Genomic DNA, 55,087 nt, shown 5'->3' on the forward strand with positions numbered 1-55,087 from the left:
ATTCCCACCTGGAAGTAAATATCGTTTTCATACCCCGCAAGGCGCGCGGCGACAACGGCTCCGATAATCCCGAGGGGAATGATCAGCATCACGGACAATGGGATAGACCAACTCTCGTACAGCGCGGCCAGGCAGAGGAAAATGAACAACACCGAAGCCAGATACACCAGCAATGTTTGCCCAGCGGCCAATTGCTCCTGATATGAGAGCCCGCTCCACTCAAGGCGGTAGCCGTCTACACCGCCGATAATGCTCTGCATACGCGCCATCGCGGTGCCGGAGCTTTCGCCCTCGGCTGCCGTCCCCTGTAACTGCGTGGCCGACAGCCCGTTAAAGCGCTGCAGCATTTGTGGCCCTGAGAGCCAACGCGTAGTCGCGAAGCTCGCAAAGGACGCCATGCTGCCGCTTTCACCACGTACGAACCAATTATCGATATCATCCGGCGCCGATCGCCAGGCCGCGTCCCCCTGGATGTAGACCCGCTTTACGCGGCCGCGATCGATAAAATCGTTAATATAAGCGCCCCCCCAGGCGGCAGAAAGCGTGTTGGTGATGTCAGCCTGCTGCAGCCCTTGTGCGCTGGCCTTTTGCTGATCGATATCGACCTGCAATTGTGCTTTATCTTCGAGGCCATTGATGCGTACCGCCGTTAACAACGGATCTTCGGCAGCGGCGGCGATCACTTGCCTCTGCGCAGCTTGCAGCGCGTCATGCCCAACGCCGTTTTGATCCTGTAACCACAGTTCAAATCCACTGGACTGCCCCAATCCGCGCACCGCCGGCGGCGACAACACATTGATCTGCGCGTCGCGATAGCTTTTGAAATGGTGATTGGCGCGGCTAATAATCGCCAGCGCGTTATTCTCATTACCGCTGCGCAGCGACCAATGTTTAAGTTCGGCAAACGCCATGCCGACATTCTGACCACTGCCGGCGTTATTGCGCCCGACAACCATGAAGATCACATTCAGGTTGTCCCGCTCGGCGGTCATGAAATAGTCGGCGATAGCGTCAGCAGTCTGTTGCGTTCTGGCCATCGGGGCGCCTGGCGGCAGAGAAAACTGGACCATTACCGAGCCCTGATCCTCGACTGGGAGAAAACCGGTAGGCATCCGCAGATATTGCCAGATCATAAAACCGACCAGCAGCAGCGCCAGCATGCAAAAACGCCCTTTGCGCGCCATCACATGGTTCAATCCCAACCCATAACGCCGCTGTCCGTATTCCACCAGGCGGTTAAAGCCGCGAAAAAAGCGGTTGCGCGGCCGCTGCACCGACGGTTTTAGCAAACCGGCGCACAATGCCGGCGTCAAGGTCAACGCCACCAACACCGACAGCACCATAGCGGCGACGAGCGTGATGGAAAACTGTCGGTAGATTATGCCGGTTGAACCGCCGAAAAATGCCATCGGAACAAATACCGCCGAAAGTACCAGCGCGATGCCGATCAGCGCACCATTGATCTCCCGCATCGAATGCAACGTCGCCTCGCGCGGCGGCAATTGCGCTTCCTCCATCACGCGCTCAACGTTCTCAACCACCACTATCGCGTCATCCACCAACAGGCCGATCGCGAGCACCATGGCGAACAGTGTCAAGGTGTTTACGCTGTAACCCAACAGCGCCAAAATGCCGAAAGTGCCGAGCAGCACTACGGGTACCGTAATGGCGGGGATCAATGTGGCACGCCAATTTTGCAAAAACAGATACATCACCACAATCACTAGCGCGATCGCTTCCAACAAGGTTTGCACGACGCCTTCAATGGACACCAGTACGAACGGCGTGCTGTCACGCGGATAAGCCACCTGCAGCCCCGGCGGAAACTGCGGCGCCATGCGCTCCACTTCAGCCCGCACCCGTTCGGCAACCTCCAGCGCATTGGCGCCGGAAGCCAGTTGAATCGATATGCCGGCCGCTGGGTACCCGTTGAGGCGCGTTTGGTTTTGATAGTTTTCCGCACCGATTTCCACGCGCGCAACATCGCGCAAATACACCGCCGAACCGTCGGTATTGGTGCGCAGAATAATATTCTCAAACTGCTCCGGCGTTTCCAGCCGCGATTGCGTGGTCACGGTCGCGTTCAGCGCCTGGCCATCCATCGTAGGCAATGCGCCGATCTCACCGCTGGTGACCTGGTCATTTTGCGCTTCTATCGCGGCTTGCACGTCAGATGGCATCAGGCCATAACCGCTCAACTTGATCGGATTGAGCCAAACGCGCATCGCATATTGAGCGCCAAATACCGTCGTCTCCCCGACGCGATCCACCCGGCTCAGCGGGTCTTGCAGCGAACTGACCAGAAAATCATTGATATCAACGCTGTCCATGCGGCCTTGCGTGTCGTACAGGGCGACTACCATTAGGCTATCGCCCTGCGATTTTGTCACCGTGATCCCTTGCTGCTGCACTTCTTGCGGCAATCGCGACGTTGCCTGATTGACCGCATTTTGCACTTGAACCTGAGCAATGTCCGGGTCGGTTTGTTGTTCGAAGCTAAGGCTGATGCGAGCCTGACCCGCCGAACTGCTGGTTGATGAGAAATACAACAGGCCATCGATCCCTTTAATTTGCTGTTCGATAATCTGAGTTACGCTGTCCTCTACCGTTTTGGCCGAAGCGCCGGGGTAATTGGCGGTCACCGTGACGCCAGGTGGGGCGATGTCGGGATATTGCTCAACCGGCAATGTCCAGAGCGCCAGTGCGCCCGCCGCCATAATGCAGATGGCCAGCACGGCCGCAAATACCGGTCGAAAGACGAAAAAATGCGCTAGCATGCCTGACTCCTCTGATTATCTCGCTTACGGATGCTTTGATGATGCATCTAATGACGCCAATTACTTTACAGTAAAGTAAATAAATTAAATCAAATCTGAAATCAAGCAGGAATCAACACCGTATTGTCATCTGACTATGGCACCCTGCACGCTAAACTTTGTTCGGAACATTGCCGCCATGACTTCACTCTCCCCACGGGACATCGAGGCGCGCTACCGCTTCGCGCGTGAGATCGCCCGCGCCGCCGCCGATCTCGCCTTCAGCTTTTATCAACGGCGGCAAAGCCTGGCTGTCGACTTCAAACAGGGGCTGCAGGACGTGGTCAGCGAGGCCGATCGCCGCGTCGAAGCGCTGATCCGCCGCATGATCAGCCGCCGTTTTCCCCAGGATGGGTTTCTCGGCGAGGAAAGCGGCAGCACCGGCGAGAATGCCGCCTGTATTTGGGTCGTCGATCCGATTGACGGCACCGCCTGCTTCCTGAACGGATTGCATACCTGGTGTATCGCGATAGGCGTGGTGATCGATGGCGAGCCGACGATAGGCGTGGTCTACGATCCCAACCACCGCGAAATGTTCCGCGCCTGTCGCGGCGGCGGCGCCTTTCTCAATGGGGAGCCGATCGCTGTGCATGCCGGGCGCAGCGTCGCGGATGGCGTGATGGGCGTCGGGATTTCCCCGCGCGCCTCGGCGGCGGAATTCAGCGGCTTTCTCTGTCGCCTGCTGCAGGCGGGAGGGATGTTTGTGCGCAGCGGCTCCGGCGCGTTGATGACCGCCCAGGTGGCCGCCGGACGGCTGCTGGGCTATTACGAACCGCATATGAACGCCTGGGACAGCCTGCCTGGGTGGGTGCTGACGCGCGAAGCCGGCGGCGTGGCGAATGACTTTATGCACAACGACGGGCTGCGGCGCGGCAACCCGTTGCTGCTGGCCAACGCGGCGCTCTACCCGCAGTTGGCCGAGCTGATTCACATGCCGGGCTTGATCGGCTCGACGTGCCCTATCGCGCGCGTGATGGCCGGATAAAGCGCGCGCAGCCGGCGCTCGACCCGATCGACCGCATCGTGCGCGGCGGCGATGGTCACCGCCGGCGACACCCGGCAGTGGAAATTGACAATGATGCCGCCGTCGCTCTTGCGTGCGCGCACGTTGTGTACGTCTTGCACGCTCTCTCCCTGCTCCAGCGCCGACTGCAGGATCCGCCGAATATCGGCCAGCTCCGTCGCATCGACATCCTCGCTGGTCAGCCAGTGCGGCGTCTGCGGCTCCAGGTGCGTCTCTATCTCGGTGTCCTCACCGATCGCCTGGCGCAGGATCCCTTCTATCTCCGTGGCGATGTCATGCGCCTGCGCCACGCTGGCGTTGGCCGGCACCACCAAATCCATGCCGATCGCCATGCGCGTCGGCAGCTGCTGCAACGTCACATTCTGTACCTGCGCGCCGTGGTTGGCGGCGATCGCCCGAATGCGCGTCGCCATGTCTTCATCGCTGCGGGTCTGCGGCACCGCGATGACGGTGAATTCCGCCCTGGCGTAGTGCTCCCGCAGTCGCTCGACGATCTCTCGCTTCAGCGCGTCGATGCGCTCCAGCGGCAAGGTGCGGCACACCGCCACCGTGATTTCGACGAACAGCACCGCGCCGGCGTTGCGAATGCGCACGCTGTCGCAGGCCAGCACCGCCGGAAAACGCGCCAGCGTGGCGCGGATCGCCTCAGTAGCCCCGGCCGGCGCGGCATCCATCAGTGAATCGAAGGAGCGTTTACCCAGTTTGATCGCGGCGACAAAGATAAAGCCGGCGACGATCAGCGCGGCGATGGCGTCCGCGCGGCCAAAGCCCAGCAGCACAAACACCATCCCCAGCAGCACCACGCCGGACGAAAGCATGTCGGAGAAGAAATGCAGCGCATCCGCTTCCAGCGCCGCGCTGTCGGTCGCTTTGGCGACGCGGTTGAGCGCCCGCACGCGGAAGAAATCGACGCAGATGGAAATCAACAGCACCGCGATCACCACCGGCGCGGCGACGATCTCATGCGGCTGCCCGAGCAGGCTGCTGCCGGCCTCATAGACAATCCAACCGGCGGCGCCCAGCAACAGCAGCACCTCAAACAGCGCCGCCAGGTTTTCCACCTTGCCGTGGCCGAAGTGGTGATCGTCATCGGCGGGCTTATCGCTGATGCGCACCGCCAGCCAGGTGATGCTGGTGGCGATAAAATCGGTGAAAGAGTGGATCCCTTCGGATATCAGGCCAATACTGCCGGTAAAAATGCCGGCGACAAATTTGCCCGTGGCCAGTAACCCGCTGGCGATCATCGAGTTTCTGGCCACGGCCTGTTTTTCATTCTGCATTATGCTGCTCACATTCGGACGGTGATTTATTTTTTTATTTTAGAGGATAATTGCCAGACAACGGCGATCAGCAGCATACTGCCAGAGAATGTCAGCATGAGGCTAGTAAGAAAATTGGATTTTCCGGTGGAATAAAAATAAATCTCATTAACGCCCACCGAGATCATTAAAATGGCGTAGAGCAATCCCAGAATAAGAATCGTCATTATTATCAACTCCCGTATCAGGCCGCGCGTTCCGCGCGCCGCTAAAAATCCTCCCCATAATAAATAGCGGTTACGGGGAGGATGCATCTAGGCGGATCTTTTGCGTTCATCAATCATCCCATTTGGTGCTCATATAGGCCGCCAACAGGCCCAGTGAGCTGATCATTGCCAGGAATCCCATAAAAATAGTCATGTTTCCCATTGTTTTTTCCTCAGGTTAAATGTTATCGATAAAAGCCCCTCGCGTTAAATATCGGGGTTGGTCGGTATCCATATTTTTTAACGCCCTCCTCTTTTTTTGTCACACTCCCGCCCTTTTTAGAGCGGGAACCGTTTAAATCCCCAAAACGTACTGGGCAATTTTGAAATAAATAATCAGGCCGGTGCCATCGATAAAGGTGGCGATAAACGGCGCCGATACCACCGCCGGATCGATGCCGAGCCGTTTCAACAGCATCGGAATGATCGACGAGACAATCGCGCTCCACACGGTGATCGCCACCAGCGACAGGCTGACCACCAGCGTCACCTCCATGCCGACGCCCATGATCCAGGCGCGCACCCAGGCCGCCAGGCCAATGGTGACGGCGATCAGCAGCGAGGTCGTGACCTCTTTGCGGATCACCGCGCCCAGGTTACGCAGGCTGACCTCGCCCAGCGCCATGGCGCGCACCAGCGTCGAGGTGATCTGGGTGCCGCTGTTGCCGCCGGTGCCGATCAGCAGCGGGATAAAGAACGCCAGCGCGATCGCCGCTTCGAGTTGCTCTTCAAACGCCTTGAGCACGTTGCCGGTGTAAGCCTCGGCAACGAACAGCATCAGCAGCCACACCGAGCGTTTGCGCCACAGCGCCCACGGGCTGGTCTCCAGATAAGGCTTGTCCAGCGGCAGGCTCGCGCCCTGGCGCTGCGCGTCTTCGGTGTTTTCAGCCTCGACCAACCGGGCGATCTCTCGCTCCCCCAGCACGCCGACCAGCGTGTTGTTCGCCACGACCGGCACCACGTCCAGGCCGCCCTTGCCGAGCAGATGCGCCACGTCGTTGCGATCGCCGTCAGGTGAAACCTGAAAATAGCTGTGATCCATCATCACGCCGACCGCTTTATCCTGCTCGTCGCACTGCAGCAGTTTTTTCACCGACAGCGTGCCGCGCAGATGATAATCGTCCGCGGTAATAAATACCCGGGTGGGAATTTCGTCCGTTTTAAGCTGTGAAAGTAAATATTTCCGGGCATGATTGACCGTCATCGTCGCGGGAACGGTAATAAAATCGGCGTTCATATAGCCGGCGACCGATGTCTCGTCGAGAGTTTCAGTCGCGCTCAGCGCCGGAGAAGAATAATGTTGATGTGACTTTATCATTTTGTCAGTCCCTATTTCTGTTTTGAACTTCAACAGCGAATCGCATAGGGGCGTAACCACAGAGGGGGAGTGCAGACTGCCTATCTCCGCGTCCAGGTTTTAGCACTATACAACGTATCCGAATTGTTGCTCGGAAGTTACTTTGGGCTGAACCTTAATCCGATAAAGCCTGTCTTAACCTTGGGCATCTCTCGATGTCGTCAGATCAGTAACCTGTGTTTGTATAGGAGCCTCGCCAAACGAGATACTGCATATAAACTACCGGCGCAGTATAGGCGGTGTTTTATCCGGCGGGAAGAAAAGATTGTCCGTCGTTTATGGAGTATTTAGGATAATTTAATTAAACGCGAATCTATAAAAACGGCTGATATAAATCAGCCGTTTTTTTATTTCTCAGTGCTCGAGAAGGTAGACGTTTTTATCGTACAAGGCACCCTGGCGGGTAAAGTCGATCCCCTTCACGTAGGGTTTAATGAGCGTGGCGTTGGCCTCGTAGTACACCGGCGCCACCGGCGTATCGGCGGCCAGCACCGCCTCGACCTTCTCAACGGCAAATTTTATCGCGACGCGGCTTTTTCGGCGCCAGCAGATAATCCACCACGCTTTCGTCAACGCAGCTGTCGATGCCGTTCAGCGCCAGCGTATGCCCGTCGCGTTCGCGGGTGATCAGCGGGCTTTTAAAGGCGGCGGCCATCACCTGCGCGTTGCGGTACGGCGTGGTCGGATCGTAGCGCTGGGCGACGAACAGCAGCGGCGGCAGCGCGGCGGGCGCCACCGGCGTGTGCGGCCGATCTTTGCCGCGATACGGCCACAGATCGCACATCTCCAGCGGGTATTCGTGCAGCGGCAGATAGTGGGCATACAAAGCGGCGGTATTGATCTCCTGCCGCTGCCGGCGCAACTGCTGCGGATCGGCCGTCGGGTTGGCGACGTCGGCGCAGGTGATGACGTTCAGGGCGTCATCGGCATCCGGCGAATAGCTTTCGTCGATCAGATCGGAAACCTGCTGCCCGGCGATCCCGGCATCGAGCTGGCGCAGCACGGTCGCCAGCTCATGCCAACGCTCCGGCCACAGCAGCAGCGAACGCGTGACCGTCAGCACGTCGTCGGCGGAGATTTCATAACCCGCCGCGGTGACGAACGGCTGCTCATGCAGCTTGCGCAGCAAGGCATGATAACGCTGCAGCGCCTGATTGGCGCCGCCGCCCAGCTGGCAGCTGTCGGTTTTGCCGCAGTAGGCGGCGAAGCGCAGGAAGCTTTGCTGGAAGCCCCGCTCCTGGTTCAGCCGCTGGGTGAAATCGTCCTCGGCCAGATCCACCACCCCGTCGAGCACCAGCGCGCGCGTTTTCTTCGGAAAACGCTCGGCATACAGCGCCGCCACCTTGGTGCCGTAAGAGTACGCCACCGCCGTCAGCCCCGGTTCGCCCAGCGCGTGGCGGATCGCGTTCAGATCGTTGACCGCTTCGTCGGTGCCGATATGTTGCAGCACGTCCGCGCCGGTCTGTTTGATACAGGCGGAAATCAGGGTGCGCGTCTGGCTCTCCGCACCGGCCACATCGTTGTCGTCCGGTGACGGGGTTTCGTCGCCTTCGGCCAGCTGGCAGGAGATTTTCGGCGTCGATTGGCCGACGCCGCGCGGATCGTAACCGATGATGTCGTAGGATCTTCGCAGTCTGGCGACGTGGGCGTCGTTGCCCAAATAAGGGTTAATGCCCGGCAGACCCGGCCCGCCGCTGATCATCACCACGCTGCCCTTTTTCGGCCCGGTGGCGGGCAGCAGGGTCAGCGCCAGCCGCACGGTCTGTTCGCCCGCCCGCGCCGAATGAGCAGGAGGCGTAGCGTACGCCAGCGGCGCTTCAAGGTAACCGCAGCGCAGCCCCGGCGGTGGCGGCTCATCGAACCAGCGTTGAAAGCCGCTGTTGAGACAAGATTGCCAACGAATGCCGTTCTCGGCCGCCGCGCCGTGAGCCGCAGGCCTGGCCTGGCCGGGCAATGCGGCGGCGGTCGCGGCGAGCAGCGCCAGAATACGCAGTACTGACATGGGGAGTCCTTTCAACGCAACGAATCGGTCAAAGGTTAACGGTACCCGGTTAAACCGCTAGCCAATAGAACACAAAAAACCGCGCGGGTGAAGCCGTCACCGCGCGCCCGGCAAGACTTTTCTTTGCTCAGATTGCTCTTATAACGCACAGAATGCTGCAAAAAGTGCCGTTCACCTGCTAGGCTTAAGGTTCGTTAACCCACAAGGAACAGGAGAGCAGCATGTTTGGAAAAGCGGAAGACAAAGCCAATGAAGCCGCAGGCGCGGTAGAAGAAGCGTTCGGCAAAGCCGTCGATTCGCCGGAGCATCAGGTGCGCGGCGCGGCGCGCAAATACGCCTCCCAGGCCAGCTATGCCGCCCGAGACGCAGCGGACAGCGTAAGAACCCAGGTGGAAGCCAACCCGCTGGCCGGCGTGGCCGTTGCGGCGGCGGTCGGCATCGTTTTCGGCTTCTTGCTGGGACGCAAATAACGGCGAATTCGCCGCTCGACAACAGGCCCGTTACGGGCCTTTTTTTCGCCCTCTCCTCCACCTGCTTGCTAACTTTCATCTATCACAGCCATCGCTTAAAAAAACCAACGCCTTCAACTACGATTAGTTTGTGACCAGAGCGAGGCTCTGCGATCCGGCAGATAACCCTATGAGGATTATCACCATTATCCATGCTGTTTAAGCCGCTCTCCTTCACGCGGCTAAGAAAGGTTGATTATGGCTCGCACCACCCCTATCGAACGTTACCGCAATATCGGCATCTCCGCGCATATCGATGCCGGCAAGACCACCACCACCGAGCGGATTCTGTTTTACACCGGGGTCAGCCACAAGCTGGGTGAAGTGCATGACGGCGCGGCGACCATGGACTGGATGGCGCAGGAACAGGAGCGCGGCATCACCATCACTTCGGCGGCCACCACCTGCTTCTGGAACGGCATGCAGCATAATTATCCGCAGCACCGCATCAATATCATCGACACCCCCGGCCACGTCGATTTCACCATTGAAGTGGAGCGTTCGATGCGCGTGCTGGACGGCGCCGTAATGGTCTATGACTCGGTGGGCGGCGTGCAGCCGCAGTCGGAAACCGTCTGGCGCCAGGCCAATAAATACAAGGTGCCGCGGCTGGCGTTCGTCAACAAGATGGACCGCATCGGCGCGGACTTTTTCCGCGTGCGCAAAATGATGATCGAGCGCCTGAAAGCCAACCCGGTGCCGATCGTTATTCCGATCGGCGCCGAAGACCACTTCAGCGGCGTGGTGGATCTGGTGCGGATGAAAGCCATTCTGTGGGACGAGGCCTCGCAGGGCATGAACTTCAGCTTCGAAGAGATCCCGGCCGAGCTGCGCGATTCGGCGCAGGAGTGGCGCGAAAACATGATTGAGGCCGCCGCCGAAGCCTCGGAAGAGCTGATGGAAAAATACCTCAACCAGGTGCCACTGAGCGAAGAGGAAATCGTCCACGGGCTGCGGGTGCGCACCGTCGCCGGCGAAATCCAACCGATGCTGTGCGGCTCGGCGTTCCGCAACAAAGGGGTGCAGCGCATGCTGGATGCGGTGATCGAGCTGATGCCCTCGCCGCTCGACGTGCCGCCGATGGAGGGCCACGGCGAACATGATGAAATCATCACCCGCAAAGCCGACGATAATGAAAAATTCTCGGCGCTGGCGTTCAAGCTGATGACCGACCCGTTCGTCGGCCAGCTGACCTTCGTGCGCGTCTACTCCGGGGTGCTGGCCAAAGGCAGCAGCGTTTACAACCCGATCAAGGGCAAAAAGGAGCGCATCGGCCGCATCGTGCAGATGCACGCCAACGATCGTAAGGACATCGACGAGCTGCACGCCGGCGACATCGCCGCCTGCGTCGGCCTGAAGGACGTCACCACCGGCGATACGCTGTGCGACCCCGGCGCCATCATCACGCTGGAACGCATGACCTTCCCCGAGCCGGTGATCGCCCAGGCGATCGAGCCGAAGACCAAGGGCGACCAGGAGAAAATGGGCATCGCGCTGCAGCGCCTCTCTTCGGAAGATCCGTCGTTCCGCGTGCGCACCGATGAAGAATCCGGCCAGACCCTTATCTACGGCATGGGCGAGCTGCACCTGGAGATTATCGTCGATCGCATGCGCCGTGAATTCGGGGTGGAGACCACCACCGGCAAGCCGCAGGTGTCGTACCGCGAAACCATCCGCAAACGGGTGGCCGACGTGGAAGGCAAGTTCGTGCGCCAGTCCGGCGGTAAAGGGCAATACGGCCACGTGGTGCTGACCGTCGAACCGAACGAACCCGGCAAAGGCTTCGAGTTCTTCGATGAGATCAAGGGCGGCGTCATTCCGGGCGAGTTTATCCCGGCGGTGAAAAAAGGCGTGCTCGAGGCGCTGAACAACGGCGTGCTGGCCGGTTATCAGGTGGTAGACGTCAAGGTGCACCTGACCTTCGGTTCTTACCATGACGTCGACTCGTCGGAACAGGCGTTCCGCATGGCGGCGATCTTCGGCTTCAAAGACGCCTGCCGCCTGGCGGATCCGGTGATCCTTGAGCCGATCATGTCGGTGGAGGTGGAAACGCCGGAAGATTACGCCGGCAACGTGATGGGCGACCTCTCCTCACGCCGCGGTCTGGTGCAGGGCATGGAAGAGATCCCGGGCGGCGGCGGCAAGGAAATTCGCGCCAAGGTGCCGCTGTCCGAGATGTTCGGTTACTCGACCACCCTGCGTTCGATGTCGCAGGGCCGCGCCACCTACACCATGGAATTCAGCCACTACGCCGAAGCGCCGCGCAACGTGGCCGAAGAGATCATTCACCACAGCAAGCGTTAACCCTCGCGCCCGCCTTCGCGGCGGGCGTCACCCCTGCTTGTCTTCCAGCGCCACCACCACCGGCTGCGGCTTGATGCGCATGGCGTACACCACGCCGGCGATCAGGCAGACGATGCCGGCCAGCGTCAGCAGCGGCGGCCAGGCCTGGCGCAGCAGAAAGGTATAGGCCAACCCCGCCAGAATTTCGAACACGATGAGCGGCCCCACCAACACCGTCGGCAGCCGCTGGCTGGCTTCGTTCCAGCACAGCGCCCCCAGCCAGGAGCAGAACACGCCGATGACCAGCATCAGCGGGATAAACACCTCGGGGCGCGGGCCGAACGGCAAGGCGAACGCCGGTTCGCTCAGCGCCAGTTGGCCGCAGACCGCCAGATAGCCCAGCAGCGCCAGCGGCAGCGTCACCAGCCCTTGCGCCGTGGCCCAGGTGGCCGGCCGCTGCGTCGGGTTCTCCCGCAGCCAGCGCGAGTTGCGCAGCGGGAACCAGGTCCAGCACGCCACCGCCAACACGGCCAGCCCCAGGCCGCTGAGATAGCGCCAGCCGTCGACCGGCAGCGCATTGCCGCGCAGCTCGGCGACGTTCACGCACGCTAACCCGCAGACGATCAGCAGCAGCGCCGGCGCCAGCTTGCCCCACGCCAGCCGCCCGTCGTGCCGGCCGTAAAACAGATTGGCGCAGAGGGCGATCACCACCGGCAAGGTGCCGATGATCATGGTCGACACCGGTGCGCCGGTACGCTGAATGGCGCTGGCCAGGCACAGGTAGTACAGCAGGTTGCCGATGGCCGTCAGCTTGAGCGCCTCCAGCCAATCCTGGCGCCGCAGCTTGCGCAGGCGGCGACGATCGAGCCAGGCCAGCGGCAAGGTGATCAGCCCGAAGGCCAGATAGCGCCCGGTGGACTGCAGCGCGGCGGGATAATCCGGCACCAGCAGCGGGCCGACGAAGATCAATCCCCACATCAGCCCGGCGGCCAGGGCAAACACAACGCCAATGAACATAACGACTCCGACAAACGGCCGGCGCGGCCAACCCGCCCGACAAGACAGCGGCAGAGTAGCGAAAACGCGGGGAGGAATTATTGTAGCAGGTTGCTGTTTTAACCCAATTTCACCTGTTTCTGGAAACGCACCGGCGTGACGCCGTAACGATTGGCGAAGGCCCGCGTCAGGTGCGCCTGATCGGTCAGCCCCGCCGCCGCCGCCACCTGTGCGGCGGGCATGCCGCGCTCCAGCATGCGTTTGGCCTGCGACAGCCGGATCGCCATCAGCATCTGCTGCGGCGAAACGTGGTATTCGGCCTTGAACTTGCGCAGAAAATGGTACGGGCTGAGCGACACCAGCTCGGCCAACTGATTGAGGGTCACCGCCTCGGCGAAGTTATCGTGCAGGTAGCTTTTCACCACCTCGAAACGGTGCGCCGCCTCGGCTTTTTCCCGCTGCCCGGTGCGGATATGCGGGTACAGCAGCTCGACCGCCTCCAACAGCAGGCCGTCCAGCGTAAGCGGATCGTCGGTTTGCCACAGCGTGGCGAGAATGGCGGACAGGCGCTGCGCCGCCCGCGGATCGTGGCGCACCGCATCGGTGAACCACTGGCTCCGATCGCCGGACAGCTGCTCCAGCGCCTCGGGCGCCAGATAGAGCATGCGGTAACACCAGCCGCCCGGCGTTTCGGCTTCGCCGGTATGCAGCTCGTCGGGGTTCATCAGCACCAGCGCGCCCGGCGCCGCCAGATGCTGCGCGCCGCGATAGCGGAAACGCTCCGCCCCGGTGTCTACGGTGCCGATAGCGAAGGCGTCGTGGGTATGCGGCTCGAAGGCATAGCGCTCAATGTGCGCCTGATAGAGTTCGACGCCCGGCAGATGCGACAAATGGCGGAACTGCGCGCAATCCTTCTCGAACGGAAACTGTTGCGGTACCCCTTGCACTCGACCTCCTCGTCCGTGCTGACAATCTGCTCAGCATAGCCAAAACATCGCCGGTTGAGTAGCCGCCCTGGCGCTTTCGTGCCCCTCGCCTGGACGATCGCCGCCATTCGGCGTAGGGTTAAGGTCCCTGTCCCTTTCAGGCGCGCCGCATCGCGAAGCTCATCGGCCCCTGACACTCCGCAAACAAGAGGCAACAATGTATCCGGATACTCAACTGTATATCGATGGACAATGGCGCAACGCACTGGCCGGGAAAACCCTGCCGGTCACCAACCCCGCCACCGACGAGGTAATCGGTCAAGTGGCGCACGCCGCCACAGAGGATCTCGATCTGGCGCTGGCCGCCACCGAGCGCGGATTTAACGTCTGGCGCGACACCGCCGCGCACCAGCGCGCCAACCTGATGCGCAAAGCGGCGGCGCTGCTGCGCGAACGCGCCAACGCCATCGCCGCCGTCATGACGCAGGAACAGGGTAAACCGGTGGCACAGGCCAAAGTCGAAATTCTCAACGCCGCCGACGTTATCGACTGGTTCGCCGGCGAAGCCACCCGCACCTACGGGCAGATCATTCCGTCCCGCGCCCGCGACGTGCAGCAGCAAACCCTCAAGCTGCCGGTCGGCCCGGTGGCCGCCTTCACGCCGTGGAACTTCCCGATCAACCAGATCGTGCGCAAGCTGTCCGCCGCGCTGGCCGCGGGCTGCTCCATCATCGTCAAAGGCCCGGAAGAAACGCCGGCCTCGCCGGCTGAGCTGATCAAAGCCTTCGCCGACGCCGGGATCCCGGCCGGGGTGATCGCGCTGGTGTACGGCACCCCGGCGGAAATCTCGGAATACCTGATCCCGCATCCGACCATTCGCAAGATCTCCTTCACCGGCTCCACCCGCGTGGGCAAGCATCTGGCGGCGCTGGCCGGCCAGCATATGAAAAAGGCCACCATGGAGCTGGGCGGCCATGCGCCGGTGCTGATCTTCGACGACGCCGATCTCGACGCGGCGGCCAAAGAGCTGGCGCAGTCCAAGTTCCGCAACGCCGGTCAGGTCTGTATCGCCCCAACCCGCTTTCTGATCCAGCAAGGCGTTTATGAAGCCTTCGTGGAGAAATTCACCGCCGCCGTGCGTGAACTCAAGCTCGGCAACGGGCTGGAAGACGGCGTCACCATGGGGCCGATGGTGCTGGGCCGCAGCGTCGACAATATCGAGGCGCTGGTGCAGGATGCCGTCGCCCACGGGGCAAAAGCCTGCACCGGCGGCAAGCGCGTGGCGGGCAAAGGCAACTTCTTCGAGCCGACGGTGCTGCGCGACGTGCCGCTGAGCGCCCGCGCCATGTCGGAAGAGCCGTTTGGCCCGGTCGCCCTGCTGCGCCCGTTCGCCACCTATGACGAGGCGATCGCCGAAGCCAACCGCCTGCCGTACGGCCTGGCCGCCTACGCTTACAGCCGCAACATCGCCACCGTCAATGCGCTGGGGCGCGACGTGGAGAGCGGCATGCTGAGCATCAACCACATCGGTTTCGGCCTGCCGGAAACGCCGTTTGGCGGCGTGAAGGACTCCGGTCACGGCACCGAAGGCGGCAGCGAAGCGATCGAATCCTACCTGGAAACCCGCTTCGTCACCGTCGCCGGCCGTTAATCGAACGCCGGATAAATAGCCAAAAGCCCCGCAGTGCGGGGTTTTTTTTTACTCGCGAGCCAGTTCGAACAGCCGCCGCGCCGCCGGAGTCAGCCCCAGCATGTGAATGCAGGCATGTACCATGCCCGGCAACCGTTCGCAGCGTACCGGCACGCCCGCCTCGCGCAGCCGCTGCGCATACTGCTCGGCCTCATCGCGCAGCGGATCATATTCGCAGCTCAGGATGGTGGCCGGCGGCAATCCGCGCAGCGTAGCGGCGTGCAGCGGTTCGGCGCCGGGATCGCGCCGCTGGGCCAGATACTGCTGCCAACAAAATACCATCGCATCGCGCGTCAGAAAGTACCCCTCGGCAAACTCGCAATAGCTCTTCGTCGTCATCTCGCGGCTGAGCGCCGGGTACAGCAGCAGCTGGCGCTCGATGTGCGGGCCGCCGCGATCCCGCGCCAGCAGCGCAACCGCCGCCGCCAGATTGCCTCCGGCGCTGTCGCCGCCCACCGCCAGGCGCTTCGCGTCGATCCCCAACTGCGGCGCCTGTTGCGCCACCCAGCAGAGCGCCCGATAGACATCTTCCAGCGGCTGCGGAAACGGGTATTCCGGCGCCAGACGATAGTCGACCGACAGGATCACCCGGCCGGTGGCGTTGGCCAGCGCCTGACAGGGACGATCGTACAGCGCCAGCGAACCGAGGCACCAACCGCCGCCGTGGGCGAACAGCATTGCCGGCTGCGCGGCGGCGCGGTTTTCCCCCGCCGGGAGATAGGCGCGCAGCGCGATCCGATACCCATCGGCGGCAACCACCGTAAAGTCCCTGACGCCGCCGCTCGGTTCCGCCTCGCCCTGCAGCTGGCGTAAACCGGTTTCCGTGGCCGCGCGCATTTCCGCCAGCGACGCGGGGGGCGGCGCATCGGCCGATGCCGTCAAAAAGGCGGCAATGCGTTCATCGAGCGGCATGTGGCTCTCCTGCCAGGAACGGCGTAATCAGTGCAATAAATTCCTCATGACACTCTTCGGTAATGAAATGCCCGCAGCCGGCGATCGTTTCGCCCCGCAGATCGTGCGCATTGCCCCGCAGCGTCGTCAGCGGCGCGTCGCCGGTGGCGTGCTCGGCCCCCACCGTCAACACCGGCATCGTCAGGGGCGTGGCGGCGCGTAGGCGGTTCTGCCGCACGGTCTCCGGGATCGCCCGGTAATAGTCGAACCCGGCGCGCAGGCCGCCCGGCGCTGAGTAAGCAGCGATATATACCTGCGCCGCCACCCGATCGCGCCGATAGGACCAGCGATTGAAGATATAGCCAAGATATTCCCGCTCACGCCCCTGGGTCAGGGTCTCCGGCAAATCCGCCAGCTGGTTGAACATGAAATGCCACAGGAAGATGTTCTCCTCCGGCGCGACGAAAATCGGCGGAGGCGGCGCCAGCCCGGGGATCACCGCCTCCGTGAGCACCAGACGCTCCACCGCCTGCGGGAAATCGCTCGCCATGGCGTAACCGATCCACATGCCGATGTCGTGGCCAACCAGTTGGTAACGTTCATGGCCCAGTTGCGTCATCATCGCGTGCAACGCCGCACCGACGCTGCCGGTGTCGTAGCCGCCAGCGGGCTTGTCGGAATCGCCGATGCCCGGCGGATCGACGGCGATCGCCTGAAAACCGGCCGCCGCCAGCGCTTGCATCACATGGCGCCAGGTGTACCAGGTTTGCGGCCAGCCGGGGATCAGCAGCACCGGCCGCCCTTCACCGGCCATCACGCAGTGAAGGCGCCGGCCGTTGACCTGGAGATAGACGTGTTCCGCCGCGAGATCCGCCAACGGGCTCTCGTTCTGTAGGTATTGCATGGGGTGACTCCCTGAAGGATTAGGCTCAGCGAATACCGAGCAACGCGTTGATTTGCTGTGGGTTGACCGGCGCGCCGGCGAAGTCGTCGAACACTTTATCGGTGACGCGGATAATGCGATCGCGGATGAAGGCTGCGCCTTCGCGTGCGCCATCCTGCGGATTTTTCAGGCAACATTCCCACTCCAGCGCCGCCCAGCCCGAATAACCGTACTGCGTCAGGCGCGAAAAGATGCCGTTGAAATCGACCTGGCCGTCGCCCAGCGAGCGGAAGCGGCCGGCGCGATCGATCCAGGATTGATAGCCGCCGTAAATACCCTGGCGCCCGGTCGGATTGAACTCGGCGTCCTTGACGTGGAACATGCCGATAACCTCTTTATAGATATCGATAAACTCCAGATAGTTGAGCTGCTGCAGCACCATATGGCTCGGATCGAACAGCACCCGGCAACGCGGATGATGGCCGACGCGCTCAAGAAACCTCTCGAACGTCACGCCGTCGTGCAGATCCTCGCTCGGATGAATTTCGTAACACAGGTTGATCCCCTGCTCGTCGCAGGCGTTAAGCACCGGCAGCCAGCGCCTGGCGAGCTCGTCGAACGCGGTGTCGATCAGCCCTTCCGGGCGCTGTGGGAACGGGAACAGATAGGGCCAGGCCAGCGAACCGGAAAAGGTGCCCAGCTCGCTGAGCCCGAGCCGCGCCGACGCCTTCACCGCCAGCAGCATTTGCTGCCGCGCCCACTCGCCGCGCGCCTGCGGATTGCCCTGCAGCGCCGGCGGCGCGAAGCTGTCAAACAGCGCATCGTAAGCCGGGTGTACCGCCATCAGCTGGCCGAAGATATGGCTGGTCAATTCGCTGACCACCAACCCCTGTTCCGCCAACATGCCGGTCAAATCATCGCAGTAGGTTTGGCTTTCCGCAGCGGTGGCCACGTCGAATAAACGCCGATCCCAGGCCGGGATCTGCAGCGCGCTAAAGCCGGTCTGCGCCGCCCACTCGGCAATGGCGGGCAGGCTGTTGAACGGCGCTGTCTCATCGCTGAACTGCGCGAGATGCAGGCTTGGACCTTTGAGGGTTTTCATCGTAAACTCCTATTGGTTGTCGATTGACAAACAATAGGAGCAAAGCGCGATGACCGCAAGCGAAATTTATAAAGACATTGGTATTCCCCGCCGATTTAAGCGATCCTATGTCGCTGAATGACAGGCAAATTGGAGCAGCGAATGGCAGGCAGACCGCGCGAGTTCGACCGCGAACAGGCGCTCTTGAAGGCGCGAAACTTATTCTGGCGACAGGGTTACGAAGGCACCTCGATGTCGGATCTGGTGGCGGAATTGGGCATTGCTTCCGCGCGCATCTACAAGGCGTTCGGCTCCAAAGAGCAACTGTTCCGCGAGGCGATCGCCAGTTATGAAACCGAGGAAGGTGGCTTCGCCGATCGCGCCTTCGCGCAGGAAAGCGGCATTCGCCCGGCGATCAAACGCCTGCTGGAAGACGCCGTGCGGCTCTACAGCCGGCCGGATCTGCCGCAGGGCTGCATGGTGGTCTCCTCCGCCGCCAGCGTCAGTGCGGAAAACGACGGGCTCAAAGTCTGGCTGGCTGAGCATCGGTTGCAGCGCACCCAGCAGATCGTCGAACGGCTGCGGCAGGCGGTGCAAGCCGGCGAACTGCCGGCCGGCACCGACGCCGACAGCCTGGGGGACTTTTTCGCGGTCTTCCTGCACGGCCTGTCGATTCAGGCGCGTGACGGCGTCACTGAAACACGACTGTTGGCGGCGGTAAAGGTGGCGCTGACGGCCCTGGGCGGCGCTTAATCTCCCGGCCGATCGGCAATCGCCAGCGCGCCTTCGCCGTAATCATGCTCTTCATCCTCAATGCGGCGCGCGCCCATGCGCAGCGCTTTGATGTTGGCCGCATCGACGGGTTGCAGATTATGCCCCGGCGTTCTGAGCCGCCGCCTCACGGCGCAACCACTGCCGCAGATTTTCGCCTTCCTGCGACAGTTCGCTATCCAGGCGAGCGCACAGGTAATAATCGCGGCCGTCGTCGATCGGCAGATCGAACATTTTGATTAACTCACCGCTCTCAAGGTAGTGGGCGATTAACGGCTCACGCATCAGCGCGCATCCCAATCCCGCCTGCACCGCCGCCAGCGTCAACAATCCGTCTTCGAACATCGGGCCGATACTGCGCAGCGGGCGTTTAACACCGGCCTGCTGAAACCATTGCATCCAGGTATTGCGCTCCTCGTCGTGCAGCAGCGGCAGCGTCGCCAGCTGATCCGGCGTATCGAGCAAACCGTGCAGTTTGCTGAATGCCCGGCTGCACACCGGCACCATTTGGCCGGACATCAGCTTTTCGCTGCGATAGCCGGTCCACTGCCCAACCCCGAAGCGGATCGACAGATCGGCGGCGTCGCTCAGGTAATTGCGGTGGTTGGCGTAAACCACATTGATGTCGATTTCCGGATTTTCGCGCAGAAAGCCGCGCAGCCGCGGAATGAACCAGCCCATGCCGAACAGCGGGATCAGGCTGATGGTGACCTGCCGCGACGCGGACTGCTCGCGCACGTGTTCGGTCGCCTGGCGCAGCACGTTAAACGCCGAGCGGATCGAGCGGTAATATTCCCGCCCCTCGCCGCGCAGCACCAGATGGCGCCCCTGCCTTTCGGTCAACGGCATCTGCAAGAATGCCTCCAGCGTTTTCAACTGATGGCTGACCGCCGAAGGCGAAATCATCAGCTCCTTCGCCGCCGCGCTGATGCTGCCCAGGCGCGCGATGGCCTCGAACGCCCGCACGGCGCGCAGCGGCGGATCGTTCGGCAGCATCGGCAACGGCTCATCATACTGTTCTGTTTTTTTCATATATCGATTGTTTTATGGAAGTCACGGAGAGAGAATTTATTTAATATACATAAAAATCAATAAATTAAAATTACTCGTTTTTTGTATAAGAAAGTATTTTTCCGTATTTTACAATTTTTTTAAATTCTCTACTGTGAGCCTCCTGACCCATTATCTCCGGACTCTCCTTATGGATACGCTGGTACAGCAGACCGTCAACGGTTTGATGCTCGGCAGCATCTATGCGCTGATCGCGCTCGGCTACACCATGGTGTACGGCATCCTGCGCATCATCAACTTCGCGCACGGCGACGTGCTGATGGTCGGGGCGCTCAGCGCGCTGTCGGCGATCGGCGTGTTGCAGCATCATTTTCCCGCGTTACCGCCCTACGCCACGCTGCTGCTGGCGGCCCTGTTCGCCATGGCCGTCTGCGCCATCACCTCGATGGCGATCGAACGTCTGGCCTATCGCCGGTTGCGCAATGCACCACGCCTGGCCCCGCTGATCAGCGGCATCGGCGTCTCGCTGCTGCTGCAAACCCTGGCGATGCTGATCTGGTCACGCAATCCCCTGATGTTTCCGCAGCTGTTACCGATGGCGCCCATCGCCCTGACCGCAGGCAGCGCCGAGCATGCGCCGGCGGTGATCACCGGCACTGCGATCGTCACGCTGGCGGTGGCCGTGGCGGTCATGGCCGGCCTCTGGCTGCTGGTCGAACACAGCCGTTTCGGCCGCGCCATGCGCGCCACGGCGGAAAACCCGCAGGTCGCCGGCCTGATGGGCATCAGTCCTGACCGCATCATCGTTCTGACCTTTGCGCTCGGCGGCGCGCTGGCGGCGGTAGCCGGCATCATGATGGCCAGCAACTACGGCAACGCCGGTTTCTCGATGGGCTTTCTGCCCGGCATCAAAGCCTTTACCGCCGCCGTGCTCGGCGGCATCGGCAACCTGCGCGGCGCGATGCTCGGCGGTTTGCTGCTGGGGCTGTTCGAATCGCTGGGCACCGGCTATCTCGGCGAGCTGACCGGCGGCGTATTCGGCAGCAACTACCAGGACGTCTTCGCGTTTCTGGTGCTGATCGCCGTACTGGTTTTCCGCCCTTCCGGGCTGTTGGGCGAACGCATCGCCACGCGCGCATAAGGACATCACGATGACCGTTTTAACTTCCACGCTTCCCCTGGCCACGCCTCGGCGCGCCAGGCTGGGGCTGACGCTGTTCATTCTCGCCCTGCTGCTGGCGCCCTGGGTTGCGGGCGCCGCCGGCGGCAACTACTGGGTGCGCGTCGTCGACTTCGCGCTGCTGTACCTGATGCTGGCGCTCGGGCTGAACATCGTGGTGGGCATGACCGGCTTGCTGGACATGGGCTTTATCGCTTTTTACGCCATTGGCGCCTATCTGGCCGCGCTGCTGTCGTCACCGCATCTGACGCAGCAGTTCCCGCTGCTGCTGCAGTGGTTCCCCGACGGGCTTCATCTGTCGATGCTGTGGCTGATCCCGCTGGCGGCGCTGCTGGCGGCCGTGTGCGGCATTCTGCTTGGCGCGCCGACGCTGCGGCTGCGCGGCGACTATCTGGCGATCGTCACGCTCGGTTTCGGCGAGATCGTACGTATTTTGATGCGCAATCTCGATCGCCCGGTCAACCTCACCAACGGCCCCAAAGGCATTTCCGGCATCGAGCCGGTCAGCCTGTTCGGCCTGAAGTTTTCCGGCATGCATGAGTGGTTCGGCGTGCGTTTCTCCGGCCTGTACCTCTATTACTACCTGTTCGCCGCCCTGCTGCTGGCGATCCTGTTTATCAGCCTGCGGCTGCAAAATTCGCGCATCGGCCGCGCGTGGACGGCGATCCGCGAAGACGAGGACGCCGCGCGGGCGATGGGCATCAACACCCGCAACTTCAAGTTGCTGGCCTTTGCCATCGGCGCCACCTTCGGCGGCGTGGCCGGCGCGCTGTTCGCCGCGTTTCAGGGCTTCGTGTCGCCGGAATCGTTCACCCTACAGGAGTCGATCGCCGTTCTGGCGATGGTGGTGCTCGGCGGCATGGGGCACATCCCCGGGGTGATCCTGGGCGCGCTGCTGCTGGCCGCCCTGCCGGAGCTGCTGCGCAGCAGCATGGGGCCGCTACAGCAGGCGCTGTTCGGCCAGGTGCTGATCGACCCGGAAATCATTCGCCAACTGTTTTACGGCCTGGCGCTGATCCTGGTGATGCTGTATCGCCCGGCGGGCCTGTGGCCGGCACGCCATATAAGGGGGAACGCCGCATGACGCCTTTGCTCGCTTTAAATCACGTCAGCAAACGCTTCGGCGGCCTGACGGCGGTGGATGACGTCAGCATGAGCATCCGCCAGGGGGAAATCTACGGCCTGATCGGGCCGAACGGCGCCGGTAAGACCACCTGCTTCAATCTGATCACCGGTCTGTATCGCGCCGACGCGGGCGAATTCCGCCTGTCGGGCCAGCGCTATAGGCCCCAGGCGATCGATAAAGTGGCGCAGGCCGGCATCGCCCGCACCTTCCAGAACCTGCGGCTGTTCAACGAAATGAGCGTGCTGGAAAACGTGATGGTCGGCTGCCACGTGCGCACCCGCAACGGCCTGTGGGCGGCGATCGCCCGCCACCGCCGCGCCAGGGAGGAGGAACAGGCGGTGCGCGATAAGTCCCATGCGCTGCTGGAGTACGTCGGCATCGGCCAATTCGCCTATTACCGCGCCGGCGATCTCGCCTATGGTCATCAGCGCCGCCTGGAGATCGCCCGCGCGCTGGCGACCGAACCCCGGCTGCTGGCGCTGGACGAACCGGCGGCCGGCATGAACGCCGGAGAAAAAGTGGCGCTGCGCGAGCTGCTGCTGCGCATTCGCGACAGCGGCAAAACGCTGCTGTTGATCGAACACGACGTCAAGCTGGTGATGGGCCTGTGCGATCGCCTTACGGTGCTGGACTACGGCAAAGCGATCGCCGAAGGCGAACCGGCGCAGGTTCGGCGTGAACCGGCGGTCATTCAGGCCTATCTGGGAGGTGGCGCGCATGTCTGAAGCCCTGCTGAGCGTTAAACGACTCAAAGTGTCCTACGGCGGCATTCATGCGGTCAAAGGCATCGATTTTACGGTCAACGCCGGCGAACAGGTCACGCTGATCGGCGCCAACGGCGCGGGCAAGACCTCCAGCCTGCGGGCGCTGACCGGGCTGCAACCGTTCGAGGGCGACATTCTGTTCGACGGCCGTTCGATTCGCGGCATGGCGCCGCACCGCTTGCTGCAACAGGGGCTGGTGATGGTGCCGGAAGGTCGCGGCATTTTCACCCGCCTGACGGTGCGAGAAAACCTGCAGCTGGGCGCCTATGCGCGGCGTGACAAACCGGCGGTACGGCACGATTTCGAACGAGTATGCGCCACCTTCCCGCGCCTGAACGAGCGCCTGAACCAACCGGCCGGGCTGCTTTCGGGCGGCGAGCAGCAGATGGTGGCGATGGGCCGTGCGCTGCTCAGCCGCCCGCGCCTGTTGATATTGGACGAGCCGTCGATGGGGCTGGCGCCGATTGTGGTGGAGGCCATTTTTTCGGTCATCAAACAGCTGGCACGTGACGGCGTCACGCTATTGCTGGTCGAGCAAAACGCCCGCCTGGCGCTGGAATCCACCGATCGCGCCTATGTGCTGGACAGCGGCAGCCTAAGCCACAGCGGCCGCTCCGCCGACATGCTGGACGATGAAAAAATCAAACAGATCTATTTGGGTGAATAACCGTTGTTACCTTTAACCGCACCAGGAGTATGACATGCAGCAGAACTTTCGCATCAAGCCGTTGGCGCTGGCCGCCATGACGATGATCCTGAGCCTCCCGGCGCTGGCGGACGACACCGTGCTGATCGGCCTGGCCGGGCCGCTGACCGGCCCTTCCGCGCGCATCGGCAAAGATCTCGAAAACGGCGCGCGGCTGGCGATCGCCGACGCCAACGCGCAAAAGCCGACGCTGAACGGCAAACCGGTCACCTTCAAATTGCTGTCCGAGGACGATCAGTCCGATCCGCGCACCGCCGTGGCCGTCGCGCAGCGTTTGGTCGACGAAGGCGTCGCCGGCGTGGTCGGCCACTGGAACACCGGCACCAGCATCCCGGCGGCACGCATCTATCACGACGCCGGCATCGCCCAAGTGGCGCCGGTCGCCACCGGCCACGGCTACACGCAACAAGGCTTTGACACCAGCTTCCGCGTGATGGGCCATGACGACGACGGCGGCAACTATGCCGGGCAGTATGCGGTGAAAACGCTGAAAGCCCAGCGCATCGCGGTGATCGACGATCGCACCGCCTTCGGCCAGGGCCTGGCGGACGAGTTCATCAAATCGCTGCAGGCCCAGGGCGTGCAGCCGGTCACCCGCGAATACGTCGACGACAAGACCGTCGATTTCAGCGCCGTGCTGACCACCGTGCGCAGCAAAAACGCCGATCTGATCTTCTTCGGCGGCGTGGACTCCCAGGCGGCACCGCTGGCGCGCAAACTGAAACAGCTGGGCATGAACGCGCAGCTGATGGGCGCAGGCGGCTTTGTCAGCCAGACCTTCCTGACGCTGGCGCAGCGTGAAGGCGAAGGCGTCGTCGCGCTGGAGCCGGGGCTGCCGCTGGAACAGATGCCGGGCGGCAAGGCGTTTGAACAAGCCTACCACGACCGTTACCACACCCACATCGAACTGCATGCGCCCTTCGCCTACGACGCCACCCGGGTGCTGATCGCCGCCATCGAACAGGCCGGCTCGGCCAATCCGGCCGATTACCTGCCGAAACTGCGCGCCATCCATTATCAGGGCGTGACCGGCGCCATCGCCTTCGATGCGCAGGGCAACCTGCAACAGCCGAGCTTCACCCTGTACCGGGTAGTGGACGGCAAATGGCAGCCGCAAACCGTGTTGGGCGGCACCAAACCACAATAAATCAAGAGGAGCAAGGCGATGAGCTGTGCAAACAACGAGTTGGGCATTTTGGCCCGCAGAAAGATCGAAGCGGAGATCATCAAACCGATCTACCAGATCCTGGTGCGTGAAATCGGCAAGGCGCGCGCTCAGGCCGTGATCGGCGAAGCCATCGAGAACGCCGCCATCGAGGCGGGCAAACGGTTCGCCGCACAGGAACCGAACGGCGCGGATCTGCGCAGCTTCGCCGCCTTGCAGTACCTGTGGGAAAAAGACGACGCGCTGCGCGTTGAGGTGATCAACCAGGACGAACAACACTTCGACTATAACGTCACCCGCTGCCGCTACGCCGAGATGTACCACGAGATGGGGCTGGGGGAAATCGGCCACCTGCTCTCCTGCGCGCGCGACAGCCAGTTTATCGTCGGCTATGCGCCGGAGGTCGAGCTGCAGCGCAGCCAAACCATCATGTCCGGCGCCCCCTGCTGCGATTTCCGCTACACCGCCAAAACGCCGGGAGAAGAACAATGATGTATCGGGTCAACGGCGAGCGCCTGTGGCAAAGCCTGCACGCGATGGCGCAGTTCGGCGCCATCGCCGACAACGGCGTCACCCGCCTGGCGCTCAGCGAAGAGGATCGCCAGGCGCGCGACCAGCTGCGCCTGTGGGCGCTGGAGGCCGGTTGCAGCGTGCGCGTCGATCGAATGGGCAACATGTTCCTGCGCCGTGAAGGTTCGCGGCCCGAGCTGGCGCCGGTGGTCACCGGTTCTCACGGCGACTCGCAGCCCCGCGGTGGCCGTTTCGACGGCATCTACGGCGTGCTGGCCGGATTGGAGGTGATTCGCAGCCTTAACGATCGGCAGATCGTCACCGAACGCGCAATTGAAGTGATCAACTGGACCAACGAAGAAGGCGCTCGCTTCGCGCCGGCGATGATCGCCTCCGGCGTGTTCGCCGGGGTCTTCGAGCTGGAATACGGTCTGACGCGCCGCGACGAGCACGGCGTCAGCCTCGGCGACGCGCTGGAACGCATCGGCTACGCCGGCGAACACCCGGTGGGCGGCACGCCGATCCATGCCGCCTTCGAGCTGCACATCGAACAGGGGCCGATTCTGGAAGCGGAGCACCTCGACATCGGCGTGGTAACCGCCGCACAGGGGCAGCGCTGGTACGAGCTGGAGGTCGTCGGCTTCAGCGCCCACGCAGGCACCACGCCGATGGATCGCCGCCGCGACGCCCTGCTGGGCTTCACCGAGCTGGTGACGGCGGTCAACCGCATCGGCTGGGATTTCGCGCCCGACGCGCGCGCCACGGTGGGCATGGCGCAAATTACCCCCAATTCACGCAACGTGGTGCCGGGCCGGGTCTTTTTCAGCGTCGAATTCCGCCATCCGCAGGAGTCAATTCTGGAACAGATGGAGCAGCGCCTGCTGGCGGCGGTAAACCACGTCAACGGCGGCGGCCTAACCGCTCGCGCCGAGCGCATTTTCCAGTATCCCCCGATCGCTTTTGATCGGGGCTGCATCGACAGCGTACGTCATGCCGCGCAAGCGTTGGGCTACCGCCATCGTGACATGATTTCCGGCGCCGGCCACGATGCCTGTTACCTTAACCGCGTCGCCCCAACCGCCATGATTTTCATTCCCTGCGTGGACGGCATCAGCCACAACGAGCGGGAAGACATCACCCCCGCCTGGGCAACCGCCGGCGCCGAGGTGTTGCTGAACGCCCTGCTGGCGCACGCCGGCGCCTGATCCCCGCCCCGGTTTTCGCCGGGGCAAAAAATATTCAACAAAACGGTTGAATATTAGCCCGCCTGTTCTATATTCAACCATATGGTTGAATTATCTTCCTCACAGCTGGACGCCATTTTTCATGCGCTGGCCGACCCGACCCGCCGCTCGATGTTGCGTGCGCTGGCCGGCGGTGAGCGCAGCATCGGCGAACTGGCCGCGCCGCTGCAGATGTCGTTCGCCGGCGCCTCCAAGCACGTGAAAGCACTGGAACATGCGGGCCTGGTGCAACGCACCGTGCAAGGAAGAAACCATATCTGCCGGCTCGAACCCGAGCCTATGGCGCAGGCCATGCACTGGCTGCAAACCTATGAACATTTCTGGACTGAACGGCTGGATGCGCTCGAACAGGCGCTGCTGCAGCCCGAACAGCTTCCTCCCAAGGAGTGAACCATGAATGATTACGGCATGATTATCGAACCCGGTACGCTGCGCATCCAGCGGCTGCTGCCCGGCCCCATCGAGCGGGTGTGGGCTTACCTGACCGAATCCGACAAGCGCGCCACCTGGCTGGCGGCCGGCGCCATGACGTTGGAGAACGGCGCGCCGCTGGAGCTGGAATTTCGCAACTCCGATCTGGCGGGCGAGCACGAACCCCCGCCGGCCAAGTACAAACAGCACGGCGGCTGCGTCAGCAACCGCGGCCACATCACCTGCCTGTTCCCGCCGCGCCTGCTGAGCTTTACCTGGGCCGAACAGGATCAGGGTCGCCCTTCCGAGGTGACCTTCGAACTGACGGAACAGGGAAGCGCCGTGCTGCTGACGGTCACCCACCGGCGCTTGGCCAACCGCGACGAGATGCTCAGCGTCGCCGGCGGCTGGCACACCCATCTGGATATCCTGCTGGATCGTCTGCACGATCGGGCACCGCAGCCGTTCTGGAGCACCCATGCCCGGCTGGAAGAAGAGTACCGCGCCCGCCTGTAATTACGACTCGTCCCTGCGCCTGAACGCCAGATAACCGGCGATCAGCGTAAAACTGCCGACCAGCAACACCAGCAGGATAAAACCGTGGTGATTGCTGGCCAGCGGGATCCCCCCCACGTTCATGCCGAAGAAACCGGCGACGATATTGATCGGCAGCGCCAGCACGGTGATTACCGTCAGCGTGTAGAGCGTGCGGTTGTTCTGCTCCATCAGCTTGGCGCCCAGCTCCTCCTGCAGCAGCCGGATGCGTTCGGTCAGGCTGGCGAGATCGTTCAACACCACGGTGAACTCTTCGGTAAACTGCCGCAGATCCTGCACCACCTCACGGCTCAGCCAGGTCGGCGGCCGGTTCAACAGGCGAAACAGCGCGGCCGGTTCGGGCGCCAACAGGCGCTGAAAGCGCAGCAGCATGCGGCGCATGCGCCCCAGCTCGGTGCGATTGCGTTTGACGCGGCGGGTCAGCAGGCGATCCTCGATGGTATCGACATACTGGTTGGCCTGCCGCACCACCTGCTCCAGCACGTCCTCCTGCTCTTCCAGCAGGTGCGCCAGCAGTTCGGTAGACGAGGCCAGCTGCAGCGCCGTCAGGCGGCCGAGCAGCCGTTCAATCAGCCGCACCGGTTTATGGCGCACGGTCACCACCAGCCCGCGGCAGCAATAGAGCCACAGCGTCGCCGTTTCCGGGTTGCTGTCCTCGGGGTGGAAGATCACATCGTTGAGCACCGCGAACAGATCGTCGCCCTGGCGCTCAATGCGCGTGGTGTGCGAACCGTGGCGAATCTCGTGGAAGAAAAAATCGGAAATGGCAAAATGATTTTTCAACCATTTCTCCGCCGCCGCGTGGTTGAGATTGAGGTGCAGCCAGATAAAACCGTCGCCGGGCGGCAACGTCTGGTAGGCCTGGCAGACCTGCTGCGAGTTCAGGCGCCTCGGCGGCTCACCGGAACGAAACACATGGCCGTAGATCAGCCCGGTCACTTCATCATCAAAATCCAGCTTGTGCATCTTTTCCGCTAACCGTTGCACCATAACGCCCTATCCTGCCTGTTGCCGTTAACCCAAGACCGTCCCCGCTGTTATAACAATCTTTATTTATCGGCGTTAATGATTTTCGCCGTTCCCGATGATTAATATTTTCGTCATAAAAAAGCCACATTCATTCAGAATACTTTTCAGGCGACAGCTACCGCATCCAATCCTCTCAGGAAGGTCATTATGAGCGATAACAGCGCCGTTCAACCGGACATGCCGGCCGCCTCCAGCCTGCCCAAACTGCATCAAAAGAACAGTCGACTCACTGTTCTTTTTTTTATGTTCTTATTAATTCTGGGGATCGCGTTCGCCGGGGTGAACTTATTTAACGACGTCAGCGACGCCGGCGCCGTCTATACCAGTTACGTTCCGTTTTTATTATTGGGGCTGGCGCTATTGATTGCGCTGGGCTTTGAATTCGTCAACGGCTTCCACGATACCGCCAATGCGGTCGCAACGGTGATTTACACCCACTCGCTTTCGCCGATGGTCGCCGTGGTGTGGTCCGGTTTCTTCAACTTTCTCGGCGTGTTGCTCTCCAGCGGCGTGGTGGCCTTCGGCATCATTTCGCTGCTGCCGGTCGAGCTGATCCTGCAGGCCGGCACCGGCAACGGTTTCGCCATGGTGTACGCCCTGCTGTTCTCCGCCATCATCTGGAACCTCGGCACCTGGTGGCTCGGGCTGCCCGCCTCGTCGTCGCATACGCTGATCGGCTCGATTATCGGCGTCGGCGTAGCCAACGCCCTGATCCACGGCCGCACCGGCACCAGCGGCGTGGACTGGGGCCAGGCGATCAAGGTGGGCTACGCGCTGCTGCTGTCGCCGGTGATCGGCTTCGTGTTCGCCGGCCTGCTGCTGCTGGCGCTGAAGCTGTTCGTCAAGAACCGCCAGCTGTACAGCGCCCCTAAGGGCAATACCCCGCCGCCGCTGTGGATCCGCGGGCTGCTGATCCTCACCTGCACCGGCGTTTCCTTCGCCCACGGCTCCAACGACGGCCAGAAAGGCATGGGCCTTATCATGCTGATCCTGGTGGGCACCATGCCGATCGCCTACGCCCTGAACCGTTCGATGCCACCGGAGCAGATTCCCCGGGTGGCGGCGCTGGCGGAGGTGACCCAAAACCAGCTGCTGCGCCAGTTCCCGGCCGGCGGCCAAACGCCGCCGCGCGAGGTGCTGACCGGCTATGTGCGCACCAGCGAGCTGACGCCGGAGGTGGTGCCGGCGTTGGCGCAGCTGGCCGGCGCGATCGGCGATCAAATCCGTCAGTACGGCTCGGTCGACAAGATCCCGGCGCAGGCGGTGTCGAACACCCGCAACGACATGTATCTGGCGTCCGAGACCATCAAGCACCTGAAGGCAGAGCATCAGCTGCAGATCAATCCCGACGCGCAGCGCAACCTCGACGCGCTGAAGGGCGAACTCGACAACGCCACCCGCTTCATTCCCTTCTGGGTGAAGGTGGTGGTGGCGATTGCGCTGGGGCTCGGCACCATGGTCGGCTGGCGCCGCATCGTGGTGACGGTGGGCGAAAAGATCGGTAAATCGCACCTGACCTACGCCCAGGGCGCCAGCGCCGAACTGGTGGCAATGACCACCATCGGCGCGGCCGACGCCTTCGGCTTGCCGGTTTCGACCACGCACGTCCTGTCGTCCGGCATCGCCGGCACCATGGCCGCCAACCGCTCCGGGCTGCAGATGGCCACCCTGCGCAATCTGCTGATGGCCTGGGTGCTAACCCTGCCGGCCTCGGTGCTGCTGTCGGCGGTGCTGTACTGGATCTTCAACCATTTCTAACACCGGGCCGATACGGAGAAAATCTGATGACCATGCATGAAGTCAACCGCGATGACGGTTTCAACCAGCGCCTGCTGCAAGAGTTTTACGACAGCTACGACGAAGAGCTGGAAATGGAGCTGGACGACCTGCGCTTCGACGCGGCAGAAGTCGACAGCGACGCGAAAAAAGCCTGGCGCAAGCAGTACTTCCGCGAGTTGCTGCGCCTGCAGGGCGAGCTGGTGAAGCTGCAGGATTGGGTGATGCGCACCGGCCACCGGCTGGTGATCATCTTCGAAGGCCGCGACGCCGCCGGCAAGGGCGGCGTGATCAAGCGCATCACCCAGCGTCTCAACCCGCGCACCTGCCGCGTGGCGGCGCTGCCGGCGCCGAACGATCGCGAACGCACCCAGTGGTATTTTCAGCGTTATATCGCGCATCTGCCGGCCGCCGGCGAAATGGTGCTGTTCGACCGCAGCTGGTATAACCGCGCCGGCGTGGAGCGCGTGATGGGCTTTTGCAACGACGAAGAGTATGAGGAGTTTTTCCGCAGCGTGCCGGAATTCGAAAAAATGCTGACGCGCAGCGGCATCCAAATCGTCAAATACTGGTTTTCAATCACCGATGAGGAGCAGGAGCTGCGTTTCCTCAGCCGCATTCACGATCCGCTCAAGCAGTGGAAGCTCAGCCCAATGGATCTGGAAAGCCGCCGCCGCTGGGAGGATTACACCGAGGCCAAAGAAATCATGTTAGCGCGCACTAACATTGCCGAAGCGCCCTGGTGGGTGGTTCAGGGCGTCGACAAGAAAAAGGCCCGTCTGAACTGCATCACCCACCTGTTGCAGCAGGTGCCTTATGAGGAAGCCGAAGGCAACGTCATCACGCTACCGCAGCGCAAACGCAGCCCGGAATACCACCGTAGCCCGGTGCCGGACAACATGGTGGTGCCGGAAATCTACTGATCTTAGCGCAGAGAGGCGGCTACAGCTTCTCTGCACTAATACAACGCTTTGATTTCTCTCACGCTAAGGGGCTAAACCCCATGTTAAAGTGGTTGCTTTCCATTTTGACAGGAGTCTTCCATGCGCCAGCGCATCATTGTCTGCCCGCTGATTGAAAACGATAACGCCTTCCTGCTGTGCAAAATGGCGGCGCACAAGGGCGTGTTCCCCGGCCAATGGGCACTGTCCGGCGGCGGCGTCGAGCCGGGTGAACAGATAGAACAGGCACTGCGGCGCGAAGTGCGCGAAGAGCTGGGCGCCGCGCTGATCCTCGACAGCATCACGCCCTGGACCTTCCGCGACGATGTGCGCATCAAAACCTACGCCGACGGCAGCCGGGAGCAAATCTACATGATTTACCTGATTTTCGACTGCCATGCCGCCAACCGCGACGTGACGATCAACGACGAGTTCGACGACTACGCCTGGGTGCCGCGTGAGCGTCTCGCGGACTACGATTTGAACGAGGCCACCCGCTTCACGCTGCAACAAAAGGGATTGTTGTAACAGTTTGAGCGATTATCGCCCTATTTTCTTCACATTTGCCGGGCAGACTCTTTTGATATTTTTTAATCACTTAGGGTCACTATTGCCGCCGTTATGCTTTTATCTCACGCTTTTCTCCGTCTGCCCGCCCGGCGCTTCGGCGCCGCCCTCCTGTTCAGCCTGCTGTTCGTTTTGGCGCCCGTGCATGCCGCTGCGCCGCCGCTGGTGCTGAACGCCAAATCGGTGCTGGTCGTCAATCAACGCACCGGAAAGACGCTCTATCAGAAGCAGCCGAACCGCGTGCTGCCGATCGCCTCGCTCACCAAGCTGATGACCGCCATGGTCGCCCTGGACAGCAAACGCCCGATGGGCAGCAGGCTGAAAGTCACCGCCGCCGATCGCGATCTGCTGAAGAAAACCCACTCGCGCCTGACCATCGGCTCGGTGCTCAGCCGCCGCGACATGCTGCACATCGCCCTGATGTCTTCGGAGAACCGCGCCGCTGCGGCGCTGAGCCGCAGCTATCCTGGCGGACGCAAGGCCTTCGTGGCGAAAATGAATCAGAAAGCGCGCGCCATCGGCATGAAACGCGCACGCTTCTACGATCCGACCGGGCTGACGCCGCGCAATGTGGCGACCGCCAACGATCTGCTGAAGATGGTCAATCACGCCTATCGCTATCAATCGATTCGCCGCTTCAGCACCGACAAGCAGCAGATCGTGCGTCCTGGCCGCGGCCAGCTGGTCTACCGCAGTTCCAACGGCCTGATCAACAACCCAGCCTGGAAGATCCAGCTGCAGAAAACCGGCTTTACCGACGAGGCCGGCCACTGCCTGGTGATGCGCACCACCATCAAAGGGCAGCCGGTGGTGATGATCCTGCTCGGCGCGCAGTCGCGCTACGGCCACTACCGTGACGCCATTCGTCTGAAGGCCTGGCTCGAAGGATAATAGCGCGGCGCTTTACCGATCTGCGCATATCCAAATTCGTTTTGGATCAATGGAATATCCTATCGCCAATCAGTATTAAGGCGCGCGCCGCCCGCATGGTATTTGTCAGGCATATCTGATGAGGAAAGGAGCGGGAAAATGGCTTATGCCTTGAGCATATTGGAAAAGAGTCCGATCGCCGACGGGGAAAGCGCCGCCCAGGCGCTGGCGCGCACGCTGCATCTGGCGCAACAGGCGGAACGCTGGGGCTATCGGCGTTTCTGGCTGGCGGAGCACCACAACACGCCGCAGCTCGCCTGCCCGTCGCCGGAAGTGCTGATCGGTTACCTGCTCGGCCAGACGTCGCGCATTCGCATCGGCTCCGGCGGCGTGATGCTGCAACACTACAGCGCCTACAAGGTGGCCGAAAACTTTAACCTGCTGGCGGCGTTGGCGCCGGGGCGCGTCGATCTCGGGGTGGGCAAAGCGCCCGGCGGGCTGCCGCTCGCCACCCAGGCGCTGCAGGCCGCCCATGACCGGCAACACAAACCGGCTTTCCCGCAGCAGCTGTCGCAGCTGACCGCCTATCTGAACGACGACGCCGAGCCCGGCCTGAGCGCCACGCCGCTGCCGCCGCACGGCGCTCAGCGCTTCCTGCTCGGCGCCAGCAAAGAGAGTGCGGCACTGGCGGCCGAATCCGGCTGGATTTTCGTGTTCGCCGCGCATCTGAACGGCAATCCGCAAGATATCAGCGCAGCGCTGGCGCACTACGCCGCACACAGCGGCGGCCGCAAGGCGCTGCTGGCGGTAGCGGCGATCGTGGCGCCAAGCGCGGAACAGGCCGCGGCGCTGGCGGCGGATATACAGCAATACCGCGTCCACGTCGCCGGTGAGCAGAGCGTGACCGTCGGCAGCCTGGCGCAGGCCGAGAGTTTCGTGCAGCAGGCCGGCGCCACCGACTACCGCATCGAGCCGCGGGAAAGCCATATCCTGCTCGGCACCGCGCCGCAGGTGCATCAGCAACTGGCGCAGCTGCAGCAGCGGTACGGCGTGGACGAGTTCATCATCGACACGCCGATCGGCGAACCGAGCGCCCGGCTCACCTCACTGCAGCTGCTGGCGGAGGAGAGCCTGACGCCGGCCTAGTTGATCGCCGTACTGGCCCGCATGGCGTCGGCCAGATCCTGCGCCAGAACCGCCAGCTGCGCCGGCGCCACGTTGGCCAGGCTGACGCGGATCGCAGGATCGCTCTTCAGACGAAAGGGCTCGCCGCCCTGCACCAGCCACCCCCGCTGCGCCATCAGCTGCGCGGCGGCGGTTTCCGAGCGCACCGGCAACCACAGGTGCAGCCCTTCACCTACCGCCAGCGCCGTGTGATTCAGCGCGTTGAGCCGTTGCACCAGTTCATCCCTTCTGGCCTGATACGCCTGCTGCGCCCGCTGCAGCTGCCCTTCCTGCAAAGCCTGCCCCCACAGCCTGGCGGCGATCTGCTGCAAGATATGGCTGACCCAGCGCTCGCTGATGTACTGATCGGCGCGCATTGCCTGCAGCAACGTCGGGTTGCCGCAGGCCAGCGCGATGCGCAGATCCGGGCTGAGAAACTTGCTCAGCGACAGCACGTACAGCCCGCGATCGCCGTCGAACGGCAGATGCAGCGGCTGCTGCGACAGCGGCCCCCAGAAGTCGTCGACGATCGCCAGACACTGCGGATTTGCGCTGAGAAAACGCCGCCACTGCTGCGCGCGTTGCGCAGAGAGCGAGGCGCCGGTCGGATTGTGGGCGCGCGGCGTCAGGATCACCGCGCCCGCCGCTCCGCTTTCCGGCAACCGACACCCCTGTTCATCCATCGCCAGCGGCAGCGGCCGCAGACGCAGGTGGCGCAGCAGCGTCAATAGCGGCGGCCAGCAGGGATCTTCCACCCACACCGCCGCGCCCGGCTGCATATGGCAGCGCAGCGCCTTTTCCATCGCGTCCAGCGCGCCGGAGAACACCGCCGGTTCCCCCAGCGTGACGCCCTGGCGGCCGAGCCACTCGCGCCCCAGGCCGGTCAATACCGGCAGATCGCCGCTGATGTCATAGCCGTTTTGCTGCGGGAACGCCTCCGCCGCGCCCAGCGCCAACGCCGGCAACAATGCGGCATCGAGATTGCCGCTGGCCAGATCGCACATCCCCGCCGGCACCTGGCGCGGCGCATAGGCCGCACTCACCGCCGCCAGCGGCGGCTCCAGCACCACCGTTCCCGCCCGCCCGCGCGTCGCCACCAGACCGGCATCGCGCAATCGGGCGTATGCGCTGGCGACGGTATTCGGATTGACCTCCAGCTCCGCCGCCAGCTGGCGTACCGGCGGCAACAGCTCGCCCGGCCGCAGCGCGCCGTCTTTGATGCGTGCGGCGATCTGCTCGGCAATCTGGACAGCGCCGCCGCCTTTTGCATACAATGAAGTCATACATAAATCCTTTTGTACTAGTTCAAAACAGATTAACAGCTTCCGCGGCCAAAAGTAAGGGGTTCCATGGATAAACATTACGTGCTCGACATTCAGTATGCAGGAAAGGCCTTTGCCCGCCTGCAGATGTTCACGCCCTGGGCGGCCGATCAGCTGGAGCAGGCGTGCGCGCTGTTCCCGGCCGCGCAGGGTTATCAGGTACAGCTCAGCCAGGTCAGCGAACGCCGCATCGTCTACCAGAGCGGCGCGCAAGGCATCGCGGTGCTGGGCGAGTCGCTGGCGCTGACGCCGTTCACCCACGCTCACGAGGTTAAACAATGAAAAAAGCCGTCGCCATTCGACACGTCAATTTTGAAAACCTGGGCATCCTCGGTTCCCTGCTCTCGCTGCGCGGCTATCAGATCGACTATTACGATGCCGGCCGCGATGATATTCGTGCTATCAATAATGAAGAGACCGATCTGTTGGTGGTGCTCGGCGGGCCGATCAGCGCCGCCCAACACTTTTCCGGCGCGCAGCGCTATGATTTTCTCGACCATGAATTGGCGCTGGTCAAACAGCGGCTGGCGCAGCGGCGGCCGACCCTTGGGGTGTGTCTCGGCGCGCAGGTGATCGCCCAGGCGTTGGGCGCCGACGTGATCTCGCTCGGCGTCAAAGAGATCGGTTTCACCCCGCTGACCACGCTCACGGCGCAAGACGACTCGGTGCTGGCACCGCTGGCCGATACGCCGGTGCTGCATTGGCACGGCGATATGTTCACGATCCCGGAGGGCGCCCGCTGCCTGGCCGGCACGGCGGTTTGCCCGCATCAGGCCTTCGACTATCAGGGGTTCGCGCTCGGGCTGCAGTTCCATCTGGAGGCGGATCATCGCGATATCGAACGCTGGCTGATTGGCCATGCCTGCGAACTGGAACTGGCCGGCATCGCGCCCCAGAGCCTGCGCGAACAGGCGGCGCGCCACGGCGCACAGCTGGAACAGCGCGCGCGGCAGGTGTTCGCCCGCTGGCTGGATAATAACGAACCAAGGATGTAACTCATGCAACAGACTTCACCCTTGCGATCACCGTCCATCGACGTGATCAGCATTCAATCTCAGGTGGTCTACGGCAGCGTCGGCAACGGCATCGCCTACCGCGCCCTGCTGAAAAAAGGGCTGGAAGCGCTGCAGGTGCCCAGCGTGCTGTTCGGCTGCCCGCCCTATTACGGCAAGCCGCACGGCGGCGTCATCTCCGGCGAGTGGTTCGGCGGCTTTCTCGACGATCTGATCGCCCGCGGCGTGATGAAGCGCGCCCGGGCGGTGATCGTCGGCTATCTAGGCGACGTGATGCAGTGCCATATTCTGGCCAACTGGCTGCAGCGGGTGCGCGCCCTCAATCCGCAGATAAAGATCTATATCGATCCGGTGATGGGCGATTACGGTGAAGGGATCTACGTGGATGAGCGCATCGTCAACTGCTATCGCTCACCGTTCCTGCGGCTGGCCAACGGCCTGACGCCGAACGGTTTCGAACTGGAGCAGCTGTGCGGCCGGCAACTGAGCAGCCAAGAGCAGACGCAGCACGCCGCGCAGGCGCTATTGAACGACACCACCGAATGGGTGCTGGTCACCAGCGCGCCGGGCGTGGCGCAGCACGAAGACGAAGTGGGATTGATGCTGGTCACCCGGCAGGAAACGCAGTGCTTTACCCATCCGAAGGTCAAATCGGCGGTCAAAGGCACCGGCGATCTGTTCGCCGCACTGCTGGTAAGCCATCTGCTGCACGGCGCCGCGCTTGACGCAGCCGTGGTCGCCGCCGGCGGCGAAGTGTGCGACGTGCTGGCCGAAGCGGCGCATTTCGGTTGGGAAGAGATCGGCAGCCTGCGGGCGTTACAGTCGTAAGGCCAGTGGAGAGTCAGGGGCAGCGTGCCGCCCCTGATAAATATCAGCGTTTTTTCTTTTTGTTGAAATCCAGCTCGAAGGCGAACACCGCGCTTTGAATTTTGCGCTCCATCGCCAGCCCCAGCTTGAGGAAGCGGCATGACAAGCGCGAGAAGTGCACCACCTGATCGTTATCGTCGGTTTCCTGATCGTCGTTGACTACCACCAGCTCCATGTTGACCTTGAAGCTGCCGTAGCTGCCCAAATCCAACTCCGCTTTCTTGAACTGCAGGCCCGGCTGGAAGAAATCCGGCAGCGGGCCGTCGAAACGCAAACCGACGCCGCCGGCGGACAGATCGTGGATCCGCAGCTCATAAGGCGTGCCGTTCGGGTATTCGCCGGTACAGAAGAATTGGCGCCAGTGCGGCGTGGTGATGCGGAACTGGCGACGGCGCTGGATGTAGACCAACTCCTGCGGCAGCCGGGTCGAGCAGGCCTGGACGCCCTGATGTTCGGTCAGCTCCGCCTGGCCGACGGAAAACTCGATTTTGGCGTCGTTGCTTTCAATAACGATGGTGCAGGCGCCGTCGATGGCGTTTTCCGCTTCCTCACCGCTAAACACGATATTGTCCGGCCCGACGCTCAATAACAGACTTTGAAACCGGTGCTGCTGATTTTCTACGCGCAGCGGCGTGCGTTGTTTGCAAATTTCACGCAGAATCGCCAGAACTTCAAAACGCTCCCGTTTGATAAACAGTCCGTTATCGCTGTGCTCCACACGTCTCTCCTGACTTTTTTTCTAATGACGTATTACGTATTCCTTACGGTTATCATCTCTGGGAATATTCCTAAAGTCAAATTTGCCAGCGCTGCCAGGCCTGCGGCAGCAGGCGTGCGAAACGTTTCGCCCACGCCTGTTGCCCACGTTCGTCGGCGATCAGATCCTGGCGGATTTCGATGCCGACATAAGGCAAACCGCGGCGTTCCGCATGGACCGGCAACGTGTAGTCGGTGGCGTCGGTCATTGCATAGGGTTCGTTGATCCCCACCTGCAAATCTCCCTCTTCGCGCAGCAGCTCGGCCAGCAGATGGGCAAATTCCGGGTAGCGGTTAAACAGCAGCCCCACCTGCCAGGGGCGCGATGCCCCTTTGAACACCGGCGTGAAACTGTGCATGGCGATCACCGCCGTCGGCAGTTCGCGCAGTTGGCGTTGCCCCAGATGATCGTCGATGGCGTGGTGATACGGCAAAAACACCTCGCGCTCGCGCGCCAGCGCGTGCTCGGCGTCGATACCGATATTGCCGGGGATCGGCGTCAACTCGGACAAATGCGGGATCGAGCTGGCGATGCCGGGCGCCCGGTTGCAGTCGATCACCAGCCGTGAGTAACGCTGGTGGATCAGCGTGGCGTCCAACTGGCGGCTCAGATGGCGCGACACGCTCAGCGCGCCGATGTCCCAGCCGATGTGGCGTTCGATCTCCCCCGGCGGCAAACCGAGGTCGCCGAGGGATTGCGGGATCGCCTTGCCGGCGTGATCGCACAGCAGCAAAAAGGGCGCTTTGCCGCGCGGGATTTCAACGGCGGCGGCAGAGGGTTCGTCGGCGGACAATAACGGCGGGATAAACGAGTGAGGCATGACGGGCTCCGGCGGTGGAAAGCAAAACGTTTATCGTAGCGCTATCCCGTCGCCGGCCCCAAGGTCGTGCTTAGATCAAAAAGGCATGAGTCAGACTGTAGTCATGCCGTCTCGGCTGGCTGCGGCTGGTGCACCGCGATATAACGCTGATAGCGCGACGGCTTGAGCCGCGTGGTATCCACCAGCACCAGCCCGTCGATGCAGTTGTTGAAAGCCGGATCGGTGCCGAAGTCGATAAACTGTACCCCGCCCGGCTCGCACAGTTCGGTGTACTGCTTGTACAGCGTCGGGATCGAGCAGCCGATATTGCTGAGCAGGCTCTTGAGCCGCACCAGATCTTCCTGGTAGTTATCCCCGGCAAACTGCGCCAGCACCTGCGGCAGCGACGCCGGATAAGGCCGGCGCGATTGCGCGAAGGCGTGGTCCGGCGAGAAATAGAGCCGATAGAAGGCGATCAGCAAATCGCGCGCCGCCAGCGGCATGCCGCCGGAGATCGACACCGGGCCGAACAGATAGCGATACTGCGGGTATTTCGCCAGGTAGGCGCCAATGCCCAGCCACAAATAGTCCAGCCCGCGCTTGCCCCAATAGGCCGGCTGAATGAAGCTGCGCCCCAGCTCGATCCCCTGCGCCAGGATCGGCTCCATATCGCGATCGTAGTGGAACAGGCTGTTGCTGTAGATGCTTTCCAGCCCTTTGCGCGCGATTTGTTCGGCGGTGGGGATAAAGCGATAGGCGCCGACGATCTCCAGCTCCTCCTCATCCCACAGCACCAGGTGGTAGTAATCGTCGTCATAGCTGTCCAGATCGCGGCGGCGGCCGGAGCCTTCTCCTACCGCGCGGAAGGCGATTTCGCGCAGACGCCCCAGTTCGCGCAGGATCGGCGTGCGCGCTTCGTCGTGGCGGCGATAGAGGTAGATGGTTTTACCGTCCGGCGTTACCCCCAACCGCTCGCAGTTCGCCAACGCCTTTTTCAGCTCCAGACGCTCTTCCGGCAGCGCGATCGGCGACTCGCTGGCGAACAGCCCCGGCTTGCCCTGGCCCAGGCGATACACGTGGCGGCGAAAACGCTCCGCCAGATCCTTGGCGCTGGTGTGGCCGTCGTGCCAGCTGGCGAACGGCACGCGGCCGCCGACGCGGATCTTGATGCGCCCGCCCCGCTGCTGGAACATTTCGCGCACCAGCAGCAGCGTCGACAGCGGCCGGTAGACCAGCGAGGTAAAGTAGAACAGGTTGCTGTTGCGCGCGCTGATGTGGATCGGCACGATCGGCGCCCGCGCCTTGGCGGCCAGGCGCAGAAAACCGGTATGCCAGTGGCCGTCGCGGATGCCTTTCGGGCTCATGCGCGACACTTCGCCGGCCGGGAACAGGATCAGTGCGCCCTGATTGTCCAGCTGCCGCTGCATGCCTTCAATCTGTTTGCGGCTGGTTTTATAAGCGACGTTATCCACCGGCACGAACAGGTTGCGCAGCGGTTCGATGTAGGTCAGCAGCTGGCTGGCCACCACTTTCACATCCGGGCGCACCGCCGCGACGGCGCGCAGCAGCACCAGGCCGTCGAGCGAGCCGATCGGGTGATTGGCCACCAGCACCACCGGCCCCTGGCTCGGGATGTTTTCCAGATCGCCGTCCACCAGCTCGCAGCTGAGGTTGAAGTAGTCCACCACCTGCTCGATCAGATCGAGACCTTTCAGGTGGGGATAGTCGGCGGCGAACTGTTTGAATTCTTTTTCGAAGAGAAGGGTTCTTAGCAGGCTGCGCTGCCAGGCAGGGGTATTGCGGTGTGGAAATGCATCTTGCAACAGAGAATCCAGGCTGAACATCGCGTTATCTCCTGACGTAGTCGCTGCAAACTTAAGCCAGAGCCGTGACTCTGACGTGTCAGTTACATGACAATAAAATGAATCCATCGACTATCAGGTATAGCAAAGTAATGGCGATTTGGGAGCGAAAGACGCATTTTCGTCCCCACTTGCCCTCACATCGGCGCCGCTAGCGGCGTACGCGGAACAGCACGGTTACGCGCGCCGGCATAAAAAAACAGTGAAAGCCCGGCGATTGTCGAATTACCGCTGCGGCTTTCGTCATCGGCAGACTGAATAAATAGACGCCGAGAATTGTCGACTGATAAATAACGAATTTGCCGTTTTCACTTTGCGTTGACACCGCTTTCGCTTGCCGCTCAATCGAAAGCAAAAATAAATATAACCAACTGATAGATATAAGTATTTTTAAAATAACCGATTGCATTTCAGCGTTTCGTTTGCTGTAATTCGCCATAACTAACTGAAAGCGTTCCGGTCGGTATCGCCGCGGCTTATTAAGCCGTGGTCGGGCACGGCTACCGGTAAATCAGGAGTTTGCGTTAATGCCCAATACCGCAACACGCCGGGAATTAATTATCGACCCGCAGCAGTGCAGGATCGGTGCTTGCCTACAGGCGCTGCACCATTAGAGGGAGCGACGTGATTATCGCCGACCGTTAACCAAGGCTTTTAAGGAGTTGTCATCATGAACGCGTATTTCTCTTACGAGGCGGATTGGCTGAAGCAGCGCAACGCCTGGCACACCGCCGCAGAGATTTGGCAGCAGCCGGATCTGTGGGCCGCGCTGCACCGGCAATTGCAGGATCAACAGGTGCAGTGGCAGCCGTTCCTGGCGCCGCTGCTGGCCAATCCGCGCCTGCAAATCGTACTGTGCGGCGCCGGCAGCTCGGCGTTCGCCGGCCGCGCCCTGGCGCCCTGGCTGCGCGAACGAACCGGCCGCGACGTGGCGGCCTACGGCACCACCGATATCGTCGCCAATCCGCGGCAGTATCTCGACCCTGAGCGGCCGACGCTGCTGGTCTCCTTCGCCCGCTCGGGCAACAGCCCGGAGAGCGTGGCGACGGTGGAGCTGGCCGACCAGCTGCTGCCGGAAAGCTATCACCTGATGCTGGTCTGCAACCCGGACAGCCGGCTGGCGCAGTATGCGCATCAGCGTGGCAACGTCTGTTCGCTGGTGATGCCGCAAGGCTCCAACGATCAAAGCTTCGCCATGACCTCCAGCTTCAGCTGCATGATGCTGAGCGCCGCGCTGTTGCTCGGCCCGGCTTCGCTCGAGGCCGCCCAGGCGCCGCTCAACGCCATGGTGCAGCGCTGCCGCACACTGCGCGAAACGCTGCAGCCGCAGGTGAAGGCGCTGGCCGCCAGCGGTTTCCGCCGTTATATCACCCTCGGCGGTAGCTGCTTTACCGGCCTCGCCGAAGAGGCCTCGCTCAAGATGCTGGAGCTGACCGCCGGCCGTATCGTTACACGCTACGACTCGCCGCTCGGCCTGCGCCACGGCCCGAAATTCATGGTCGACGGCCAGACGTTGGTGGTGCTGATGTTCTCCCGCGACGACTATGCCCGCCAGTATGACCGCGATCTGTGGAACGAACTGCAGCGCGACAGGCTGGCGATGCAGTTGGTCGGGTTGACCGGCGAGCGCCAACCCCTGTCCGATGCCCTGCTGCCTATGCACGACGCGGCCGACGATATCTGGCTGCTGTTCCCGTATCTGCTGTTCACCCAGATGCTGGCCTTCGAGAGTTCGCTGGCGCTGGGGCTGACCCCGGACAATCCTTGCCCGACCGGCGAGGTCAACCGGGTGGTGAAAGGCGTGACGATTTACCGTTTTCCTTCCCCGGTGCTGTAAGGAGATCCTATGTATCTGATAGCCAACCGAGAAATGCTGCTCAAGGCGCAGCGTCAGGGTTACGCCGTCCCGGCGTTTAACGTCCACAATCTGGAAACCGTGCAGGTGGTGGCGGAAACCGCCGCCGAACTGCGCTCCCCGGTGATCATGGCCGGCACGCCCGGCACCTTCAGCTATGCCGGCACCGACTACCTGATCGGCATTTGCCAATCGGCCGCGCACCGCTACGATCTGCCGCTGGCGCTGCATCTGGATCATCACGAAGAGCTGGACGACATCGAGCACAAGGTGAAAAGCGGCATCCGCTCGGTGATGATCGACGGTTCGCATTTGCCGTTCGAGCAGAACATCGCCAAGGTGGCCGCCGCAGTGGCCCTATGCCATCGCTACGGCGCCAGCGTGGAGGCAGAGCTGGGGCGCCTGGGCGGGCAGGAAGACGATCTGATCGTCGATACGGCGGACAGCTTCTATACCGACCCGGCGGCGGCACGCGAGTTCGTCGCCGCCACCGGCATCGATTCGCTGGCGGTGGCGATCGGTTCCGCCCACGGCCTGTATCACGGCGAGCCGAAGCTGGACTTCGATCGTCTGGCGCTGATCCGCAAACAGGTGGACGTGCCCCTGGTGCTGCACGGCGCCTCCGGCATTCCGGAGGCGATGGTCAAACGCGCGATCTCGCTCGGCGTCTGCAAGGTCAACGTCGCCACCGAACTGAAAATCGCCTTCGCCGATGCGGTGAAAAGCTACTTTTCACAGCACCCGGATGCCAATGACCCGCGCAAATACATTGTCCCCGGCAAGCTGGCGATGAAAGAAGTGGTGGCGGAAAAGATCCGCATCTGCGGCAGCAGCGGTATGCTGTAACCCCCCGCTCGCCCCCGGTTCCTGCGGTTGCGGCACGGGGGCGAAAACATCCCGCCCTTTCCCGCTTTCCTGAGAGAACGATCACAGCCTTTTACCCTGCCCGCGCCGGAAACCATTAACCGGTCTTCACTATGATCCAAATCATGGTTTTACCCACCCTACCTCCTTACTATCAAATTCATTGAATTCAGGCAGTAGGATTTTTGCCCATTCGTTTTTATTTCGCCAGGCGAAATAGCTTATTTGATGAAAACAAGGGCGCTTGTTTTTAATTGGCAGTGTTTTTTATTCTGAGAGGAACAGCGTATGAACCATTACTTAGCCGTATTAAGCGCATTGGTCATTCTGCCCTTCGCTCTGCAAGCAAAACCGCTTTCCGGCAGCCAGGTCGCCTCCGGCGTCGTGCGCTTCACCGGCGCCATTACCACCCCGGCCTGCACCATCACACATCAGGATGAACAGCTTGTCTCCAACTGCTTCGGTAAAGTGACGGAATATCAGAACGGATATATTTCCTCTTCGTTAAAAGAGATGCCAAAAGAATTAGTCTCTGCCGTCACCAGCGAAATAGTGAATAACGATCCCCATTTAAAGCGCGTGACCATCAGCTATAAGTAACGCCAACGCGTTAATGCCTGGTGAAATAATAAACAGAACACAGCTTGCCTTGATTACTTATAAATTTATTTTATAAATTTATCGAACAATGACTCCACGGCTTACCCTGAGTCGGCTATTTGGGCAACCCTGCGGTTGCCCATCAGCATGTCCGAAATCCGCCATCGCTTCCCCCGCTTTCGTGCGATAATCGCCATACCAAACCGAGGAGTGATCCAGATGCAGACTTTTTTGATTGATCGTACCGCCACGCCGGTGGGAGAACTGGTGCTGATTGCCGATGAACAGGGGCGCCTGCGGGCGATTGACTGGACCGATCACGAAGCGCGCCTGATGAAGCTGCTGAATACCCACTACCGCGCCGATCGCTTCACCCTGCGCGAGCAGCGCGATCCCGGCGGCCTGACCGATGCGATGCAACGCTATTTCGCCGGTGAGCTGAGCATTATCGATCGGCTGCCGGTGATGACCGCCGGCACCGAGTTCCAACGCACCGTGTGGCAACAGCTGCGCCAAATCCCGTGCGGCGAGATCCTGACCTACGGCCAGCTGGCGCAACGCATCGGCCGTCCGACCGCCTCGCGCGCGGTCGGCATGGCCAACGGTTCGAATCCGATCAGCATCGTGGTGCCCTGCCACCGGGTGATCGGTTCGCAGGGCGCGCTGACCGGCTATGCCGGCGGCGTACAGCGCAAGCAGTGGCTGTTGCAGCATGAAGGCTACCTGCCGAAAAGTTTGCTGTAGCCGCGGCGATGAGCTCATCCAGCGCCATTGTTTGGCGCTGCTTAATAAAGCACGTTGCTCAACGCCGCGCTCGTCCCCGCTTTGGCACTATCAATAACTTGTGTGAATAAAACGCATAAGTCACAAATAATGCTCATAACTTCAGTCCCATACAGAATAATCGGCGGCATGTGTGCGCAAAATTCGCACACAATACCCCTATTCATGCTAATGCCACCCTTATCAGCTGCTGCAAAAGATGTTAAAATTGACTCATATCAATTATTGAATGAGCGTAATCTATGATCCCGGAAAAACGCGTGATTCGTCGTATCCAGTCTGGTGGTTGTGCGATCCATTGCCAGGACTGCAGCATCAGCCAGCTGTGCATTCCTTTCACCCTTAATGCCCACGAGCTGGACCAGCTCGACAACATTATCGAGAGGAAAAAGCCCATCCAGAAAGGCCAGACCCTGTTCAAGGCCGGCGACGAGTTGAAGTCGCTGTACGCGATCCGTTCCGGGACCATCAAAAGCTATACCATCACCGAGCAAGGCGACGAGCAGATCACCGGCTTCCACCTCGCGGGCGATCTGGTGGGCTTCGACGCCATCGGCGGTCTGAAGCACCCGAGTTTTGCCCAGGCGCTGGAAACCTCGATGGTGTGTGAGATCCCGTTCGAAACCCTCGACGATCTGTCCGGCAAAATGCCTAACCTGCGTCAGCAGATCATGCGGCTGATGAGCGGCGAGATCAAAGGCGACCAGGACATGATCCTGCTGCTGTCGAAGAAAAATGCCGAAGAGCGCCTGGCGGCGTTCGTTTACAACCTGTCACGCCGCTTCGCGGAGCGCGGCTTCTCACCGCGCGAGTTCCGTTTGACCATGACCCGCGGCGACATCGGCAACTACCTCGGCCTGACGGTGGAAACCATCAGCCGCCTGCTGGGCCGCTTCCAGAAAAGCGAAATCCTCAGCGTGAAAGGCAAATACATCACCATCGAAAACGCCGACGCCCTGTCGGTGCTGGCCGGTACGCCGCGCATCAACGTGTCCGTTAACGCCTGATTCTCCTGCCGGATCAACATTTCACTGAAATTGTTGATCCGGCGCCGCTTCTGTTGTTGTTCTGTTTTTCAATGTTGGGTTACTCTGTAAATTAACAGACTGTTGATTTCAGCTGTAAGGAGGCCCTATGGCGAAGTATCAGAATCTTCTGGTGGCTATTGACCCCAATCAGGACGACCAGCCGGCATTGCGCCGCGCCGTGTACCTGGTGAAACGGAACGGCGGGCGCATCAAAGCCTTCCTGCCCATTTATGACTTCTCTTACGAAATGACGACCCTGCTCTCCCCGGACGAAAGAACGGCGATGCGGCAAGGTGTGATCAGCCAACGCGCCGCCTGGATCAACGAGCAGTGCCGCTTTTACCTCAACGACGGCGTGCCGATCGAAATCAAAGTGGTCTGGCACAACCGCCCCTTCGAAGCCATCATTCAGGAAGTGCTTTCCGGCCAGCATGATCTGCTGCTGAAAATGGCGCACCAGCACGACCGGCTGGAGTCGGTGATCTTCACCCCCACCGACTGGCACCTGCTGCGCAAATGCCCTTGCCCGGTGTGGATGGTGAAAGACCAGCCCTGGCCGGAAGGCGGTAAAGCGCTGGTGGCGGTCAACCTGGCCAGCGAAGAACCCTATCACGATCCGCTCAATATCAAACTGGTGCAAGAAACCGTCGAACTGGCGCAGAACGTCAACCAGACCGAGGTTCACCTGGTCGGCGCCTATCCCGTTACTCCGATCAACATCGCCATCGAGCTGCCCGATTTCGATCCGAGCGTCTACAACGACGCCATCCGCGGCCAGCATCTGATCGCCATGAAGGCGCTGCGGCAGAAATTCTGCATTAAGGAAGAGTTCACCCACGTGGAAAAAGGCCTGCCGGAAGAGGTGATCCCCGATCTGGCCGAACACCTGCAGGCCGGCGTGGTGGTTCTGGGCACGCTGGGCCGCACCGGCATTTCGGCGGCCTTTATCGGCAACACCGCGGAACATGTGATCGACCATCTGAAATGCGATCTGCTGGTGATTAAGCCGGAGAACTTCAACTGCCCGATTGAGACGGATGAAGACGATGAGCACGACGACGAAGATTAACCCTCGCGCATAAAAAACGGGCCGCTTAGCGGCCCGTTTTTTTGGTTGCTCACTTACTTCTGCAATGCCCGCAGAATCGCTTCCACGCTGTCTTTGGCGTCGCCGAACAGCATCTGGGTGTTCTCTTTGAAGAACAGCGGGTTCTGCACGCCGGCGTAGCCGGTGTTCATCGAGCGTTTGAACGCGATCACGTTCTGCGCTTTCCACACTTCCAATACCGGCATGCCGGCGATCGGGCTGCGCGGATCCTCCAGCGCCGCCGGGTTCACCGTGTCGTTGGCGCCGATCACCAGCACGGTGTCGGTATCCGGGAAATCTTCGTTGATTTCATCCATCTCCAGCACCACGTCGTACGGCACCTTCGCCTCCGCCAGCAGCACGTTCATGTGGCCCGGCAAACGCCCCGCGACCGGGTGAATGCCGAAACGCACCTTCACGCCGCGCGCCCGCAGTTTCTCGGTGATTTCCGCCACCGGATATTGCGCCTGCGCCACCGCCATGCCGTAACCCGGGGTGATGATCACCGAGGTGGAGTTCTTCAGCTGCTCGGCCACCTCTTCCGCCGTGGTTTCACGGTATTCGCCCATCTCTTCGGCGTCGCCGGTGGACGAACCGTCACTGCCGAAGCCGCCGGCGATCACGCTGATAAACGAGCGGTTCATCGCCTTGCACATGATGTAAGACAGGATCGCACCCGAAGAACCCACCAGCGCGCCGGTGACGATCAGCAGATCGTTGCTCAGCATGAAGCCCGCCGCGGCGGCCGCCCACCCCGAGTAGGAGTTAAGCATCGATACCACCACCGGCATGTCGGCGCCGCCGATCGAGGCCACCAGATGCCAGCCGAACGCCAACGCGATCGCCGTCATCAGCAGCAGCGTAACCACCTGCCAGCCCACGCTGTCGGTACGCACGAACGCCACCAGCAGCAGGAACGAGATCACCAGCGCCGCCAGATTCAGCTTGTGGCGGTTCGGCAGCATCAGCGGCTTGGAAGAGATGATGCCACGCAGCTTGCCGAAGGCGACGATCGAACCGGTGAAGGTGACCGCGCCGATAAAGATGCCGAGGAACACTTCGGTCAGATGGATGTTCGCCATCACCGGCTCCATCGGCGCGCCGTGATCCAGGTAGCTGTTGAAGCCGACCAGCACCGCCGCCAGGCCAACGAAGCTGTGCAGCACCGCCACCAGTTCCGGCATTTCGGTCATCTCGACCTTCCTGGCCAGATAGACGCCGATCGAGCCGCCGATGATCATGGCGATGATGATCCAGCCGACGTTGCCGGAATCCGGCCCCAGAATGGTGGCGATCAGCGCGATCGCCATGCCGGCGACGCCGAACAGGTTGCCCTGCTTCGACGTTTCATGGCGCGACAGGCCCGCCAGGCTGAAAATAAACAAAATAGCGGCAACAATGTATGCAGCTGTAACCAATCCTCCAGACATTTGCTACCCCTTAGTTCTTGCGGAACATCTTCAGCATGCGCTGAGTGACGGTGAACCCACCGAAAATATTGATGCTGGCGATCAGCACGGCGATAAAGGAGAGGAAACTCACCCAGCCGCCATGGCCGATCTGCAACAGCGCGCCGACCACGATAATCCCTGAGATCGCGTTGGTGACCGACATCAACGGGGTATGCAGCGCATGGCTGACGTTCCAGACCACGTAGTAACCGACCACGCAGGCCAGCGCGAACACGGTAAAGTGCGACAGGAACTCTTTCGGCGCCGCGTCCGCCAACCAGCCGAACAGCAGGATCGCCAGAGCCATCAGGCCGTACTTCAGCCACGGCGAGGTCGGTTTGGCTTCGGGTTTGGCGGCCGGTGCGGCGGCGGGGGCCGCTTTCGGCTGGGCGGAGACCTGGATCGGCGGCGCCGGCCAGGTGATTTCACCGCTGCGCACCACGGTAACGCCGCGGATCACCGTATCGTCGAAATCGATGTCGATCTCGCCGTTTTTCTCTTTCGACAGCAGCTTCAGCAGGTTGACCAGGTTGGTGCCGTACAGCTGCGAAGATTGGGTCGGCAGGCGGCTCGGCAGATCGGTATAGCCGATGATTTTCACGCCGTTGTCGGTCACGGTAATGGTGTCGGCCACGGTCAGCTCGCAGTTGCCGCCGGTTTGCGCCGCCAGATCGACGATCACGCTGCCCGGCTTCATCGACGCCACCATCTCTTTGGTGATCAGTTTCGGCGCCGGTTTACCCGGGATCAGCGCGGTGGTGACGATGATATCGACCTCCGCCGCCTGCGCGGCGAACAGCGCCATCTCGGCCTTGATAAAGGCTTCGGACATTACTTTGGCGTAACCGTCGCCGCTGCCCGCTTCCTCTTCAAAATCCAGCTCGAGGAATTCCGCGCCCATGCTCTGCACCTGCTCTTTCACTTCCGGGCGGGTATCGAAGGCGCGCACGATGGCACCGAGGCTGCCCGCGGCGCCGATCGCCGCCAGGCCGGCCACGCCGGCGCCGATGATCATCACCTTGGCCGGCGGCACTTTGCCCGCGGCGGTGATCTGGCCGGTGAAGAAACGGCCGAACTCATGCGCCGCTTCGACGATCGCGCGGTAGCCGGCGATGTTGGCCATCGAGCTCAGCGCGTCCATCGACTGGGCGCGCGAGATGCGCGGCACCGAGTCCATCGCCAGCGCGGTGACATTGCGCGCCGCCAGCTTAGCCATCAATTCGGGGTTTTGCGCCGGCCAGATAAAGCTGACCAGCGTGCTGCCTTCGCGCATCAAGGCGATCTCGTCGTCTTGCGGCGCGTTGACTTTCAGAATCAGATCCGACTGCCACACTTCGCTTTCGTCGACCAGCGCCGCGCCGGCGGCTTCGTAGGCGACGTCCTCAAAACTGGCCAGTTTGCCCGCCCCGCGTTCAATCGCGACGGTAAAACCCAGCTTCAGCAGTTGTTCCACCGTTTTCGGCGTGGCTGCGACCCGGGCTTCATTGGCCAACCGCTCTCTTGGTACACCAATACGCATAATGTTCCCTTCTCACCTGTCTTGGATGATGTTTATTATTTTCCTGCCCATAGCACGGCGTCACCGGCGGGCGTGGCATTAACTTGCCCGCACTGATTTCAGACGCCAACTATAACCTACTGAAAATAAGGTCGATGATCCATAATTGCTTACGCATTCAGCTCTGTTTTTACATAAAAACGCCGCGCGTGATATGACAAATCGCAATTTACTGTGAAAAAATCCATACAGAACAGCGCATTCTGCGTGACAAGAGATTTACGCCCGGCGTAACGATTTATGGCCATGCGCGGCGTAAAAGCATAAAAGTTATCATTTTGTGAATAATTAACATTAATGACACCAAAGCCGTTATTATGGAAACTTATGAGGATGGCGCCATCCGTGCGCCCGGCGTCACCGTCGGCGATTTGTCGCACGGGATAACATAAAATGCTGAGACAGTTTTCAGAATTACATGTAATAATCGACGGCTGAATTACACTTAAACAGTTCAGTACGTTATAAACGTTAATGCGCTAGGCGAAAGGATTTTTTATGAAGCTGAAGACCACGATCATCGCGTCAGCCTTGTTATCACTCACCGCGCTGTCTGCTCATGCGGCGCAAGAGTTAACTCCTGAGAAAGCAGCGGCGCTGAAGCCGTTTGATCGCATCACGATTACCGGCCGCTTCAATGCCATCAATGAAGCCGTCGACGCCGTATCCCGCCGTGCAGACAAACTGGGTGCCGATTCCTTCTATATCCAGGACAGCAACAACAGCAACAACGGCGGCAACTGGCGCGTCACCGCAGACCTTTATCATAAAGATGCGCCAGAAGTGAGCAAAACACCAAAATACCGCGTATTTAACGGCGTGAACGAACTGCCTAAAGAGGAAGCCTATCTGCTGGAGCCTTACGATACCGTGAGCGTCAGCGGTTTCTACCGCAGCCAGCCGGACATCAACGACGCTATCTCCAAAGAAGCGAAGAAAAAAGGCGCCGCCTCGTTCTTCATCGTGCGCCAGGTTGACGCCAACTCCGGCGGCAACCAGTTCGTTACCGCCTACATCTATAAGGCCGATGCGCCAAAACGCCGCGTGCAGAGCCCGGATGCCATTCCGGCCGATTCTGACGCCGGCCGCGCCGCGCTGGCCGCCGGCGGCGCCGCTGCCGCGAAAGTCGAAATTCCTGGCGTCGCGTCTTCCGGTTCGCCAAGCCGCGAAGTGGGTCGTTTCTTTGAAACCCAGTCTTCTACCGGCCAACGCTATACCGTCACGCTGCCTAACGGCACCAAGATCCAGGAAGTGAACAACGTGACCGCCGCGCAGATGGTGCCGTTCGATTCCGTCACCTTCACCGGCCACTTCAACAGCATGACCGATGTCTCCACCGAAGTGGCGAAACGCGCGGCCGAGAAAGGCGCCAAGTACTACCACGTCACCCGCCAGTGGCAGAACAAGAGCGGCGGCAACCTGACCGTCAGCGCCGATCTGTTCAAATAAAACCCGCTTTTCGGTTTACCATCGGGCAGCCCTTGAGCTGCCCGTTTTTATTGCCGCTTTTTTCATCGTGCGTTGAATAGTTTTTTGTAAATTCCGCATATTCAATCATTGCATCTCTAATCATCCCTCCGTAAAATTTGCGCCAATTTTTAGGGCTATTGTCTATTCGCGCAGTGGTAGTTAATACATTGTTGCCACCAAGCAGTTCCCTTCCAGTTGTTTATTCTGCGTTCAGGATCCGTCATTGGAAAAAAAACTCGGTCTTACCGCGCTAACCGCTTTGGTGCTCAGCTCAATGCTGGGCGCCGGCGTGTTCAGTCTGCCGCAAAACATGGCGCAGGTCGCCAGCCCCGCCGCGCTGCTGCTGGGTTGGGGGATCACCGGCGTCGGCATTCTGTTTTTGGCCTTCGCCATGCTGTTGCTTACGCGTTTGCGTCCGGATCTGGACGGCGGCATTTTCACCTATGCCAAGGAAGGGTTCGGCGAGCTGGTGGGCTTCTGCTCCGCCTGGGGTTACTGGCTGTGCGCCGTGATCGCCAACGTCTCGTATCTGGTGATCGTGTTCGCGGCGCTGAGTATCTTCACCGATCGCGGCGGCAGCGTGATTCTCGGTGACGGCAATACCTGGCAGGCGCTGATCGCCGAATCCGCCCTGCTGTGGATCGTGCACGCGCTGGTGCTGCGCGGCGTGCAAACCGCCGCCAGCATCAATCTGGCGGCCACCCTCGCCAAGCTGTTGCCGCTGGGAATGTTCGCCGTTCTGGCGGCGATCGCCTTTAAAATGGACGTGTTCACGCTGGATTTCAAAGGCATCGCCCTCGGCAAGCCGGTGTGGGAACAGGTCAAGGACACCATGTTGATCACCCTGTGGGTGTTTATCGGCGTGGAAGGCGCGGTGGTAGTTTCCGCCCGCGCCCGCAATAAGAAAGACGTGGGCCGCGCCACTATGCTGGCGGTGCTGTCGGCGCTGGCGGTGTATCTGATGGTGACGCTGCTGTCGCTGGGCGTGGTGCCGCGCAGCGAACTGGCCGAAATGCGCAATCCGTCGATGGCGGTTCTGATGGTGGAACTGATCGGCCCGTGGGGTGACGTGCTCATCGCCGCCGGCCTGATCATTTCCGTGTGCGGCGCCTACCTGAGCTGGACCATCATGGCGGCGGAAGTGCCGCTGCTGGCCGCGCAGCACGGCGCGTTTCCGCGCGTGTTCGGCAAGCAGAACCGCCATCATGCCCCGTCCTCTTCGCTGTGGCTGACCAACATCGCGGTGCAGCTGGCGCTGGTGCTGATCTGGCTGACCGGCAGCAACTATAACTCGCTGCTGACCATCGCTTCGGAAATGATCCTGGTGCCTTACTTCCTGGTTGGCGCGTTTCTGTTCAAGGTGGCTTACCGCCGCCGCGACAAACGCCTGATCTTCGCCGCCACCGGCGCCTGCGTCTATGGCCTGTGGCTGCTGTACGCTTCCGGGCTGATGCACCTGCTGATGTCGGTGCTGCTGTATGCGCCTGGGCTGTTGGTGTTCATGTATGCCCGCCGCGGCCATCGGGACATCAATCTGCTCAACCGGCTGGAAAAGAGCAGCATTTTCTTGCTGCTGGCGGCCACGCTGCCTGCCGGTTGGATTATGCTGCACTAAAATCGCCTGTCGATGCGGCTGCCCGTCAGCCGCATTTCGTTTCCCCCTTCTTTCCTCGTTACCCCGCTACCCGTTGTTGATCCGTCAGTTGCTCCTCTTGCGATCTTAAATGCAATTAATTATCATTATCATCTGAGCATTAACGGCAAGACGCGAGCGCCCCTGCCGAGAGGCGTCAGGAGGCGGGTTTAGACCGGCTGAAAATGGAAGGCATTTCATGGCTGAAAAACTGCTGCACGCATTACCCTTGTTTACCGCCTGGGAAGCGCTGATCGCCGAGGGCAACACGGCATTCAATCAGCGGCGCGATCGCCTGGCGATGGCGCACTACCAGCAGGCGCTGGAGGCCGCTCAGGCGCTCGTCGCCGAGCGGCCCTGGCAAAACGCGGAATATACCGAACGGTTTGACGCACTGCATCTTTTCGAATCCACCCTGGCCGCGCTGATCGTCACGTTCAACAACATCACCCATCTGCGCCTGCGGCAAAAGCCGCTTCGCGGCGTAGAACCCCACGTGCATCAGGCCCGGCTCGCCATCGAGCAACTGATGGACGACACCTCGCTGTGCGAACAGATGCAGCAGATCGCCGAACGGCACCTGCTGCGGTTCCGAATTGAAACGCTGCAGGCGCTGCGCGAGCACCGGCTGCCGGGAACCAGCGTCTGCGCGCCCGCGGCGAACCATTCCGCCACCGTGCATTAACAACGCCACCACGACCTGAGGGGTAATCTGCCAATGAATGAATTGAATGATGAGATGAAAAAGATGCTGGCCAAACAGCTGCCTGTGCAGGCGACCAGCAGCCCGAGCGGCGTGCCCGATATCGGCCCCAAGCGCTCTTTGCGCCTGTATGACGACCGTACGCTGATTTACAACGAAAATACCGGCGGCCAGACGCTGCAAAATATCAGGGAAGGATCGAAAATGGCCGTCGTGGTTATCGATCGCGAGGCGCTGGACGGTTACCGCTTTGTCGGCACCCCGGAACTGTTCCTGGCGGGCAAGCCGTTTGACGATGCGCTGGCGTTTGCAGAAAAAAATGGAATAAAGCCGCCGAAATACGCAGTGCTGATTCATATAGACGGCATTTATACCCTACGCTCCGGCCCCAATGCCGGGACCCGGCTTTAAAGGCAGGCCGCTACGCGGCGCGGAATATCTCGTTCATGGTTAGGCTATCGCGGCAAGTCAATTGCCTAACCATCAACGAGTGGCCGGGTTGATTCCCGGTCAGCTTTTAGGGGGAATGGTGACGGTCATGCGCTCACCCACCAGGGCGATCGCGATGCCTTCCGCGCACTCTTTCTGAATGGCCGCCAGCTGCTGCGCCTCCAGCGCATAGGGCAGCTGAATATCAAATACCGTCAGGCCCTGCTGCTGCGCCAGGTCAATCAGGCGCACAATGTTGGTTTCATCGCTGACCTGGGTTGACACCACCTGCAGCGCCAGCTCTTTCAACTGCTCTTTGCGCGTTTGTGACGTGGTCACGCGCGATTTCAACACCATGCCGAAGATCGGCATCACACCATAAATAGCATCAACAAAGCGCCAGTGCTTCCTGCACGATGCGGACAGAAAATCCATATAGTCGAAACAGATTTTCTCACTGCGCGCGATGGATGCAAGGTGATTGTTGTTCATCCCCTCATTCCTCTCATGGCCAGTGTTAACCCGTGGTCTTTCAAGCCGCCGCCGGGCGACAACCTGAAATGCATTGGGGATCTTACATCCAGAAATGGATAATCATGCGAAGCTTTAACGACTTTCCGCCGTATGATGGCATAATTCCCCTATTGTTTGCCAGTCTGTCCAGGAGCTTTAATCAATGGAACACCCCAACTCTGCCCCGGTGCTGATTACCGGCGGCGCGCGGCGCATCGGGCTGGCGCTCGCCAGAGCGTTTCTCCAGCGCGGCGTTCCCGTCATCATCGCCTATCGCAGCGAATATCCGGCGATGGCCGAGTTGAAAGCCTTGGGCGCCTGCTGCATTCAGGGCGACTTTTCCACGCACGAAGGCATCTACCGTTTCGCCGACCAGGTGCGGCAGGTGGCGCCCAAATTGCGCGCGGTGATCCACAACGCCAGCGCCTGGCAGGCAGAGTCGCCGCAGGTGCCGCCGGAACAGGTGATGGCGACGATGCTGCAAATTCACGTCTATACGCCCTATTTGCTCAACCAACTGCTTGAAACCTGCCTGACCGGCCAGGGCCAGGCCGGCGCGGACATTATCCATCTCACCGACTACGTGGTGGAAAAAGGCAGCGACAAACACATCGCCTACGCCGCCAGCAAGGCCGCGCTGGACAATATGACCCGTTCGTTCGCCCGCAAGCTGGCGCCGGAGGTCAAGGTCAACGCCATTGCGCCGGCGCTGATCATCTT

At 61.3% G+C, this 55,087-nt stretch carries 57 protein-coding genes and 1 riboswitch (2 of these 58 running past the window's edge); of the genes, 33 read left to right on the forward strand and 24 right to left on the reverse strand.

Annotated features, from left to right (window positions below; all coding sequences use genetic code 11):
* On the reverse strand, window positions 1-2,777 hold the 5' portion of the coding sequence (locus SSARUM_RS12165; RefSeq protein ID WP_060430111.1) for an efflux RND transporter permease subunit. 328 nt of this gene lie to the left of the window's left edge; the window shows 2,777 of its 3,105 coding nt (coding positions 1-2,777); the start codon lies at window positions 2,775-2,777; the stop codon falls past the left edge of the window.
* A 178-nt stretch (window positions 2,778-2,955) separates the two neighbouring features.
* On the opposite strand from SSARUM_RS12165, the gene SSARUM_RS12170 reads away from it, so the two are divergent.
* Window positions 2,956-3,801, forward strand: a complete 846-nt coding sequence (locus SSARUM_RS12170) for an inositol monophosphatase family protein (protein WP_060430113.1) — start codon at window positions 2,956-2,958, stop codon at window positions 3,799-3,801.
* Here the strand turns inward: SSARUM_RS12170 and SSARUM_RS12175 are convergent.
* The 6 genes from SSARUM_RS12175 to SSARUM_RS12200 form a co-directional block, all read right to left on the reverse strand.
* Window positions 3,744-5,120: a cation diffusion facilitator family transporter gene (locus SSARUM_RS12175; protein WP_060430114.1), complete on the reverse strand. Its 1,377-nt coding sequence runs from the start codon at window positions 5,118-5,120 to the stop codon at window positions 3,744-3,746. The two genes, SSARUM_RS12170 and SSARUM_RS12175, sit on opposite strands and share 58 nt — an antisense overlap.
* A gap of 26 nt (window positions 5,121-5,146) precedes the next feature.
* Window positions 5,147-5,326 carry a hypothetical protein gene (locus SSARUM_RS12180; RefSeq protein ID WP_033634607.1) on the reverse strand — a complete coding sequence of 60 codons (180 nt, stop codon included), beginning with the start codon at window positions 5,324-5,326 and terminating at the stop codon, window positions 5,147-5,149.
* Between the two features lie 109 nt (window positions 5,327-5,435).
* Window positions 5,436-5,528 (reverse strand): protein MgtS, encoded by a 93-nt coding sequence (gene mgtS, locus SSARUM_RS12185; protein WP_004938109.1) that lies wholly within the window; start codon window positions 5,526-5,528, stop codon window positions 5,436-5,438.
* A 132-nt stretch (window positions 5,529-5,660) separates the two neighbouring features.
* Entirely contained in the window at window positions 5,661-6,683 is a 1,023-nt protein-coding gene (locus SSARUM_RS12190) for a magnesium transporter (RefSeq protein WP_060430116.1), read from the reverse strand.
* Window positions 6,684-6,760: 77 nt separating this feature from the next.
* A riboswitch (M-box (ykoK) riboswitch) is annotated at window positions 6,761-6,934 on the reverse strand.
* 142 nt (window positions 6,935-7,076) lie between these two features.
* Window positions 7,077-7,214: a hypothetical protein gene (locus SSARUM_RS12195; protein ID WP_164030575.1), complete on the reverse strand. Its 138-nt coding sequence runs from the start codon at window positions 7,212-7,214 to the stop codon at window positions 7,077-7,079.
* A 13-nt stretch (window positions 7,215-7,227) separates the two neighbouring features.
* Window positions 7,228-8,724 carry an alpha/beta hydrolase gene (locus SSARUM_RS12200; protein ID WP_060430119.1) on the reverse strand — a complete coding sequence of 499 codons (1,497 nt, stop codon included), beginning with the start codon at window positions 8,722-8,724 and terminating at the stop codon, window positions 7,228-7,230.
* Window positions 8,725-8,945: 221 nt separating this feature from the next.
* Between SSARUM_RS12200 and SSARUM_RS12205 the strand changes: the two genes are divergently transcribed.
* Complete coding sequence (locus SSARUM_RS12205; protein WP_004938127.1) at window positions 8,946-9,194, forward strand: glycine zipper domain-containing protein; 249 nt, start codon at window positions 8,946-8,948, stop codon at window positions 9,192-9,194.
* A 237-nt stretch (window positions 9,195-9,431) separates the two neighbouring features.
* A complete protein-coding gene (gene fusA, locus SSARUM_RS12210) occupies window positions 9,432-11,537 on the forward strand; it encodes an elongation factor G (RefSeq protein ID WP_033648394.1) in 2,106 nt (701 codons plus the stop codon).
* Window positions 11,538-11,564: 27 nt separating this feature from the next.
* On the opposite strand, the gene SSARUM_RS12215 is transcribed toward fusA, so the two are convergent.
* Window positions 11,565-12,533 (reverse strand): DMT family transporter, encoded by a 969-nt coding sequence (locus tag SSARUM_RS12215; protein WP_039566009.1) that lies wholly within the window; start codon window positions 12,531-12,533, stop codon window positions 11,565-11,567.
* Between the two features lie 98 nt (window positions 12,534-12,631).
* Window positions 12,632-13,459: an AraC family transcriptional regulator gene (locus SSARUM_RS12220; RefSeq protein ID WP_041035213.1), complete on the reverse strand. Its 828-nt coding sequence runs from the start codon at window positions 13,457-13,459 to the stop codon at window positions 12,632-12,634.
* Between the two features lie 196 nt (window positions 13,460-13,655).
* Between SSARUM_RS12220 and SSARUM_RS12225 the strand changes: the two genes are divergently transcribed.
* Window positions 13,656-15,089: an NAD-dependent succinate-semialdehyde dehydrogenase gene (locus SSARUM_RS12225; protein ID WP_033634614.1), complete on the forward strand. Its 1,434-nt coding sequence runs from the start codon at window positions 13,656-13,658 to the stop codon at window positions 15,087-15,089.
* A gap of 48 nt (window positions 15,090-15,137) precedes the next feature.
* On the opposite strand, the gene SSARUM_RS12230 is transcribed toward SSARUM_RS12225, so the two are convergent.
* From SSARUM_RS12230 to SSARUM_RS12240, 3 genes are read right to left on the reverse strand one after another with little or no spacing between them, the layout of a single operon-like run.
* A complete protein-coding gene (locus SSARUM_RS12230; RefSeq protein ID WP_033648397.1) occupies window positions 15,138-16,040 on the reverse strand; it encodes an alpha/beta hydrolase in 903 nt (300 codons plus the stop codon).
* Window positions 16,027-16,923, reverse strand: coding sequence for an alpha/beta fold hydrolase (locus tag SSARUM_RS12235; RefSeq protein WP_033648398.1), 897 nt, complete (start codon window positions 16,921-16,923; stop codon window positions 16,027-16,029). The genes SSARUM_RS12230 and SSARUM_RS12235 overlap by 14 nt, the downstream gene beginning before the upstream one ends.
* Before the next feature lie 25 nt (window positions 16,924-16,948).
* Window positions 16,949-18,004 carry a sugar phosphate isomerase/epimerase family protein gene (locus SSARUM_RS12240; RefSeq protein ID WP_033648399.1) on the reverse strand — a complete coding sequence of 352 codons (1,056 nt, stop codon included), beginning with the start codon at window positions 18,002-18,004 and terminating at the stop codon, window positions 16,949-16,951.
* A gap of 141 nt (window positions 18,005-18,145) precedes the next feature.
* On the opposite strand from SSARUM_RS12240, the gene SSARUM_RS12245 reads away from it, so the two are divergent.
* Window positions 18,146-18,736, forward strand: a complete 591-nt coding sequence (locus SSARUM_RS12245; RefSeq protein WP_033648400.1) for a TetR/AcrR family transcriptional regulator — start codon at window positions 18,146-18,148, stop codon at window positions 18,734-18,736.
* Here SSARUM_RS12245 and SSARUM_RS12250 read toward each other — a convergent pair.
* Both SSARUM_RS12250 and SSARUM_RS12255 read right to left on the reverse strand, forming a co-directional pair.
* The gene (locus SSARUM_RS12250) at window positions 18,733-18,885 is read right to left on the reverse strand and encodes a hypothetical protein (RefSeq protein ID WP_176221819.1); all 153 of its coding nucleotides are present in this window, start codon (window positions 18,883-18,885) and stop codon (window positions 18,733-18,735) included. The genes SSARUM_RS12245 and SSARUM_RS12250 overlap by 4 nt on opposite strands.
* Window positions 18,854-19,786, reverse strand: coding sequence for a LysR substrate-binding domain-containing protein (locus SSARUM_RS12255; protein WP_033648401.1), 933 nt, complete (start codon window positions 19,784-19,786; stop codon window positions 18,854-18,856). Before SSARUM_RS12255 ends, SSARUM_RS12250 begins: the two co-directional genes overlap by 32 nt.
* A gap of 169 nt (window positions 19,787-19,955) precedes the next feature.
* Between SSARUM_RS12255 and SSARUM_RS12260 the strand changes: the two genes are divergently transcribed.
* The 9 genes from SSARUM_RS12260 (at window position 19,956) to SSARUM_RS12300 (ending at window position 27,387) form a co-directional block, all read left to right on the forward strand.
* A complete protein-coding gene (locus SSARUM_RS12260; protein ID WP_033653093.1) occupies window positions 19,956-20,906 on the forward strand; it encodes a branched-chain amino acid ABC transporter permease in 951 nt (316 codons plus the stop codon).
* Between the two features lie 10 nt (window positions 20,907-20,916).
* A complete protein-coding gene (locus tag SSARUM_RS12265) occupies window positions 20,917-22,029 on the forward strand; it encodes an ABC transporter permease subunit (RefSeq protein WP_060430122.1) in 1,113 nt (370 codons plus the stop codon).
* On the forward strand, window positions 22,026-22,796 hold the full coding sequence (locus SSARUM_RS12270; RefSeq protein WP_043147515.1) for an ABC transporter ATP-binding protein: 771 nt from the start codon (window positions 22,026-22,028) through the stop codon (window positions 22,794-22,796). Before SSARUM_RS12265 ends, SSARUM_RS12270 begins: the two co-directional genes overlap by 4 nt.
* A complete protein-coding gene (locus tag SSARUM_RS12275; RefSeq protein WP_033648405.1) occupies window positions 22,789-23,502 on the forward strand; it encodes an ABC transporter ATP-binding protein in 714 nt (237 codons plus the stop codon). The genes SSARUM_RS12270 and SSARUM_RS12275 overlap by 8 nt, the downstream gene beginning before the upstream one ends.
* A 76-nt stretch (window positions 23,503-23,578) precedes the next feature.
* A complete protein-coding gene (locus tag SSARUM_RS12280; RefSeq protein ID WP_369819440.1) occupies window positions 23,579-24,688 on the forward strand; it encodes a branched-chain amino acid ABC transporter substrate-binding protein in 1,110 nt (369 codons plus the stop codon).
* 18 nt (window positions 24,689-24,706) lie between these two features.
* Window positions 24,707-25,198 carry an L-2-amino-thiazoline-4-carboxylic acid hydrolase gene (locus SSARUM_RS12285; protein WP_033634625.1) on the forward strand — a complete coding sequence of 164 codons (492 nt, stop codon included), beginning with the start codon at window positions 24,707-24,709 and terminating at the stop codon, window positions 25,196-25,198.
* Window positions 25,195-26,421 (forward strand): Zn-dependent hydrolase, encoded by a 1,227-nt coding sequence (locus tag SSARUM_RS12290; RefSeq protein ID WP_060430124.1) that lies wholly within the window; start codon window positions 25,195-25,197, stop codon window positions 26,419-26,421. Before SSARUM_RS12285 ends, SSARUM_RS12290 begins: the two co-directional genes overlap by 4 nt.
* An 81-nt stretch (window positions 26,422-26,502) precedes the next feature.
* Entirely contained in the window at window positions 26,503-26,850 is a 348-nt protein-coding gene (locus SSARUM_RS12295) for an ArsR/SmtB family transcription factor (protein WP_004938187.1), read from the forward strand.
* 3 nt (window positions 26,851-26,853) lie between these two features.
* Window positions 26,854-27,387, forward strand: coding sequence for an SRPBCC family protein (locus SSARUM_RS12300; protein ID WP_038880195.1), 534 nt, complete (start codon window positions 26,854-26,856; stop codon window positions 27,385-27,387).
* On the opposite strand, the gene SSARUM_RS12305 is transcribed toward SSARUM_RS12300, so the two are convergent.
* Window positions 27,388-28,416, reverse strand: a complete 1,029-nt coding sequence (locus SSARUM_RS12305) for a transporter (protein ID WP_033653089.1) — start codon at window positions 28,414-28,416, stop codon at window positions 27,388-27,390.
* 186 nt (window positions 28,417-28,602) lie between these two features.
* Here SSARUM_RS12305 and SSARUM_RS12310 point away from each other — a divergent pair, with 186 nt between their 5' ends.
* The 5 genes from SSARUM_RS12310 to SSARUM_RS12330 all read left to right on the forward strand — a co-directional run bounded on the left by SSARUM_RS12310 (window position 28,603) and on the right by SSARUM_RS12330 (window position 33,755).
* A complete protein-coding gene (locus SSARUM_RS12310; protein WP_033648409.1) occupies window positions 28,603-30,213 on the forward strand; it encodes an inorganic phosphate transporter in 1,611 nt (536 codons plus the stop codon).
* A gap of 26 nt (window positions 30,214-30,239) precedes the next feature.
* Complete coding sequence (ppk2, locus tag SSARUM_RS12315; protein WP_033648410.1) at window positions 30,240-31,154, forward strand: polyphosphate kinase 2; 915 nt, start codon at window positions 30,240-30,242, stop codon at window positions 31,152-31,154.
* Between the two features lie 120 nt (window positions 31,155-31,274).
* On the forward strand, window positions 31,275-31,700 hold the full coding sequence (gene nudI, locus SSARUM_RS12320; RefSeq protein WP_033634632.1) for a nucleoside triphosphatase NudI: 426 nt from the start codon (window positions 31,275-31,277) through the stop codon (window positions 31,698-31,700).
* Between the two features lie 93 nt (window positions 31,701-31,793).
* Complete coding sequence (pbpG, locus tag SSARUM_RS12325; protein ID WP_033634633.1) at window positions 31,794-32,630, forward strand: D-alanyl-D-alanine endopeptidase; 837 nt, start codon at window positions 31,794-31,796, stop codon at window positions 32,628-32,630.
* 138 nt (window positions 32,631-32,768) lie between these two features.
* On the forward strand, window positions 32,769-33,755 hold the full coding sequence (locus tag SSARUM_RS12330; protein ID WP_060430126.1) for an MsnO8 family LLM class oxidoreductase: 987 nt from the start codon (window positions 32,769-32,771) through the stop codon (window positions 33,753-33,755).
* Here SSARUM_RS12330 and SSARUM_RS12335 read toward each other — a convergent pair.
* Complete coding sequence (locus SSARUM_RS12335; RefSeq protein ID WP_060387792.1) at window positions 33,752-35,056, reverse strand: aminotransferase class I/II-fold pyridoxal phosphate-dependent enzyme; 1,305 nt, start codon at window positions 35,054-35,056, stop codon at window positions 33,752-33,754. The two genes, SSARUM_RS12330 and SSARUM_RS12335, sit on opposite strands and share 4 nt — an antisense overlap.
* 66 nt (window positions 35,057-35,122) lie before the next feature.
* Between SSARUM_RS12335 and SSARUM_RS12340 the strand changes: the two genes are divergently transcribed.
* Genes SSARUM_RS12340 through pdxY form a run of 3 tightly spaced genes read left to right on the forward strand, consistent with a single transcriptional unit; the run spans window position 35,123 to window position 36,936 of the window.
* A complete protein-coding gene (locus tag SSARUM_RS12340) occupies window positions 35,123-35,377 on the forward strand; it encodes a hypothetical protein (protein ID WP_033634636.1) in 255 nt (84 codons plus the stop codon).
* Complete coding sequence (locus SSARUM_RS12345) at window positions 35,374-36,090, forward strand: glutamine amidotransferase (protein WP_039565986.1); 717 nt, start codon at window positions 35,374-35,376, stop codon at window positions 36,088-36,090. The genes SSARUM_RS12340 and SSARUM_RS12345 overlap by 4 nt, the downstream gene beginning before the upstream one ends.
* 3 nt (window positions 36,091-36,093) lie before the next feature.
* Complete coding sequence (gene pdxY / locus SSARUM_RS12350; protein WP_033648415.1) at window positions 36,094-36,936, forward strand: pyridoxal kinase; 843 nt, start codon at window positions 36,094-36,096, stop codon at window positions 36,934-36,936.
* Between the two features lie 43 nt (window positions 36,937-36,979).
* Here pdxY and SSARUM_RS12355 read toward each other — a convergent pair whose 3' ends face one another.
* From SSARUM_RS12355 to SSARUM_RS12370, 4 genes are all read right to left on the reverse strand, one after another.
* Entirely contained in the window at window positions 36,980-37,693 is a 714-nt protein-coding gene (locus SSARUM_RS12355; protein ID WP_033634639.1) for a flagellar brake protein, read from the reverse strand.
* 76 nt (window positions 37,694-37,769) lie between these two features.
* Window positions 37,770-38,552, reverse strand: coding sequence for an N-formylglutamate amidohydrolase (locus tag SSARUM_RS12360; protein ID WP_033634640.1), 783 nt, complete (start codon window positions 38,550-38,552; stop codon window positions 37,770-37,772).
* A gap of 101 nt (window positions 38,553-38,653) precedes the next feature.
* Entirely contained in the window at window positions 38,654-40,375 is a 1,722-nt protein-coding gene (olsF, locus tag SSARUM_RS12365) for an ornithine lipid synthase OlsF (RefSeq protein WP_033648417.1), read from the reverse strand.
* Window positions 40,376-40,544: 169 nt separating this feature from the next.
* The gene (locus SSARUM_RS12370; protein WP_126192093.1) at window positions 40,545-40,802 is read right to left on the reverse strand and encodes a hypothetical protein; all 258 of its coding nucleotides are present in this window, start codon (window positions 40,800-40,802) and stop codon (window positions 40,545-40,547) included.
* Window positions 40,803-41,063: 261 nt separating this feature from the next.
* On the opposite strand from SSARUM_RS12370, the gene SSARUM_RS12375 reads away from it, so the two are divergent.
* From SSARUM_RS12375 to uspE, 6 genes are all read left to right on the forward strand, one after another.
* Window positions 41,064-42,230 carry an SIS domain-containing protein gene (locus tag SSARUM_RS12375; protein WP_039565981.1) on the forward strand — a complete coding sequence of 389 codons (1,167 nt, stop codon included), beginning with the start codon at window positions 41,064-41,066 and terminating at the stop codon, window positions 42,228-42,230.
* 9 nt (window positions 42,231-42,239) lie between these two features.
* On the forward strand, window positions 42,240-43,094 hold the full coding sequence (locus SSARUM_RS12380; protein WP_060430128.1) for a tagatose bisphosphate family class II aldolase: 855 nt from the start codon (window positions 42,240-42,242) through the stop codon (window positions 43,092-43,094).
* Window positions 43,095-43,400: 306 nt separating this feature from the next.
* Complete coding sequence (locus tag SSARUM_RS12385; protein WP_033648420.1) at window positions 43,401-43,712, forward strand: hypothetical protein; 312 nt, start codon at window positions 43,401-43,403, stop codon at window positions 43,710-43,712.
* 219 nt (window positions 43,713-43,931) lie between these two features.
* Complete coding sequence (ogt, locus tag SSARUM_RS12390; RefSeq protein ID WP_047567308.1) at window positions 43,932-44,456, forward strand: methylated-DNA--[protein]-cysteine S-methyltransferase; 525 nt, start codon at window positions 43,932-43,934, stop codon at window positions 44,454-44,456.
* A 281-nt stretch (window positions 44,457-44,737) separates the two neighbouring features.
* Window positions 44,738-45,502 (forward strand): FNR family transcription factor, encoded by a 765-nt coding sequence (locus tag SSARUM_RS12395; RefSeq protein WP_033634646.1) that lies wholly within the window; start codon window positions 44,738-44,740, stop codon window positions 45,500-45,502.
* A 127-nt stretch (window positions 45,503-45,629) separates the two neighbouring features.
* Complete coding sequence (uspE, locus tag SSARUM_RS12400; RefSeq protein ID WP_033648422.1) at window positions 45,630-46,592, forward strand: universal stress protein UspE; 963 nt, start codon at window positions 45,630-45,632, stop codon at window positions 46,590-46,592.
* Between the two features lie 53 nt (window positions 46,593-46,645).
* Here the strand turns inward: uspE and pntB are convergent, their stop codons facing one another.
* The 3 genes from pntB to SSARUM_RS12415 form a co-directional block, all read right to left on the reverse strand.
* Window positions 46,646-48,040, reverse strand: coding sequence for a Re/Si-specific NAD(P)(+) transhydrogenase subunit beta (gene pntB, locus SSARUM_RS12405; RefSeq protein ID WP_033634648.1), 1,395 nt, complete (start codon window positions 48,038-48,040; stop codon window positions 46,646-46,648).
* Between the two features lie 10 nt (window positions 48,041-48,050).
* Window positions 48,051-49,580 carry a Re/Si-specific NAD(P)(+) transhydrogenase subunit alpha gene (pntA, locus tag SSARUM_RS12410; protein ID WP_004938288.1) on the reverse strand — a complete coding sequence of 510 codons (1,530 nt, stop codon included), beginning with the start codon at window positions 49,578-49,580 and terminating at the stop codon, window positions 48,051-48,053.
* A gap of 149 nt (window positions 49,581-49,729) precedes the next feature.
* Window positions 49,730-49,999, reverse strand: a complete 270-nt coding sequence (locus SSARUM_RS12415) for a hypothetical protein (RefSeq protein ID WP_128884762.1) — start codon at window positions 49,997-49,999, stop codon at window positions 49,730-49,732.
* A gap of 118 nt (window positions 50,000-50,117) precedes the next feature.
* Between SSARUM_RS12415 and ydgH the strand changes: the two genes are divergently transcribed.
* The 4 genes from ydgH to SSARUM_RS12435 all read left to right on the forward strand — a co-directional run bounded on the left by ydgH (window position 50,118) and on the right by SSARUM_RS12435 (window position 53,836).
* Window positions 50,118-51,068 (forward strand): DUF1471 family protein YdgH, encoded by a 951-nt coding sequence (gene ydgH, locus SSARUM_RS12420; protein WP_004938291.1) that lies wholly within the window; start codon window positions 50,118-50,120, stop codon window positions 51,066-51,068.
* A 244-nt stretch (window positions 51,069-51,312) separates the two neighbouring features.
* Window positions 51,313-52,704, forward strand: a complete 1,392-nt coding sequence (locus tag SSARUM_RS12425; protein WP_060425793.1) for an amino acid permease — start codon at window positions 51,313-51,315, stop codon at window positions 52,702-52,704.
* Window positions 52,705-52,921: 217 nt separating this feature from the next.
* Window positions 52,922-53,407, forward strand: coding sequence for a hypothetical protein (locus SSARUM_RS12430; RefSeq protein ID WP_039565969.1), 486 nt, complete (start codon window positions 52,922-52,924; stop codon window positions 53,405-53,407).
* A gap of 33 nt (window positions 53,408-53,440) precedes the next feature.
* Window positions 53,441-53,836: a pyridoxamine 5'-phosphate oxidase family protein gene (locus tag SSARUM_RS12435; protein WP_033648425.1), complete on the forward strand. Its 396-nt coding sequence runs from the start codon at window positions 53,441-53,443 to the stop codon at window positions 53,834-53,836.
* 99 nt (window positions 53,837-53,935) lie between these two features.
* Here SSARUM_RS12435 and SSARUM_RS12440 read toward each other — a convergent pair whose 3' ends face one another.
* Window positions 53,936-54,346, reverse strand: coding sequence for a hypothetical protein (locus SSARUM_RS12440; RefSeq protein WP_060430130.1), 411 nt, complete (start codon window positions 54,344-54,346; stop codon window positions 53,936-53,938).
* 184 nt (window positions 54,347-54,530) lie between these two features.
* Between SSARUM_RS12440 and folM the strand changes: the two genes are divergently transcribed.
* Window positions 54,531-55,087: the 5' portion of a dihydromonapterin reductase gene (gene folM / locus SSARUM_RS12445; RefSeq protein WP_060387796.1), read on the forward strand. It continues 166 nt past the right edge of the window; only the first 557 of its 723 coding nucleotides appear in the window; the start codon lies at window positions 54,531-54,533; the stop codon falls past the right edge of the window.

The sequence above is a fragment of the Serratia sarumanii genome (genome assembly GCF_029962605.1).
GTDB classification, from domain to species: Bacteria; Pseudomonadota; Gammaproteobacteria; order Enterobacterales; family Enterobacteriaceae; genus Serratia; species Serratia sarumanii.

What these genes read in the sequence shown, in the direction of transcription:
- SSARUM_RS12260 (WP_033653093.1), top strand. Translation starts at nt 19,956, where the DNA reads ATGGATACGCTGGTACAGCAGACCGTCAACGGTTTGATGCTCGGCAGC.
- SSARUM_RS12305 (WP_033653089.1), bottom strand. Translation starts at nt 28,416, where the DNA reads ATGGTGCAACGGTTAGCGGAAAAGATGCACAAGCTGGATTTTGATGAT.
- pntA (WP_004938288.1), bottom strand. Translation starts at nt 49,580, where the DNA reads ATGCGTATTGGTGTACCAAGAGAGCGGTTGGCCAATGAAGCCCGGGTC.
- SSARUM_RS12300 (WP_038880195.1), top strand. Translation starts at nt 26,854, where the DNA reads ATGAATGATTACGGCATGATTATCGAACCCGGTACGCTGCGCATCCAG.
- ppk2 (WP_033648410.1), top strand. Translation starts at nt 30,240, where the DNA reads ATGACCATGCATGAAGTCAACCGCGATGACGGTTTCAACCAGCGCCTG.
- mgtS (WP_004938109.1), bottom strand. Translation starts at nt 5,528, where the DNA reads ATGGGAAACATGACTATTTTTATGGGATTCCTGGCAATGATCAGCTCA.
- nudI (WP_033634632.1), top strand. Translation starts at nt 31,275, where the DNA reads ATGCGCCAGCGCATCATTGTCTGCCCGCTGATTGAAAACGATAACGCC.
- pdxY (WP_033648415.1), top strand. Translation starts at nt 36,094, where the DNA reads ATGCAACAGACTTCACCCTTGCGATCACCGTCCATCGACGTGATCAGC.
- SSARUM_RS12395 (WP_033634646.1), top strand. Translation starts at nt 44,738, where the DNA reads ATGATCCCGGAAAAACGCGTGATTCGTCGTATCCAGTCTGGTGGTTGT.
- SSARUM_RS12430 (WP_039565969.1), top strand. Translation starts at nt 52,922, where the DNA reads ATGGCTGAAAAACTGCTGCACGCATTACCCTTGTTTACCGCCTGGGAA.
- SSARUM_RS12340 (WP_033634636.1), top strand. Translation starts at nt 35,123, where the DNA reads ATGGATAAACATTACGTGCTCGACATTCAGTATGCAGGAAAGGCCTTT.
- SSARUM_RS12385 (WP_033648420.1), top strand. Translation starts at nt 43,401, where the DNA reads ATGAACCATTACTTAGCCGTATTAAGCGCATTGGTCATTCTGCCCTTC.
- SSARUM_RS12335 (WP_060387792.1), bottom strand. Translation starts at nt 35,056, where the DNA reads ATGACTTCATTGTATGCAAAAGGCGGCGGCGCTGTCCAGATTGCCGAG.
- SSARUM_RS12215 (WP_039566009.1), bottom strand. Translation starts at nt 12,533, where the DNA reads ATGTTCATTGGCGTTGTGTTTGCCCTGGCCGCCGGGCTGATGTGGGGA.
- SSARUM_RS12235 (WP_033648398.1), bottom strand. Translation starts at nt 16,923, where the DNA reads ATGCAATACCTACAGAACGAGAGCCCGTTGGCGGATCTCGCGGCGGAA.
- SSARUM_RS12170 (WP_060430113.1), top strand. Translation starts at nt 2,956, where the DNA reads ATGACTTCACTCTCCCCACGGGACATCGAGGCGCGCTACCGCTTCGCG.
- SSARUM_RS12240 (WP_033648399.1), bottom strand. Translation starts at nt 18,004, where the DNA reads ATGAAAACCCTCAAAGGTCCAAGCCTGCATCTCGCGCAGTTCAGCGAT.
- SSARUM_RS12280 (WP_369819440.1), top strand. Translation starts at nt 23,579, where the DNA reads ATGACGATGATCCTGAGCCTCCCGGCGCTGGCGGACGACACCGTGCTG.
- SSARUM_RS12375 (WP_039565981.1), top strand. Translation starts at nt 41,064, where the DNA reads ATGAACGCGTATTTCTCTTACGAGGCGGATTGGCTGAAGCAGCGCAAC.
- SSARUM_RS12265 (WP_060430122.1), top strand. Translation starts at nt 20,917, where the DNA reads ATGACCGTTTTAACTTCCACGCTTCCCCTGGCCACGCCTCGGCGCGCC.
- ogt (WP_047567308.1), top strand. Translation starts at nt 43,932, where the DNA reads ATGCAGACTTTTTTGATTGATCGTACCGCCACGCCGGTGGGAGAACTG.
- SSARUM_RS12290 (WP_060430124.1), top strand. Translation starts at nt 25,195, where the DNA reads ATGATGTATCGGGTCAACGGCGAGCGCCTGTGGCAAAGCCTGCACGCG.
- SSARUM_RS12245 (WP_033648400.1), top strand. Translation starts at nt 18,146, where the DNA reads ATGGCAGGCAGACCGCGCGAGTTCGACCGCGAACAGGCGCTCTTGAAG.
- fusA (WP_033648394.1), top strand. Translation starts at nt 9,432, where the DNA reads ATGGCTCGCACCACCCCTATCGAACGTTACCGCAATATCGGCATCTCC.
- SSARUM_RS12200 (WP_060430119.1), bottom strand. Translation starts at nt 8,724, where the DNA reads ATGTCAGTACTGCGTATTCTGGCGCTGCTCGCCGCGACCGCCGCCGCA.
- SSARUM_RS12345 (WP_039565986.1), top strand. Translation starts at nt 35,374, where the DNA reads ATGAAAAAAGCCGTCGCCATTCGACACGTCAATTTTGAAAACCTGGGC.
- SSARUM_RS12175 (WP_060430114.1), bottom strand. Translation starts at nt 5,120, where the DNA reads ATGCAGAATGAAAAACAGGCCGTGGCCAGAAACTCGATGATCGCCAGC.
- SSARUM_RS12380 (WP_060430128.1), top strand. Translation starts at nt 42,240, where the DNA reads ATGTATCTGATAGCCAACCGAGAAATGCTGCTCAAGGCGCAGCGTCAG.
- ydgH (WP_004938291.1), top strand. Translation starts at nt 50,118, where the DNA reads ATGAAGCTGAAGACCACGATCATCGCGTCAGCCTTGTTATCACTCACC.
- SSARUM_RS12205 (WP_004938127.1), top strand. Translation starts at nt 8,946, where the DNA reads ATGTTTGGAAAAGCGGAAGACAAAGCCAATGAAGCCGCAGGCGCGGTA.
- SSARUM_RS12270 (WP_043147515.1), top strand. Translation starts at nt 22,026, where the DNA reads ATGACGCCTTTGCTCGCTTTAAATCACGTCAGCAAACGCTTCGGCGGC.
- olsF (WP_033648417.1), bottom strand. Translation starts at nt 40,375, where the DNA reads ATGTTCAGCCTGGATTCTCTGTTGCAAGATGCATTTCCACACCGCAAT.
- uspE (WP_033648422.1), top strand. Translation starts at nt 45,630, where the DNA reads ATGGCGAAGTATCAGAATCTTCTGGTGGCTATTGACCCCAATCAGGAC.
- SSARUM_RS12225 (WP_033634614.1), top strand. Translation starts at nt 13,656, where the DNA reads ATGTATCCGGATACTCAACTGTATATCGATGGACAATGGCGCAACGCA.
- SSARUM_RS12330 (WP_060430126.1), top strand. Translation starts at nt 32,769, where the DNA reads ATGGCTTATGCCTTGAGCATATTGGAAAAGAGTCCGATCGCCGACGGG.
- SSARUM_RS12310 (WP_033648409.1), top strand. Translation starts at nt 28,603, where the DNA reads ATGAGCGATAACAGCGCCGTTCAACCGGACATGCCGGCCGCCTCCAGC.
- SSARUM_RS12440 (WP_060430130.1), bottom strand. Translation starts at nt 54,346, where the DNA reads ATGAACAACAATCACCTTGCATCCATCGCGCGCAGTGAGAAAATCTGT.
- SSARUM_RS12360 (WP_033634640.1), bottom strand. Translation starts at nt 38,552, where the DNA reads ATGCCTCACTCGTTTATCCCGCCGTTATTGTCCGCCGACGAACCCTCT.
- SSARUM_RS12230 (WP_033648397.1), bottom strand. Translation starts at nt 16,040, where the DNA reads ATGCCGCTCGATGAACGCATTGCCGCCTTTTTGACGGCATCGGCCGAT.
- SSARUM_RS12295 (WP_004938187.1), top strand. Translation starts at nt 26,503, where the DNA reads ATGGTTGAATTATCTTCCTCACAGCTGGACGCCATTTTTCATGCGCTG.
- SSARUM_RS12285 (WP_033634625.1), top strand. Translation starts at nt 24,707, where the DNA reads ATGAGCTGTGCAAACAACGAGTTGGGCATTTTGGCCCGCAGAAAGATC.
- pntB (WP_033634648.1), bottom strand. Translation starts at nt 48,040, where the DNA reads ATGTCTGGAGGATTGGTTACAGCTGCATACATTGTTGCCGCTATTTTG.
- SSARUM_RS12370 (WP_126192093.1), bottom strand. Translation starts at nt 40,802, where the DNA reads ATGCAATCGGTTATTTTAAAAATACTTATATCTATCAGTTGGTTATAT.
- SSARUM_RS12190 (WP_060430116.1), bottom strand. Translation starts at nt 6,683, where the DNA reads ATGATAAAGTCACATCAACATTATTCTTCTCCGGCGCTGAGCGCGACT.
- SSARUM_RS12180 (WP_033634607.1), bottom strand. Translation starts at nt 5,326, where the DNA reads ATGACGATTCTTATTCTGGGATTGCTCTACGCCATTTTAATGATCTCG.
- SSARUM_RS12275 (WP_033648405.1), top strand. Translation starts at nt 22,789, where the DNA reads ATGTCTGAAGCCCTGCTGAGCGTTAAACGACTCAAAGTGTCCTACGGC.
- SSARUM_RS12435 (WP_033648425.1), top strand. Translation starts at nt 53,441, where the DNA reads ATGAATGAATTGAATGATGAGATGAAAAAGATGCTGGCCAAACAGCTG.
- pbpG (WP_033634633.1), top strand. Translation starts at nt 31,794, where the DNA reads ATGCTTTTATCTCACGCTTTTCTCCGTCTGCCCGCCCGGCGCTTCGGC.
- SSARUM_RS12255 (WP_033648401.1), bottom strand. Translation starts at nt 19,786, where the DNA reads ATGAAAAAAACAGAACAGTATGATGAGCCGTTGCCGATGCTGCCGAAC.